This window comes from Pseudocitrobacter vendiensis, from assembly GCF_943590815.1.
Classification (GTDB): domain Bacteria; phylum Pseudomonadota; class Gammaproteobacteria; order Enterobacterales; family Enterobacteriaceae; genus Pseudocitrobacter; species Pseudocitrobacter vendiensis.
In genome coordinates this window covers 57,672-115,342 of sequence record NZ_CALSBS010000006.1, presented here as the reverse complement: position 1 = coordinate 115,342, position 57,671 = coordinate 57,672, and the positions used below count along the sequence as shown (strand labels likewise).

49 protein-coding genes (2 of these 49 cut by a window edge) are annotated in these 57,671 nt (G+C 54.0%); 13 read left to right on the top strand and 36 right to left on the bottom strand.

All coding sequences use genetic code 11. The features are described from left to right. The 3 genes from NMC31_RS08915 to hglS form a co-directional block, all read right to left on the bottom strand. On the bottom strand, nt 1-1,167 hold the 5' portion of the coding sequence (locus NMC31_RS08915) for a glucan biosynthesis protein D (RefSeq protein ID WP_253897674.1). It extends 489 nt beyond the left edge of the window; the window shows 1,167 of its 1,656 coding nt (coding positions 1-1,167); its start codon is at nt 1,165-1,167; its stop codon lies beyond the left edge, outside the window. 455 nt (nt 1,168-1,622) lie between these two features. Beyond that, the gene (locus tag NMC31_RS08910; RefSeq protein WP_253897673.1) at nt 1,623-3,131 is read right to left on the bottom strand and encodes a carboxylesterase/lipase family protein; all 1,509 of its coding nucleotides are present in this window, start codon (nt 3,129-3,131) and stop codon (nt 1,623-1,625) included. Between the two features lie 40 nt (nt 3,132-3,171). Next, nucleotides 3,172-4,515, bottom strand: a complete 1,344-nt coding sequence (gene hglS, locus NMC31_RS08905; protein ID WP_253897672.1) for a 2-oxoadipate dioxygenase/decarboxylase HglS — start codon at nt 4,513-4,515, stop codon at nt 3,172-3,174. Between the two features lie 218 nt (nt 4,516-4,733). Here hglS and pcaH point away from each other — a divergent pair, with 218 nt between their 5' ends. The 4 genes from pcaH (at nt 4,734) to NMC31_RS08885 (ending at nt 9,858) form a co-directional block, all read left to right on the top strand. Further along, the gene (pcaH, locus tag NMC31_RS08900) at nt 4,734-5,474 is read left to right on the top strand and encodes a protocatechuate 3,4-dioxygenase subunit beta (RefSeq protein ID WP_015964528.1); all 741 of its coding nucleotides are present in this window, start codon (nt 4,734-4,736) and stop codon (nt 5,472-5,474) included. Further along, nucleotides 5,471-6,091, top strand: coding sequence for a protocatechuate 3,4-dioxygenase subunit alpha (pcaG, locus tag NMC31_RS08895; RefSeq protein WP_253897671.1), 621 nt, complete (start codon nt 5,471-5,473; stop codon nt 6,089-6,091). Before pcaH ends, pcaG begins: the two co-directional genes overlap by 4 nt. 179 nt (nt 6,092-6,270) lie before the next feature. Continuing rightward, entirely contained in the window at nt 6,271-7,194 is a 924-nt protein-coding gene (locus NMC31_RS08890) for a LysR substrate-binding domain-containing protein (RefSeq protein ID WP_149465096.1), read from the top strand. A 285-nt stretch (nt 7,195-7,479) separates the two neighbouring features. After that, nucleotides 7,480-9,858 (top strand): glucose/quinate/shikimate family membrane-bound PQQ-dependent dehydrogenase, encoded by a 2,379-nt coding sequence (locus NMC31_RS08885; RefSeq protein ID WP_253897670.1) that lies wholly within the window; start codon nt 7,480-7,482, stop codon nt 9,856-9,858. A gap of 38 nt (nt 9,859-9,896) precedes the next feature. On the opposite strand, the gene NMC31_RS08880 is transcribed toward NMC31_RS08885, so the two are convergent. The 6 genes from NMC31_RS08880 to cybB all read right to left on the bottom strand — a co-directional run bounded on the left by NMC31_RS08880 (nt 9,897) and on the right by cybB (nt 14,983). Next, on the bottom strand, nt 9,897-11,573 hold the full coding sequence (locus NMC31_RS08880; RefSeq protein WP_253897669.1) for a methyl-accepting chemotaxis protein: 1,677 nt from the start codon (nt 11,571-11,573) through the stop codon (nt 9,897-9,899). A 151-nt stretch (nt 11,574-11,724) separates the two neighbouring features. After that, nucleotides 11,725-12,843, bottom strand: a complete 1,119-nt coding sequence (locus NMC31_RS08875; RefSeq protein ID WP_253897668.1) for an S-(hydroxymethyl)glutathione dehydrogenase/class III alcohol dehydrogenase — start codon at nt 12,841-12,843, stop codon at nt 11,725-11,727. A gap of 24 nt (nt 12,844-12,867) precedes the next feature. After that, the gene (locus tag NMC31_RS08870) at nt 12,868-13,143 is read right to left on the bottom strand and encodes a metal/formaldehyde-sensitive transcriptional repressor (RefSeq protein WP_015964534.1); all 276 of its coding nucleotides are present in this window, start codon (nt 13,141-13,143) and stop codon (nt 12,868-12,870) included. Nucleotides 13,144-13,286: 143 nt separating this feature from the next. After that, on the bottom strand, nt 13,287-13,442 hold the full coding sequence (locus NMC31_RS08865; RefSeq protein ID WP_149465066.1) for a Hok/Gef family protein: 156 nt from the start codon (nt 13,440-13,442) through the stop codon (nt 13,287-13,289). Nucleotides 13,443-13,724: 282 nt separating this feature from the next. Further along, entirely contained in the window at nt 13,725-14,363 is a 639-nt protein-coding gene (leuE, locus tag NMC31_RS08860) for a leucine efflux protein LeuE (RefSeq protein ID WP_253897667.1), read from the bottom strand. A gap of 83 nt (nt 14,364-14,446) precedes the next feature. Beyond that, the gene (gene cybB, locus NMC31_RS08855; RefSeq protein WP_253897666.1) at nt 14,447-14,983 is read right to left on the bottom strand and encodes a cytochrome b561; all 537 of its coding nucleotides are present in this window, start codon (nt 14,981-14,983) and stop codon (nt 14,447-14,449) included. Nucleotides 14,984-15,180: 197 nt separating this feature from the next. Between cybB and gap the strand changes: the two genes are divergently transcribed. After that, nucleotides 15,181-16,182, top strand: coding sequence for a type I glyceraldehyde-3-phosphate dehydrogenase (gap, locus tag NMC31_RS08850; protein ID WP_253897665.1), 1,002 nt, complete (start codon nt 15,181-15,183; stop codon nt 16,180-16,182). 46 nt (nt 16,183-16,228) lie between these two features. On the opposite strand, the gene NMC31_RS08845 is transcribed toward gap, so the two are convergent. Then, a complete protein-coding gene (locus NMC31_RS08845) occupies nt 16,229-17,029 on the bottom strand; it encodes a YdcF family protein (protein ID WP_253897664.1) in 801 nt (266 codons plus the stop codon). A gap of 397 nt (nt 17,030-17,426) precedes the next feature. Between NMC31_RS08845 and NMC31_RS08840 the strand changes: the two genes are divergently transcribed. Further along, on the top strand, nt 17,427-18,746 hold the full coding sequence (locus NMC31_RS08840) for an MFS transporter (protein ID WP_253897663.1): 1,320 nt from the start codon (nt 17,427-17,429) through the stop codon (nt 18,744-18,746). 62 nt (nt 18,747-18,808) lie between these two features. Here the strand turns inward: NMC31_RS08840 and hrpA are convergent, their stop codons facing one another. After that, the gene (hrpA, locus tag NMC31_RS08835; RefSeq protein ID WP_253897662.1) at nt 18,809-22,711 is read right to left on the bottom strand and encodes an ATP-dependent RNA helicase HrpA; all 3,903 of its coding nucleotides are present in this window, start codon (nt 22,709-22,711) and stop codon (nt 18,809-18,811) included. 238 nt (nt 22,712-22,949) lie between these two features. Between hrpA and azoR the strand changes: the two genes are divergently transcribed. Then, nucleotides 22,950-23,555: an FMN-dependent NADH-azoreductase gene (gene azoR / locus NMC31_RS08830; RefSeq protein ID WP_108474155.1), complete on the top strand. Its 606-nt coding sequence runs from the start codon at nt 22,950-22,952 to the stop codon at nt 23,553-23,555. 40 nt (nt 23,556-23,595) lie between these two features. Here the strand turns inward: azoR and NMC31_RS08825 are convergent, their stop codons facing one another. The 14 genes from NMC31_RS08825 to paaA all read right to left on the bottom strand — a co-directional run bounded on the left by NMC31_RS08825 (nt 23,596) and on the right by paaA (nt 35,878). Beyond that, nucleotides 23,596-24,468 carry an aldo/keto reductase family oxidoreductase gene (locus NMC31_RS08825; RefSeq protein WP_253897661.1) on the bottom strand — a complete coding sequence of 291 codons (873 nt, stop codon included), beginning with the start codon at nt 24,466-24,468 and terminating at the stop codon, nt 23,596-23,598. A gap of 214 nt (nt 24,469-24,682) precedes the next feature. Further along, nucleotides 24,683-25,279, bottom strand: a complete 597-nt coding sequence (gene paaY, locus NMC31_RS08820) for a phenylacetic acid degradation protein PaaY (RefSeq protein ID WP_253897660.1) — start codon at nt 25,277-25,279, stop codon at nt 24,683-24,685. Further along, a complete protein-coding gene (gene paaX / locus NMC31_RS08815) occupies nt 25,260-26,225 on the bottom strand; it encodes a phenylacetic acid degradation operon negative regulatory protein PaaX (RefSeq protein WP_253897659.1) in 966 nt (321 codons plus the stop codon). Before paaX ends, paaY begins: the two co-directional genes overlap by 20 nt. A 141-nt stretch (nt 26,226-26,366) precedes the next feature. Beyond that, nucleotides 26,367-27,680 (bottom strand): phenylacetate--CoA ligase PaaK, encoded by a 1,314-nt coding sequence (gene paaK / locus NMC31_RS08810; RefSeq protein WP_253897658.1) that lies wholly within the window; start codon nt 27,678-27,680, stop codon nt 26,367-26,369. A gap of 28 nt (nt 27,681-27,708) precedes the next feature. Then, a complete protein-coding gene (gene pcaF / locus NMC31_RS08805; RefSeq protein ID WP_253897657.1) occupies nt 27,709-28,914 on the bottom strand; it encodes a 3-oxoadipyl-CoA thiolase in 1,206 nt (401 codons plus the stop codon). Further along, the gene (paaI, locus tag NMC31_RS08800) at nt 28,914-29,333 is read right to left on the bottom strand and encodes a hydroxyphenylacetyl-CoA thioesterase PaaI (RefSeq protein ID WP_436649924.1); all 420 of its coding nucleotides are present in this window, start codon (nt 29,331-29,333) and stop codon (nt 28,914-28,916) included. Before paaI ends, pcaF begins: the two co-directional genes overlap by 1 nt. After that, nucleotides 29,326-30,741 (bottom strand): 3-hydroxyacyl-CoA dehydrogenase PaaH, encoded by a 1,416-nt coding sequence (gene paaH, locus NMC31_RS08795; protein WP_253897656.1) that lies wholly within the window; start codon nt 30,739-30,741, stop codon nt 29,326-29,328. The genes paaI and paaH overlap by 8 nt, the downstream gene beginning before the upstream one ends. 3 nt (nt 30,742-30,744) lie before the next feature. Continuing rightward, nucleotides 30,745-31,533: a 2-(1,2-epoxy-1,2-dihydrophenyl)acetyl-CoA isomerase PaaG gene (paaG, locus tag NMC31_RS08790; RefSeq protein ID WP_253897655.1), complete on the bottom strand. Its 789-nt coding sequence runs from the start codon at nt 31,531-31,533 to the stop codon at nt 30,745-30,747. 2 nt (nt 31,534-31,535) lie between these two features. Continuing rightward, a complete protein-coding gene (gene paaF, locus NMC31_RS08785) occupies nt 31,536-32,303 on the bottom strand; it encodes a 2,3-dehydroadipyl-CoA hydratase PaaF (RefSeq protein WP_253897654.1) in 768 nt (255 codons plus the stop codon). Further along, on the bottom strand, nt 32,300-33,370 hold the full coding sequence (paaE, locus tag NMC31_RS08780) for a 1,2-phenylacetyl-CoA epoxidase subunit PaaE (RefSeq protein WP_253897653.1): 1,071 nt from the start codon (nt 33,368-33,370) through the stop codon (nt 32,300-32,302). The genes paaF and paaE overlap by 4 nt, the downstream gene beginning before the upstream one ends. Nucleotides 33,371-33,377: 7 nt before the next feature. Beyond that, the gene (gene paaD / locus NMC31_RS08775; RefSeq protein ID WP_149465044.1) at nt 33,378-33,875 is read right to left on the bottom strand and encodes a 1,2-phenylacetyl-CoA epoxidase subunit PaaD; all 498 of its coding nucleotides are present in this window, start codon (nt 33,873-33,875) and stop codon (nt 33,378-33,380) included. Nucleotides 33,876-33,888: 13 nt separating this feature from the next. After that, the gene (gene paaC, locus NMC31_RS08770) at nt 33,889-34,641 is read right to left on the bottom strand and encodes a 1,2-phenylacetyl-CoA epoxidase subunit PaaC (RefSeq protein WP_253897652.1); all 753 of its coding nucleotides are present in this window, start codon (nt 34,639-34,641) and stop codon (nt 33,889-33,891) included. Between the two features lie 8 nt (nt 34,642-34,649). After that, entirely contained in the window at nt 34,650-34,937 is a 288-nt protein-coding gene (paaB, locus tag NMC31_RS08765) for a 1,2-phenylacetyl-CoA epoxidase subunit PaaB (RefSeq protein ID WP_015964556.1), read from the bottom strand. An 11-nt stretch (nt 34,938-34,948) separates the two neighbouring features. Then, nucleotides 34,949-35,878, bottom strand: coding sequence for a 1,2-phenylacetyl-CoA epoxidase subunit PaaA (gene paaA / locus NMC31_RS08760; RefSeq protein ID WP_253897651.1), 930 nt, complete (start codon nt 35,876-35,878; stop codon nt 34,949-34,951). Nucleotides 35,879-36,164: 286 nt separating this feature from the next. On the opposite strand from paaA, the gene paaZ reads away from it, so the two are divergent. From paaZ to tynA, 4 genes are all read left to right on the top strand, one after another. Next, the gene (gene paaZ / locus NMC31_RS08755) at nt 36,165-38,207 is read left to right on the top strand and encodes a phenylacetic acid degradation bifunctional protein PaaZ (protein WP_253897650.1); all 2,043 of its coding nucleotides are present in this window, start codon (nt 36,165-36,167) and stop codon (nt 38,205-38,207) included. A 249-nt stretch (nt 38,208-38,456) separates the two neighbouring features. Then, complete coding sequence (locus NMC31_RS08750) at nt 38,457-39,086, top strand: OB-fold-containig protein (protein WP_149465040.1); 630 nt, start codon at nt 38,457-38,459, stop codon at nt 39,084-39,086. Nucleotides 39,087-39,113: 27 nt separating this feature from the next. Further along, nucleotides 39,114-40,808 carry a flotillin family protein gene (locus NMC31_RS08745; protein WP_253897649.1) on the top strand — a complete coding sequence of 565 codons (1,695 nt, stop codon included), beginning with the start codon at nt 39,114-39,116 and terminating at the stop codon, nt 40,806-40,808. A 185-nt stretch (nt 40,809-40,993) separates the two neighbouring features. Beyond that, the gene (gene tynA / locus NMC31_RS08740) at nt 40,994-43,264 is read left to right on the top strand and encodes a primary-amine oxidase (RefSeq protein WP_253897648.1); all 2,271 of its coding nucleotides are present in this window, start codon (nt 40,994-40,996) and stop codon (nt 43,262-43,264) included. Between the two features lie 108 nt (nt 43,265-43,372). On the opposite strand, the gene NMC31_RS08735 is transcribed toward tynA, so the two are convergent. Both NMC31_RS08735 and NMC31_RS08730 read right to left on the bottom strand, forming a co-directional pair. After that, nucleotides 43,373-44,242, bottom strand: a complete 870-nt coding sequence (locus NMC31_RS08735) for a hypothetical protein (protein ID WP_253897647.1) — start codon at nt 44,240-44,242, stop codon at nt 43,373-43,375. Between the two features lie 250 nt (nt 44,243-44,492). Next, nucleotides 44,493-45,992 carry an aldehyde dehydrogenase family protein gene (locus NMC31_RS08730; protein ID WP_253897646.1) on the bottom strand — a complete coding sequence of 500 codons (1,500 nt, stop codon included), beginning with the start codon at nt 45,990-45,992 and terminating at the stop codon, nt 44,493-44,495. Nucleotides 45,993-46,227: 235 nt separating this feature from the next. Here NMC31_RS08730 and feaR point away from each other — a divergent pair, with 235 nt between their 5' ends. Beyond that, nucleotides 46,228-47,133 (top strand): transcriptional regulator FeaR, encoded by a 906-nt coding sequence (gene feaR, locus NMC31_RS08725; protein ID WP_253897645.1) that lies wholly within the window; start codon nt 46,228-46,230, stop codon nt 47,131-47,133. Here the strand turns inward: feaR and NMC31_RS08720 are convergent, their stop codons facing one another. The 3 genes from NMC31_RS08720 to NMC31_RS08710 are packed head-to-tail and all read right to left on the bottom strand — an operon-like array spanning nt 47,134 to nt 50,295. Further along, nucleotides 47,134-47,454 (bottom strand): YdbL family probable chaperone protein, encoded by a 321-nt coding sequence (locus tag NMC31_RS08720; protein WP_436649974.1) that lies wholly within the window; start codon nt 47,452-47,454, stop codon nt 47,134-47,136. It abuts the gene before it with no gap. A 10-nt stretch (nt 47,455-47,464) separates the two neighbouring features. Beyond that, nucleotides 47,465-47,656: a YnbE family lipoprotein gene (locus NMC31_RS08715; protein WP_015964564.1), complete on the bottom strand. Its 192-nt coding sequence runs from the start codon at nt 47,654-47,656 to the stop codon at nt 47,465-47,467. Next, on the bottom strand, nt 47,656-50,295 hold the full coding sequence (locus NMC31_RS08710; RefSeq protein WP_253897643.1) for a YdbH family protein: 2,640 nt from the start codon (nt 50,293-50,295) through the stop codon (nt 47,656-47,658). The genes NMC31_RS08715 and NMC31_RS08710 overlap by 1 nt, the downstream gene beginning before the upstream one ends. Nucleotides 50,296-50,645: 350 nt before the next feature. Here NMC31_RS08710 and NMC31_RS08705 point away from each other — a divergent pair, with 350 nt between their 5' ends. Then, nucleotides 50,646-51,635, top strand: coding sequence for a 2-hydroxyacid dehydrogenase (locus NMC31_RS08705; RefSeq protein ID WP_149464647.1), 990 nt, complete (start codon nt 50,646-50,648; stop codon nt 51,633-51,635). Nucleotides 51,636-51,777: 142 nt separating this feature from the next. On the opposite strand, the gene NMC31_RS08700 is transcribed toward NMC31_RS08705, so the two are convergent. The 6 genes in view from NMC31_RS08700 to NMC31_RS08675 are tightly spaced (at most 9 nt apart) and all read right to left on the bottom strand, a layout consistent with a single transcriptional unit that may run on beyond the window. Then, nucleotides 51,778-52,668 carry a DUF1861 family protein gene (locus NMC31_RS08700; protein WP_253897753.1) on the bottom strand — a complete coding sequence of 297 codons (891 nt, stop codon included), beginning with the start codon at nt 52,666-52,668 and terminating at the stop codon, nt 51,778-51,780. After that, nucleotides 52,668-53,726 (bottom strand): glycoside hydrolase family 130 protein, encoded by a 1,059-nt coding sequence (locus NMC31_RS08695; RefSeq protein ID WP_253897642.1) that lies wholly within the window; start codon nt 53,724-53,726, stop codon nt 52,668-52,670. The genes NMC31_RS08700 and NMC31_RS08695 overlap by 1 nt, the downstream gene beginning before the upstream one ends. After that, nucleotides 53,710-55,293, bottom strand: a complete 1,584-nt coding sequence (locus NMC31_RS08690) for an alpha-glucosidase (RefSeq protein ID WP_253897641.1) — start codon at nt 55,291-55,293, stop codon at nt 53,710-53,712. The genes NMC31_RS08695 and NMC31_RS08690 overlap by 17 nt, the downstream gene beginning before the upstream one ends. A gap of 8 nt (nt 55,294-55,301) precedes the next feature. Continuing rightward, nucleotides 55,302-56,129, bottom strand: coding sequence for a carbohydrate ABC transporter permease (locus NMC31_RS08685; RefSeq protein ID WP_015964576.1), 828 nt, complete (start codon nt 56,127-56,129; stop codon nt 55,302-55,304). After that, on the bottom strand, nt 56,130-56,996 hold the full coding sequence (locus NMC31_RS08680; protein ID WP_253897640.1) for a carbohydrate ABC transporter permease: 867 nt from the start codon (nt 56,994-56,996) through the stop codon (nt 56,130-56,132). A 9-nt stretch (nt 56,997-57,005) separates the two neighbouring features. After that, nucleotides 57,006-57,671 carry the 3' portion of an ABC transporter substrate-binding protein gene (locus tag NMC31_RS08675; protein ID WP_253897752.1) on the bottom strand. The gene runs 609 nt beyond the window's last position, so 666 of the gene's 1,275 nt are visible here — the last part of the coding sequence; its start codon lies off the right edge, out of view; its stop codon occupies nt 57,006-57,008.

The following is a 57,671-nucleotide window of genomic DNA, read 5'->3' as shown; positions in this document are numbered from 1 at the left end:
GTTATCGAGCGTTTCACCGGTAGTCGGGATTTCCATCAAACTGACGGCCCCTTTGCCCCACTGATTACGCGGTTCAACCCACAGGCTCGGGCGCTTATTGTACCAGCCCATGACGTCCTGATAGTGCGTGAAATCGCGATCCAGTTGCAACAAGCCAAAGCCTTTCGGATTTTTGTCCTGATACGCGTTGAATTGCAGTTTCTGCGGGTTATTCAGCGGACGGCAAATCCACTCGCCGTTACCCAGCCACATCGCCAGACGATCGGAGTCGTGAATTTGCGGGTGGATAGTGTCGCAGACGCGGCGTTCGTTATTGCCGCAGCTGAACATACTGGTCATCGGTGCAATACCCAGTTGTTTGATGTCTTTGCGCGCGTAAATATGATTTTCGACGTCCATAATCACCTGGCTTTCCGCACAGTTAATAATGAACTTATACGCACCGGTCACGCTTGGGCTATCGAGCAGTGCATACACCGTAAAGACGGTTGCCCCTGGTTTCACGGTTTCAAACCAGAACGAAGTGAAATCCGGGAACTCTTCCAGACTGTCGGTGTAGGTATCCACCGCAAGTCCTCGGGCGGACAAACCGTACTGATAGGTGCTGTCTACCGCGCGGAAGTAGCTCGCGCCAAGGAAAGATACGATATCGCGACGCGCCAGTTCCGGCGCTTTAAAGGCGCGGAATCCGGCGAAGCCGAGATCGGTCTGCCCTTCCAGCTGTTTGGTATCAACGCTCGTGTCGGTGTATTTAAACAGTTCCGGACGGAAATGCACTTCGCGCGCTTGCTGCGTCGCGGCATCGACGGAGAACATCCGCACGCGACGGCGGAACCCCATCCCCACGTGGAAGAACTGGATGTCTAACTGGCGATCGTCAACGTTGTTCCACAGAGAATGTGCGGCGTCATACTGAATGCTGTTGTAGGCCTGCGGCGTCATGTTCGCCAGCGTTTCCGGCAACGGACGCGGCGCGCCACCCCATGGCTGACGGGAGAGATCGTGTGCCATAGACTGCAGCACCGAAAAGTCGAAACGACGGGTTTGTCCGTCCGCAATATCCGACTCCTGCGCTAACGCAGCCTGAGAAAAAAGGGAAGCTACACCGGATGTCCCGCACACGGCGGCAACAGCCATTGATGATTTAAGAAAGTGTCTGCGGTTCATGCCTGAGAAAGCGTCCTTTTTAAGAGAAGAATGCGGTAAACGGTTACGTCGTTAAGTCCGACCACTCTAGACAAAATCGATTAATAATCCAATTGTTGGCGCGATAAATTGTTCTGACTGGCGCAAAAAAATTCTGTCGAGGGGAAGAGACTGAATAAGGTGTAAATTTGTGTATAAAAAACGTTATTTACCACGAAAGGTGTTGCACACGTTGCACGGGTGAAGTTAAGGCTCCGACTAAAATCGCCGCAAAAATTCGGAATTCATCAATCCAGTATAAAAGGGATTAAGGCGTAGAATACGCGAGGGTGCTTGAGGCTATCTGTCTCAGGCATTTGCAGGACGGCAGATAGAGAAAAGCCCCGAGTGATTTTTCAATCAACCCGAGGCCCCCTATATGCAGACACATGTAGAGTGCCTCTTACAGACCGTAAGGTCAATTCAACGCTCAGTTCTCAATCCAACGTCACATGATGCTTCATCACCCGTTTAAACAACGCCAGCCGCGCACGCATAAAACGGTTCTCCACTTTAAAACCTGCGTGCTTATTCAGGCCAATTCTCAGTAGGCGGTCGCGTCCCTGTATCGATGCAGGCCAGCGCATTGGGCCATTGAGCACCGTGCAGGTGGCACTGGCATGATGCGCGAAATTCACCCAATAATCGGCCACCTGTGTCGCAAAGGCACGGTCTCGCTCATTGACGTAAAATCGGGCAGGTTCTGCCAGCGTCAGGGTATCAAAAACGTAAGGGACTTCGTTGCCATGCCACGCGCCGTTGGCGTAAGTCGCGTGTTCCGCTTCGGCCACATAATCAAACCAGTAGCGCCAGCAGGGTTGATTCACCCGCTGTTGGGCCTGCATCACCACATAGCCCAGTGTGGTAAAGGCCATATCCCGGCACACCTGCCGCCCGAGTTCTTCATCGCCCTTCACACCCGGATAGAGCAGTTTAATGAGCCCCAGCCCCAGACGCCGGGTTCGCCTGAGTTTTTCTATCTCACCGGCAAGATCAACACCAAACACCGCCATCACGCTGGCTTCGTCGCTGTTCGAACCAATCAACACCGGCATCGCATGCTGTTTCCCGGCAAAAAAGACGTCCAGCATGGGCTGTGGTAGCACCGCGTCTCCGGCGATGGGCGTTGGGCCAATATTGAGCGGTGCTTCGAGCGGCCAGAACTTTTCCGGCGGGATCGCACGTAGCTGGTCCGCGCTGGCATTCTCCAGGCCAAAGTGCGCCGCCAGCTGTACGCCCTTCTCCAGCGCCTTTTCGCGTGGGGTATCGGGAAGCGTATAGCCACTCTGGATCACCGCTTTGTGAAACAGCCCCGTCGCTTTCGGCGATGTCATGAGTGACAGCACGCTGCGCGCGCCCGCAGACTCGCCAAATAACGTGACATTATTACTGTCACCACCAAATGCCGCGATGTTCTCCTGAACCCAGCGTAGCGCGGCGATTTGATCCATCAGGGCAAAGTTATTGAGCGGCTCGTCGTCTTCTCCTTCAAGGGCAGGATGAGCAAAAAAGCCCAAATGCCCGAGCCGATAGTTAACCGTCACCACCACCACATTACGTTGCGCAAGCGCTTTGCCGTCGTACGGCGGCAGTCCGCCCGCACCAATGGTGTACCCGCCACCGTGCAGCCACACCATCACGGGTAAAGGCGCTGAACGCGCGGCTGGCGACCAGACATTCAGATACAGACAATCCTCTGAGAAGCGCCCCGGATCGCCACCACCCAGTTCGCGGCAGTAGTCGATATTCTGCCAGCAGGACGCAGAAAACGTATCAGCCTCACGCACACCAGCCCACGGTTGAACGGGCTGTGGCGCGCGCCAGCGCAAAGCGCCAACGGGCGATTGTGCAAAGGGAATGCCTCGCCAGAGGTGGATATTCTCATCAACGAGGCCAAGGAGTGTGCCCTGGCGGGTTTCCGCCAACGGCGTTGAGGGGTTGTGCATCGATTTCGTCCTTTATCAATCTCCCTCAAGATTACCTGTTTCAGAGCAGACCGCAACGCCGTTTGCTGCGCGCTTCTGCCTGCTCGTAGAGCGTAAACTCATCCAGCACCGGACAGCCCAGCGCCTGTTCAAAGGCGTCGCGACTGGCGTTTCCGTGATGACGCGACGAATTGCCGTTTCCAAGGTTGGACTGAAAAATCCCCGCCGCGCTGACGGGCAGAAAGTCTTCATAAATAATCGGCTGCGCTATCACCCAACCGCGCTCAATTAACGGTTGTGGATCGTCGCCGGGATGAAATGCCTGACGGTGCGCTTCCCCTGCGGGCGTCAGACGATAACGAAACCAGGCAAGCCCCTGCTGACGGAGCAAAAATTCGCTATCCGGAAACGCCTTGAACACATCCTGCAGATGCAGTTGATGGGTCAGATTATCGCTACCGATGCCCGCCTCATTCAGCAGTTTGTCATACAGCGCCCGCCCTTTTTGCGTTAACGCGATGCCCCGCTGCTCGATTTCACCAAACCGCGCGGTATGCGTTCCCTGCCCATCACCGGCAAATTTCACCGGCTCTTCCAGCGCTTTAAAACTGGTCTGGCGCAATAACAACGGAACATCACGGCGCGGTGGGCCTTCAATCACCGCTTTTGGTTCAATTCCGTATTCCGCCATCAGCGCCTGTACGCGGTCGATATCCAGCGTGCGCGGCGTGAGATGGTTGATGTGACATCCGGGGAAACAGACAACATCGGCAATTAACCGATGCTGCTGATGCAACGCCTGATAGGTCTCGCGATCGACCGTCGCCGACTGATGCCAGCGAAAGGTTTCCAGCGCTTGCTGGACAAACTCCTGTGCCTGCGACGCCGTGAACTCGTCCCGCTCTTCATGTAGTGCAATCAGCTCACGACAACGCGGGGTAAAAATATCGCGCTGCTGTAAAATCTCAGTAGCACGCTGCCTGAGCGCGGGATCGTCAATTAATTCCAGGCGTAAAAGCGAGGTAAACACGCGAAATGGATTGCGCGACAATGCCGCATCATCTACCGGGCGAAATGCCGTGGAGTGCACCGGCACGCCCGCCTGAGAGAGATCATAATAGCTAACCGGGTACATCCCCATAATCGCGAACATGCGCCGCAGCATCGATAGCTCCTCAGCCGTGCCGACGCGAATCGCCCCATGACGCTCAACGTTTAGCCGAGCCAGTTCATCCGCATTTACCAGTTGTTCATGCAGGCGCGTGTTATTTTCCAGCACCGCCAGATTCACGTCTGCAACCAGCTCCAGCAACGTGCCGTACTGCGGCACTTCCTGCTGATACATTGCCGACATCGCCTGCGAAAAATCTTCCCGAATCTCATCTGCCGTGATGCTTTGCGCCATGATGTCATGCCTCCAGTGAATATATTCTGGAGTGTAGAAAAGCTAATGACACTGCGTGGCAAGAATTTGGAAAGTGTGATCGGCATGACGCTGTAAGCGAAACGGAGAGGTATAACCACAGGTTATTAAACAAACACCTTAAATTCACTTTAAATTAACATTGAATTTACACACACTCATTGTGGCGACAAAAACAACACCCTACACGGAGCCACCCTATGAGCACAAAATGGTCACCGCAAGAAGTTATCCATCGCGACTATAACAGTCATCCGCCCGCGTTTGCGCCGGGCTACAAAACCAGCGTGCTGCGCTCGCCGCGCAATGCACTTATCTCCCTGCAAAACTCACTGTCGGAAATCACCGGCCCGGTTTTTTCCAGCGACGATCTGGGTCCTCAGGATAACGATTTAATCCTGAATTATGCCAAAGATGGCCTGCCGATTGGCGAACGCATCATCGTTCACGGTTATGTACGCGACGGATTTGGCCGCCCGATGAAAAACACCCTGGTTGAAGTCTGGCAGGCCAATGCCGGCGGTCGTTATCGCCATAAAAAAGATCAGTACCTGGCACCGATCGACCCCAATTTTGGCGGCTGCGGCCGCGTACTGACGGATGAAAACGGCTATTACTTCTTCCGTACCATTAAGCCGGGCCCGTATCCGTGGCGTAATCAGGCGAGCGACTGGCGTCCTTCGCATATACATTTTTCGCTGTCAGGCGATGCCTTTGCTCAACGTCTGGTGACGCAGATGTATTTCGAAGGCGATCCGCTAATCAAACAGTGTCCTATTGTTAAAACCATCAATAACGATGATGCCATCCGCACGTTGATTGCCGAGCTGGATACGCATGCGGCGATTCCGCTGGATTGTCTGGCGTATCGTTTTGATCTGGTGTTACGCGGGCAACGTGCAACACTGTTTGAAAACCGCACTCAGGGGGCTGCGCGATGAAAAATTATTTACAGGAAACGGCCTCACAGACGGCAGGCCCATACGTCCACATCGGCCTCGCGCCGGATGCCGCCGGGTTCCATATTTTCGAAAAAAACTTTGGTCCGGTACTGGTTAATAGCCATACTCAGGGCGAGCGCATTACCATTGAAGGGCGTGTACTGGATGGTTCAGGCACGCCAGTGCGCGATGTCCTGCTGGAGATCTGGCAGGCGAACGCCAACGGCCGCTATAACCACCCGGCGGACAGACAGGAAGGCAAAGCGCTGGATGCCGATTTCCGTGGCTGGGGTCGCGCCTGCTCAGATTTTGATAGCGGCATCTGGCGCTTCGAAACCATCAAACCCGGCCCGGTAGTGGGGCGTGATGGGCGTATGATGGCACCGCACGTTAATCTGTGGATAGCCGCACGCGGCATTAATATTGGCCTGAATACGCGGATGTACTTTGCCGACGAACAGGCCGCAAATCAGACCGATCCCGTACTGAATCTGATTGAGTGGGAAGTTCGCCGCCAGACGCTCATCGCCCAAAAAGAGACGCGCGGTAACGAGACCGTGTACCGTTTTGATGTCTATCTACAGGGTGATAAGGAAACCGTCTTTTTCGATCTTTAACCACCCGATGCCCGGCGTCGCTGCGTTTGCCGGGCTTTCTTTTTCCCCTGACCCCCTTTGCTTTGCCAGAAAATTCTTGTAACTCAATTAGATCAGATGTTAAAAATAATTTGCAATCAAGTTATCAATTTTAAACAGTATTACTTGTCACTCTTATCGATCTGTTCTTAACATCGCGTATGGAAAAAAATGCTCTCTTTAGTCAGCGCATTCGTCTGCGCCACCTGCACACTTTCGTTGCCGTCGCCCAACAAGGAACTCTGGGGCGCGCGGCTGAAACCCTTAATCTCAGCCAGCCAGCGTTGTCCAAAACGCTTAATGAACTGGAGCAACTGACCGGCACCCGCTTATTTGAACGTGGGCGTCTTGGCGCACAGCTGACGCTTGTTGGTGAGCAGTTTCTTACCCACGCGGTGAAAGTTCTGGATGCGTTAAATACCGCAGGTCAGGCATTAACCCGCAAAGAAGGCAGCCATCACGATGTCGTCCGAATCGGCGCGTTGCCTACTGCTGCGCTGGGGATCTTACCGATGGTGCTGGGTCAGTTTCATCAGCAACAGCATGATGTCACGTTGCAGGTAGCAACAATGAATAACACCATGCTGCTGGCGGCGCTGAAATCCGGGGATATTGATTTTGGTATCGGTCGGATGTCCGATCCGGAGCTGATGACCGGCCTAACCTATGAGCTACTGTTTCTGGAATCGCTCAAGCTGGTAGTACGCCCGGACCACCCTCTTCTGCATGAAAATATCACCTTGAGCCGCGTATTGGAGTGGCCTGTTGTTGTCTCTCCGAAAGGGACCGTTCCCCGTCAAAATGCGGAAACGCTACTGCAAAGCCAGGGTTGTAAAATGCCTGCGGGATGTATTGAAACGCTGTCAGCCTCGCTTTCTCGCCAGTTAACCGTAGATTATAACTACGTTTGGTTTGTGCCATCTGGCGCGGTCAGGGACGATCTGCGACGCGGTGCGTTGACCTCGCTTCCCATCGCGACCCAAGGTCAGGGCGAGCCCATTGGTGTGTTGACGCGTGTAGACAGTCCCCTCTCCAGCTGCGCACAGACGCTGCTGGCAGCCATTCGCAAATCAATGCCAGGTTGACCTTCCGCATTCCGGCCCTCTCCGCCATGGAGAGGGCGGCTACCGCTTCACCTCAGATGCCGTCACCATAGATCAATTAATGCGAAATCATTTATTAACAATTGCGTAATGCCATTTAACAGATCTATTATAGCCATAAATTAACCATATGGTTCATTCGTAATTCATATGAGTATCGGATGAACATGAATAACAAGCAGATCTCTTTCATTTAAAACAACACCCCTTCTATGTGTGATTCATTTGGTTCACTCATCTGGGTTTGGCTGTCATCAGGAGAACAGTATGGCAACGGGTATTTCACTCAAAGGACTCCCCCGGGTCCTGAAATGGCTTCTCGCCGGGCTGATGTTTATCATCGGTCTGGCCGTGGGCGCGCTGGGCATTAAACTCGCCACCGTGGGAGGAACCTGGTTCTTCGCACTGATGGGACTGGTGATGATTGTCGCTGCGGCGCTGATTGCACGTAATCGTCGTAGCGGGATAGTGCTGTATGCGCTGGCGTTTATTATTGCGCTGATTTGGTCCGTCAGCGATGCAGGCTGGGATTTCTGGCCCCTCTTTTCACGTCTGTTCACCTTTGGGGTACTGGCCTGCCTTTGTGCTATTGTCTGGCCATTCTTGTCCGTGTCGCCACAGGCCAAGAAAGGTCCGGCCTTTGGTCTCGCGGCTATCATCGCGGTAGGATTACTGGCCAGCTTAGGGGGAATGTTCAAAACCCATACTCTGGTAAGCGCAAATGAAGATGTACCGGTGAAGCAGGTGACCGCCGGCGAGCAGCAGAAAAACTGGCTCCACTGGGGGAACACGACTCACGGCGATCGCTTTGCCGCGTTAGACCAAATCAACAAACAGAACGTCGATAAGCTGCAGGTGGCGTGGGTAGCACACACCGGAGATATTCCGCTCAGTAACGGTTCCGGTGCAGAAGATCAGAATACCCCATTACAGGTGGGCGATACGCTGTTCGTCTGTACGCCGTACAGTAAAGTGCTGGCGCTGGATGTCGACAGCGGTAAAGAGAAGTGGCGCTATGATTCGAAAGCCACCGCACCAAACTGGCAGCGTTGCCGCGGGTTAGGCTATTACGAAGAGAAGCAGAACGTCGCCGCTGCGGAAAATAACAGCGCGCCAGCGGCCTGCCCGCGTCGTTTGTTCCTGCCAACCACCGACGCGCGCCTTATCGCGATCAATGCCGATACCGGTAAACCGTGCGCCGATTTTGGTGATAACGGCGTGGTTGATCTGAGCGTTGGGATGGGCGAAATCAAACCCGGTTATTATCAGCAAACCTCAACGCCGTTGGTAGCCGGTAATGTGGTGGTGTTGGGTGGCCGCGTGGCCGATAACTTCTCCACCGATGAGCCGCCGGGCGTGGTGCGTGCTTATGACGTACACACCGGTAAACTGGCGTGGGCATGGGATCCGGGTAATCCGAACATTACCGGGCTGCCGCCGGAAGGCCAGACCTACACGCGCGGGACGCCAAACGTGTGGTCCGCGATGTCCTATGACGCCAAACTGAATCTGGTCTACTTACCGACCGGGAATGCGACGCCAGATTTCTGGGCAGGCGAACGTACAGCGCTGGATGACAAATACAGCTCGTCGATTGTGGCCGTTGACGCCACCACAGGTAAAGTGCGCTGGCACTATCAAACCACCCACCACGATCTGTGGGATTTCGACCTGCCTTCCCAGCCGTTGCTGACCGATTTGCCTGACGGCAAAGGCGGCACCACGCCGGTGCTGGTACAAACCAGCAAGCAGGGCATGATCTTCATGCTGAACCGCGAAACCGGCGAGCCGGTGGCGAAAGTCGAAGAGCGCCCGGTTCCAGTTGGTGATGTTAAAGGCGAACGCTATTCCCCTACTCAGCCGTATTCCGTCGGTATGCCGATGATTGGCAACGAAACGCTGAAAGAGTCGGACATGTGGGGCGCAACACCAATCGATTTGCTGCTGTGCCGTATTCAGTTTAAAGAGATGCGCCATCAGGGCATTTTCACCCCACCTGGCGAAGATCGTTCGCTGCAATATCCCGGTTCGTTGGGCGGCATGAACTGGGGCAGTGTCTCCATTGACCCGAACAACAGCCTGATGTTCGTTAACGATATGCGCCTGGGTCTGGCGAACTACATGGTACCGCGCGAGAAAGTGGCGAAAGATGCCAGCGGTATCGAGATGGGGATTGTCCCGATGGAAGGCACACCGTATGGCGCAATGCGCGAGCGCTTCCTGTCGCCGCTGGGTATTCCGTGTCAGAAACCGCCATTCGGTACGATGTCAGCGGTCGATTTGAAATCAGGCAAAATCGTCTGGCAGGTACCGGTGGGTACGGTGGAAGACACCGGGCCGTTGGGTATCCGCATGCATATGCCGATTCCTATCGGGATGCCGACGCTGGGCGCGTCGATGACGACACAATCTGGTCTGCTGTTCTTCGCCGGTACGCAGGATTTCTATCTGCGCGCGTTTGATACGGCAACCGGGAAAGAAATCTGGAAAGACCGACTGCCGGTGGGTAGCCAGTCTGGCCCGATGACCTATGTGTCGCCGAAAACCGGCAAGCAATACATTATCATCAACGCCGGCGGCGCACGTCAGTCACCGGATCGTGGTGATTACATCATTGCGTACGCCCTGCCGGACACACAAAAGTAACTCTCCGTGTCGGGTGATTTCTCACCCGACCTTTTAACCTAAAACGATTCCCAGCTATCGCTGCCTGCCACGGCTAACGTCGGTGCGGTAGCCGGGACGTTTTCTTTCTTCACACCGCTGCGTGAAGGAATATGAAAAGTCCCTACCGCTTCAGTTAATCGTGCTGCCTGTGCCTCCAGCGAGGCCGCCGCTGCCGATGCTTCCTCCACCAGCGAGGCATTCTGCTGAGTGACGTTATCCATCTCGGTAATCGCCTGGCTGACCTGCAAAATCCCGCGACTCTGTTCATCAGACGCCGCCGCGATTTCCAGCATAATGTCCGTCACGCGTTTCACCGCATCAACAATTTCCGTCATCGTAGCCCCGGCGTTCACCACTTCATCCGAACCGCGCTCAATCAGGGTGACAGATTCAGAAATCAGTCCTTCAATCTCTTTCGCCGCCTGCGCGCTGCGGCTGGCGAGCGTGCGCACTTCACTGGCGACCACCGCAAACCCACGCCCCTGTTCGCCAGCACGCGCCGCTTCCACCGCCGCGTTGAGTGCCAGAATGTTGGTCTGGAAGGCAATACTATTAATCACCGCGGTAATTTCGGAGATCTTCTTCGAACTGGTAGAAATATTGCCCATTGTTGTGACCACACCTGTGACCAGTTGCCCGCCACGCATCGCTTTCCCGGAGGCATCCTCCGCCAGTTTACTGGCGTGATGAGCGTTATCGGCGTTTTGTTTCACGGTTGCGGTAAGCTCTTCCATGCTGGCGGCGGTCTGTTCAATAGCAGCCGCCTGTTGTTCGGTCCGTGCAGAGAGATCCGTATTGCCCACGGAAATTTCGCTGGTACCACGATAGATTTCCTCCGCCCCCTGTCGTACCGAACCCACCGTTTTCACCAGCGCATGCTGCATTTTTTGCAGGTTAAAGCTGAGTTGGCCGATTTCGCTGCGCCCGGTAGATTCATCAGGCTGGGTAAGATCGCCGCTGGCGATTTGCGCGATACGCTGCCCGGCATGTTGTAAGGGTTTAATCACAATACGGCGCAACACCACGAAGGTCATTATTGTCAGCACCAGCGCCAGCGCAAAGGCTGCCGCCATGAACATCAGCCCCAGACGGGTACGCTCCAGCGACAGATCAGTAAGGAGATTGGCTCTGTCGGTACGAATCTGAATCACTTTCAGCAGTACCGCGTTATAGCGATCGTCCAGCGGTTTCGCCTGTTCATTTTCATGATTAATGATCGCTTCAAACATGCCATTTTTAGCGTATTTCAGCATTGGCTTCAGACCATCAATATAGGCGGTATAGCGAGCATTAAGCTCTTTATCCAGGGCACTGTCTGCAGACGTTTTCACCCGACGCTCACGATATTGGGTAAACGCCGCCTGCGATTGCTGCATGCGCGATTCTGCCGTCACAATATTGCGTTTCATCTCTTCCATTTCAGCAATCCGGCTCGCCGCGCCGGCGTGAATGAGCTCAATACGGGTCGTGCGCAGATGGTTAGAGCTGTTTGATAAGCCCATCCGCACCTGCAATTCTTCGGTGACATCTTTTTGATCCTGCTCCGCCTGCAACAGGAAATAACCCGCAAGCCCGGAGCTTAAGGCAAACAGCAGAATAATGCCGCCAAGGATAGCGGAGAAAAGCGGAACTAAACGAATATGGTGCAGGAAACTGGGTTTTTGCGGCGGGTATTGGGTTGTAGTGTTGTCCATGCCAATCGACTCTCTTCAGGTAAGCGGCGTACAAACACGCCCGTAAGATTGTCATCGGCAAGCCAGAGAATTTGATTATGGCTAAAAGCGCAAGGTGGGTCACAATTTGGCGTAAAAAACGTCCTCTCCCCGCGGGAGAGGACACCTGAGATTACGCGTCGCCGAAATGAATAACCGTACGAATGGATTTTCCTTCGTGCATCAGATCAAACGCTTCGTTGATTTGCTCCAGCGGCAAACGGTGCGTAATGAACGGATCGAGCTGAATTTTGCCCGCCATGGCGTCTTCTACCATTCCCGGCAACTGGGAACGGCCTTTTACGCCACCAAAAGCAGAACCACGCCATACGCGGCCAGTTACCAACTGGAACGGACGGGTTTTAATTTCCTGACCAGCACCCGCAACGCCGATGATGACGCTTTCGCCCCAACCTTTATGGCAGCATTCCAGCGCGGCTCGCATGACGTCGACGTTTCCGATACATTCGAAGCTAAAATCAACGCCACCGTCGGTCATTTCGACAATGACATCCTGAACCGGTTTATCGTAATCCTTCGGGTTAATGAAATCGGTCGCGCCCATCTCTTTCGCCAGCTTGAATTTCTCCGGATTGGTATCAACAGCCAGAATGCGTCCCGCTTTCGCCTGTACCGCCCCCTGAATCGCCGCCAGGCCGATGCCGCCCAGACCGAAGATCGCAACAGTATCGCCCTCTTTTACTTTTGCGGTGTTATGCACCGCGCCAATACCGGTAGTGACGCCGCAACCCAGCAGACAAACTTTGTCGAGCGGTGCCTGCGGGTTCACTTTCGCCAGTGAGATCTCGGCACACACGGTGTATTCGCTGAACGTACTGGTGCCCATGTAATGGTAAATCGGTTCACCGTTATAGGAAAAACGAGTGGTGCCATCCGGCATCAGACCCTTCCCCTGGGTAGCGCGAACGGCCTGACAAAGGTTAGTTTTACCAGACTTACAGAACTTACACTCCCCGCATTCGGCAGTATAAAGCGGAATAACATGGTCGCCCGGTTTCAGGCTGGTGACGCCTTCGCCCACTTCAACAACGATGCCGCCGCCTTCATGACCCAGCACCGCCGGAAACACGCCCTCCGGATCATCGCCGGATAAGGTAAATGCATCGGTATGGCAAACCCCGGTGTGGGTAATTTTTACCAATACTTCGCCCTTTTTCGGCGCTGCGACATCGATTTCAACAATTTTCAGCGGTTGACCTGGGCCAAACGCGACAGCTGCACGTGATTTCATAGCGGTCTCTTCCTTTATGATGTTTTATTTTAGATAAGATCGTAGCAGATGACCGACTTCAGCCATACGCACGGCGCGCTGATCGGGCGTCGTTTCGCCGCTTACCAGTTCGTCTTTAAGGTGCATTTCAACCAGTTCGCCCATCAGGCCATTGGCGGCCCCGCGAATTGACGCGATCTGTTGCAGAATAGTCAGGCACGGCTCGCCGGATTCCAGCGCACGTTCAAGAGCATCAACCTGCCCTTTAATGCGGCGTACCCGGGTCAGCGCCCGTTTTTTATCGTCAGGGGAATGCGGCATACGCCCTCCATTAGTATAGGGGGGTATACTATCATCGATATGATACAGATGTAAAACAATCACCAAATGAATATGTTGATAGGGTGCATTGAGGACGCCAGCCAACCATTGAGATTGGCGGGGATCGCTCCCCGCCTTGTCTCTTACTGTTTAGATTCGCACGCTGTAGAAACAGTAACCTCCGTCTGGTTTGTCCGGAAGTGGACCTCGCAGAGATCCCGCCGCATCGCCAACACCGCGAAAATCACGGTGATACAGATGATAACCAGGGCAATTAAGCCTGAACGTTGCCATTTCATAGCCTGCTTCTCCTTGACCCGTAGGTCTGTAAGAGGCTAATCTAATGCTGTTGGGCATAGATTTGGGCCTCGGTAAGTGTTAAGCGTCCTGCAAGACGCTCAATGTTTCCGGGGCTTTTCTCTATCTGCCTTTTGGTGTTTGCCTGAGACAGATAGCCTCAAGCACCCGCCGCGATTTTACACCTTCGCAGTAAAACTCAGCAGTCTGGAAATGGACACGTAAGAAAGGAAGGATTGCTTTGGAGGGGTTGCCGGATACAGAAATATCCGGCAAAAAGGAACTCAGGACTGCAGCGTCGCCAGTCGCGCCGCGAAACCGACAAACACCAGCCCAATCAGGCTATTGCCAATTTTCGCCAGCTTCTTACGGGTTTTCACATACCGCGTCACCAGCGAGCCTGATACGATCAGGAAGCTTAAATAGGTAAAACTCACCAGTTCAAGCGTCAGCGCCAGGATAAAGAATGCCAGCCCCGGCGTAGCCGATTTCACGTCGATAAACTGCACGAAGAACGAGACATAAAACAAAATCGCTTTGGGATTCGTTAAGCTCAGCGTCAGCGCGCGTTTGAAAATAGCATGACCCGGCTCGGGGTGCGCTTCTGGTTCTCCGGCTGTACGCTTCAGCGTACTGTAGAGCATTTTCCCGCCCAGATAGAGCAGATAAATCGCCCCCAGATAGCGCACCAGATTAAACAGCACAGGAGTGGTTTTAATGAGCGTCGCCACGCCCGCATACGAGAGGAACATCAGCACCGCATCGCCGATAAAGACCGCCAGCGCTGCCATGTAGCCGCCACGAATACCGTGTGCCACGCCTGTTTTCAGGACAAAGAAGGTATTTGGCCCCGGCACCAGAATGATAAAAATCGCCCCAACCACATACGTCCAGTAATTTAGTACGCCAAAATCTGCGAACACCCTGCTCTTCCTTACACAATATTAACCATCGTGGCGGTATGGTAACGCACGCCACATGGCCAATAAAGGACTATTCAGTTTACTTATGATTGACCCCGTTTACGCGGCATCATGCGCAGCAGCGTATTGTCTTTCCAGACATAATGATGTGCCAGCGCGGCCAGTGCACGAAGACCAATCAGCCAGTAACCAATATTCGCCAGCAGAATGTGGTAATCCTTCATCGTATCGACAATATCGAAATTCGATTCCGCCGCATGCGGCATGGTTATCCCAAAAGCAAACCACGGATTTCCCCGGTTATACATCATCACCAGACCAATAATTGGCAATGCAATAAACAGCAGATAAATCGCCAGATGCCCCAGATGCGCCATACCCGTCATCATTGGCTTAGGTTTCGGCATAATCGGTGGCGCCGGGCGTTTCAGGCGAATCAGCAAACGCGCCACCATCAGCACCAGAATGGAGATGCCACAGGACACGTGCACCATGTTGATAATCGGACGCGCGCTACGCGGAAAAAAGCCACGGAATTCCATCGAACAATAAGCAACAATAACCAGTAAGAAGACCAGCCAGTGAATGCCTATTTGCAGGCCTGAGTATTTATCGCGCATAGCGCCCCCTGATAAGTAATTAACAAAAAAGCAAAATAGCCGTTTTTACTTAAAAATTCATTAACTTTTCAGCAGTTACTTTCGTCCTGCTCATCTCATTGATGTGTTATTAACAAAATTGGGTTGCCCATCCGCTAATGCTGAACTAAGCCTGGATAAGTAAAAAAATCGTATCACGCGAACTGACGGAGAACATCATGAGTAAAATTGGCATTAACGGATTTGGACGGATTGGTCGACTGGTCCTGCGTCGTCTGCTGGAAACCTCGAGCAGCAATGAAGTGGTCGCAATTAACGATCTTACGTCGCCAAAAGTACTGGCATATTTGCTGAAGTACGATTCCAACTACGGGCCGTTCCCGTGGAGCGTTGATTTCAGTGACAACGCGCTGATCGTTAACGGTAAAACGATTAAAGTTTTTGCGGAAAAAGAGGCGAAGAACATCCCCTGGAAATCGGAAGGTGCAGAAATCGTCGTTGAATGTACGGGTTTCTATACTTCGGCTGAAAAATCGCAGGCGCATATCGATGCAGGTGCAAAAAAAGTCCTGATATCTGCTCCGGCAGGTGACATTAAAACGCTGGTTTACAACGTGAATGATGACACGCTCAACGCCAGCGACACGATTATTTCTGTCGCCTCCTGCACCACCAACTGCCTGGCGCCAATGGCAAAAGCATTGAATGACGCATTCGGGATCAAGGTGGGCACCATGACCACTATCCATGCCTATACCGGGACTCAGGCGCTGGTTGACGGGCCACGCGGCAAAGATCTGCGCGCTTCTCGTGCCGCAGCGGAGAATATTATCCCGCATACGACGGGGGCAGCAAAAGCGATCGGGCTGGTTATCCCCGCCCTTGTCGGTAAACTGAAAGGCCATGCCCAGCGGGTGCCGACCAAAACCGGTTCTGTGACCGAACTGGTGTCGATTTTGGGTAAAAAAGTCACCGTCGATGACGTGAATGCCGCGCTAAAAAAAGCGACAGAAAATAATGAGTCGTTTGGCTACACCAACGATGACATCGTATCGACCGATATTATCGGCACGCACTTTGGTTCCGTTTTCGACGCCACGCAAACCGAGGTGACCGAGGCAGGCGATCTGCAACTGGTCAAAACGGTAGCCTGGTATGATAACGAATACGGGTTTGTAACCCAGTTGATTCGTGTACTGGAAAAATACGCCAAACTGTAAAAATAACGCCCGGAAACGATCCTTTCCGGGCTTCATTCACGGCTTCTTAGCGCAACGCGCGCATGGCCGACATCTCCCGTAGGGTGGCATCTTGCGTTAACTGATTCCAGGCCTGCTCAACCGCCAGTGGAATATCCACGTGAGCAATAAAGTTTTTACCGCGCGGCCCATAACCCTGTTCATCATCACGTATCCGTGGCAATTCACCGATAATTAATGAGAGATATCGCGCCACCGGCCACAATCCGGTGTCATCACCTTTAAATGCCACGCCGTTTTCACTGTTAAAGAGTTCCGGCTGGCATCCGGGGTAACTCCGCCAGTGCGGCCTGTTTTCTACGTCCTGCCAGACATGTTCAAACGTTGCCATTGTGCGACGCTGCATGGTTGGGTCCTGCATGACGATACCGTTTTTAACAGCAATCCCCTGCGCGTCCAGCATCTGACGGGTAAAACGCGCATTTTCGCCGCAGTTCGTCGATGCATCTTCAACCAGTATATTCTCGCGCGGGATTTTCCAGAATTGATGCGCAATCTCCGCAAGGATTGCCGCTTCAGACAACCCGGTGGTACGCAAGGTGTTATAACTCGGATGCTGGGCTATGGCGGCATAAAGATAGGTCGTTGAATGGCCGATACCGCCGCTGATCAACAGCGTTTTTCCCTTATCCATCGCCAGCTGACAGGCTGCGTCGATGACAGGAATAACGGCGTTCCCCGCCAGCACCACCACTTCAAAATCGTCTGATTGAGGTTGGGAGGCAAAATCGTTTTGCGCAAGCCAGCTCCCCACTAAATTGGCCGCCTTGAGTGTGCTATCGGGTAATTGTGGCAATGTCGTTAGCATAATCCTCCCTCTCTGTGAGTTGGTCAGCACAGGATAACGTGTTTGAGCTTCCATGACAGTAGATCACTCCGAAAGCGTTAATTTTACCTGGCTTGCATTTTTGTAACATTATTGAAATAACCAGAAACATCTAAAAATAATGCGGTTGCACCTGAATAAATCACCAATATCACGCCAAAACAGAGAACATAAAACCATCAATCATTCACTTTGCGAATAATTCAATCATCAAAATGCCTGGCTTTTGCGTATAAATCCCCTGTTCACCCTTGCTAAAAATAGCACCCGCCTCTAAGTTGCTTAACAAACAAGCAACCTTTTTAACACATTGCAGGTTGCACCTTTGAGGTATCAGGTGGCACCTGATTTTAACTTAATGTGGCGGGAGTTTTCCTTCATGACGACGCAAGAAAGCAGCAGTACGATCCTGAAAAAAAACAAACGGGTCTTGATTGCCAGTTTGACCGGCAGCTCCATTGAATGGTTTGATTATTTTCTGTACGGCACAGCCGCTGCGCTGGTGTTTAATAAAATCTTCTTCCCGATGGTTGATCCGGTTATTGGACTCATCCTCTCATACCTTTCCTTCTCGCTAACGTTCTTTATTCGCCCGATTGGCGGCGTACTCTTTGCCCATATTGGCGACCGTATTGGCCGCAAAAAAACGCTGGTGTTGACGCTCTCGCTGATGGGCGGTGCAACCGTCATGATCGGTCTGCTGCCCACTTACGATCAAATTGGCATCTGGGCACCCATTCTGCTGATTCTGATGCGTATTATCCAGGGAATGGGAATTGGCGGTGAATGGGGCGGCGCATTGCTGCTGGCCTATGAATATGCGCCAGAAAAACGTAAAGGATTTTTCGGCAGCATTCCGCAAGCGGGCGTGACGATTGGCATGCTGATGGCGACCTTTATCGTGTCGTTAATGACGCTATTCAGCGAGGAGCAGTTCCTCTCCTGGGGCTGGCGCATTCCGTTCCTGATGAGCGCCGTGCTGGTGTTACTGGGGCTGTGGATCCGTAAAGATATCGATGAGACGCCAGAGTTTAAGAAGGTGAAGCAGTCCGGTCAGGTGGCGAAAGCGCCGTTGCGCGACACACTGACGCATCACTGGCGTGAAGTGTTGATTGCGGCGGGTCTAAAAGTTGTCGAAACTGCGCCGTTCTATATTTTCTCAACCTTCATTGTGAGTTATGCCACCACCACCCTCGCCTACCAGAAATCGCAAGTTCTGGAGGCCGTCACCCTCGGTGCACTGGTTGCGACGGTGATGATTCCGCTGATGGGATTGTTGTCTGACAAAATTGGTCGCAAACGCATGTACGCGGTGAGCGTCGCGCTGCTGGGCCTGTTTATCGTACCGTGGTTTATGCTGCTGGACACCGGCACTACCTGGGCGATTATGCTGGCCACCGTCGTGATGTTCGGTATTCTCTGGGCACCGATCACCGCCGTGTTGGGCACACTGTGTTCAGAAATTTTTAGCGCTAACGTGCGCTACACCGGCATTACGTTGGGTTATCAGATTGGCGCTGCGCTGGCGGGCGGTACCGCCCCGCTTATCGCAACGGGCCTGCTGGCGAAATACGACGGCGATTGGGTTCCGGTTGCCTGGTATTTGGGCGCAACGGTCACTATCTCGCTGATTGCCATTTTCTTTGCCAGCCGCAGCCATCGAATTGATGCGGTGAATGCGCAGACGTCAGGGTTGTAATCATGCTTTATGCGGCCCGATACGCAACGCGTATCGGGCCGTACTTATCATGGTAATCTCACCTACGCGCTAATCTGCTCCATCGCCTGCAACACGCGTTTATCGGAAATGGGGTACGGCGTCCCCAGCTGCTGAGCAAAGAAACTGACGCGCAGCTCTTCAATCATCCAGCGGATTTCCTGCACATCATCGTCATCCCGACGGGCTGGTGGCAGTTTATTCAACCACTGCTGCCAGGCCTGCTGCACGCTTTCCACCTTCAGCATCTGCGCACGGTCACGGTGCGGGTCGATGGCCAGTTTTTCCAGTCGTTTCTCAATCGCCTGCAAATAGCGCAGCGTATCACCCAGGCGTTTGAAACCGTTGCCGGTGACAAAACCGCGATAAACCAGCCCGCCCATCTGCGCTTTAATATCCGACAGGCCCAGCGCCATGGTCATATCCACACGCCCTTTCAGACGTTTGTTGATATTGAAGACCGCCGTCAGGATCTGTTCGACCTGTTTGGCGATTTCGACGACGGTTTCATTCAGTTCAGCTCGTACTTTATCGTGCAGCTTCGTGAAGCCTTCTTCAGTCCATACCGGGCCACCCGCATCATCGATCAGCTTATCAACACCGCAGGAGATGCAGTCATCAATGAGATCCAGCACTTTACCGTATGGGTTAAAGTAGAGTCCCAGCTTGGCTTTGTTCGGCAATTTCTCATGCAGATATTTAATTGGCGACGGAATGTTCAGCAGGAGCAAGCGACGTAAACCACGCCACATAGCCTGCTGTTGTTCCTGCGGATTATCAAAAAGCTTAATCGCTACGCTTTCACGCTCATCGACCAGCGCAGGCCAGGCCTTCACTTTGTAGTTGCCACGTTTCTGCTCGTAGTGATCGGGTAAATTACCGAAGCTCCAGATATGCAACCCGCTTTGCTCGATACCATCATCGGCAACGGCGGAAAGCGTTTCCTGAACTTTCCCTTTAAGCGTATCTTTCAGCGCCTGGAGGGAACGCCCTTCCTGAAGTTTCTTGTTTTTGTCATCCACCACCCGGAATGTGACTTTCAGGTGATCGGGTACCTGATCCCACTGCCAGGCGTCGCGGTCAACGGTGACCCCGGTCATACGGCGCAGTTCGCGCTCCAGGCTGTCGAGCAATGGCAGTTCCAGCGGCGTGACGCGACCTAAGAATGCTTCCGCATAGTTAGGCGCAGGCACAAAGTTACGACGCACTGGTTTCGGCAACGATTTAATCAGCGCGATAATCAGTTCACGACGCAGGCCAGGGATCTGCCACTCGAACCCGCTCTCCTCCACCTGGTTGAGCAGCGGCAGGGGAATGTGTACGGTAACGCCGTCCGCATCTGCCCCGGGCTCAAACTGATAGCTCAGGCGTAGCTTAAGATTGCCCTGATGCCAGAAGTTGGGGTAGTCAAGCTTGCTGACTTTCTCCGCCCCCTCTTTAATCAGCATGCTCTTTTCAAAGTTGAGCAAATCCGGCGTTTCGCGGCTGGCCTTTTTCCACCAGTTATCAAAATGACGAGCGGAGATGACATCGTGGCTGATGCGCTGGTCGTAAAACTCAAACAGCGTTTCGTCATCAACCAGAATGTCGCGACGACGCGATTTGTGCTCAAGTTCTTCAATTTCACTGCGCAGTTTCAGGTTATCGCGGAAGAACGCATGACGTGTCTGCCAGTCGCCTTCCACCAGCGCATGGCGAATAAACAGCTCACGGCACAGCGCCGGGTCAATCTGGCTGTAGTTCACCTTACGCGCGGCAACGATCGGCAACCCGTATACGGTCACTTTCTCGGTCGCCATAACTGCGCCCTGCGCTCGCTCCCAGTGCGGCTCACTGTAAGAACGTTTAATCAGATGCTGAGCAACCGGTTCTACCCATTCCGGATCGATGCGCGCGGCAATACGTCCCCACAGACGGCTGGTTTCGACCAGTTCGGCAACCATGGTCCATTTCGGCGGTTTTTTGAATAAACCAGAACCAGGGAATATCGAAAAGCGCGCATTACGTGCGCCGGTAAATTCCTGTTTATCAGCATCTTTCATACCGATATGGGAAAGCAGACCGGTGAGCAGCGCGATATGAATTTCGCGATATTGCGCCGGTTCGCTGTTGACCGGAATACCCAGTTCTTTCACCACCTGGCGCAGTTGGGTGTAAATATCCTGCCATTCGCGTACGCGCAAATAGTTAAGGAAATCCGTGCGGCACTGGCGGCGGAAGGCATTCGATGACAGCGCCTTTTGCTGCTCGCCGAGGTAATTCCACAGGTTCACGAACGCGAGGAAGTCAGATTCTTTGTCATGGAATCGGCGATGTTTTTCATCCGACGCCTGCTGTTTATCCATCGGACGTTCGCGCGGATCCTGGATAGACAAGGCCGAGGTAATAATCATCGCTTCGCGCACGCAGCCATGTTTTTGCGCTTCCAGCACCATACGCGCCAGACGCGGGTCAACCGGCAGTTGTGACAGCTGGCGCCCAAGTGGGGTCAGTTTATAGGCGGTTTGCTGTTCGTCCGTGGTGATTGCGCCGAGCTCTTCCAGCAGACGCACACCATCCTGAATATTACGTTTATCCGGCGCTTCGACAAACGGGAAAGCGGCAATATCTCCGAGCCCCAGCGCGGTCATCTGCAAAATAACCGAGGCCAGGTTGGTACGCAGAATCTCCGGATCGGTAAATTCCGGGCGCGACAGGAAATCATCTTCCGAATAGAGTCGAATACAGATACCTTCCGAGACACGCCCACAGCGGCCTTTACGCTGGTTTGCGGATGCCTGGGACACTTGCTCAATCGGCAGTCGTTGCACTTTGGTGCGGAAGCTGTAGCGGCTGATGCGCGCGGTACCCGGGTCGATAACGTATTTTATGCCCGGTACGGTCAGCGAGGTTTCGGCGACGTTGGTCGCCAGAACAATGCGACGCCCGCTATGCGACTGGAAGACGCGATTCTGTTCACTGTTGGAGAGTCGCGCATACAACGGCAGGATCTCCGTATGGCGCAGATCCCGCTTGCTGAGCGCATCGGCGGTATCGCGAATTTCACGCTCCCCGCTCATAAAGATCAGGATGTCGCCCGCACTCTCCCGTCCCAGTTCATCCACGGCGTCAAAAATGGCCTGTAACTGGTCGCGTTCCGTATCATCCGCCTCTTCGACAATCGGGCGATAACGCACTTCCACCGGATAGGTACGCCCTGAAACTTCGATAATCGGCGCATTATTAAAGTGGCGCGAGAAGCGTTCCGGGTCGATGGTTGCCGAAGTGATGATAATTTTCAGATCAGGACGGCGCGGCAGTAGCTCTTTCAGGTAACCGAGCAAAAAGTCGATGTTCAGACTGCGTTCGTGCGCTTCATCGATAATGATGGTGTCGTACTGCATCAACAGACGGTCCTGCTGGATTTCTGCCAGCAGAATACCGTCGGTCATCAGCTTGACCATTGTGTTGTCACTGACGTGATCGCTAAAACGAACTTTATAACCGATGCAACCGCCCGGCTCCGTTTTCAGTTCTTCCGCAATACGGTTCGCCACAGTACGCGCCGCCAGACGACGCGGCTGGGTATGGCCAATCAGGCCTTTTATGCCGCGCCCCAGCTCCATACAAATCTTCGGTAACTGGGTAGTTTTCCCGGAACCCGTTTCCCCGGCGACAATCACCACCTGGTTGTCGCGCACCGCCTCCAGAATATCCTGTTTTTTCTGGCTAACCGGCAGGTTATCTGGATAAGTGATATCCGGACGTGCGGCTTCGCGCAGCAGGACTTTACCTGCTGCCAGTTCAATCTCTTTCGCCATTTCCTGGTAAATGGCCTGTTGTGCATCAGGATTTTTAACCTTCTTCACACCGTGCAGGCGACGGGCAAAGCGCTGTTTATCGCGCAGCGTTAATGCATTGAGTTGCTGATTCAGCGTCGCGAAGGTGATTTTTTGTTGTTCTGTCATAGCGTTATCGGGCATCTGTGTGCCGGAAATGTTCTCGTCATATGTTCCCTCCAGAATACCACACCAGGCCTGATACCGAACGGTTTTCCCGGTGTGCGGTATAGAAAGGAAAATCAGTTGTTCAAAAAAATCGAACAGAGGATTCGATATATTGCGCTATCCCTGTGGCAGGATTGTGAATAAAGTGTCTGCAAGCAACCGGGCAAGGCCCGTCACTCAAAGTATAAAGGAAACACCCATGAGCAAAGTATTGGTTCTGAAATCCAGCATCCTGGCAGGCTACTCCCAGTCTAATCAGCTGTCCGACTATTTTGTTGAACAGTGGCGTGAAAAACACAGCGCGGATGAAATCACCGTTCGTGACCTGGCCGCTAACCCGGTGCCGGTGCTGGATGGCGAACTGGTTGGCGCACTGCGTCCAAGCGATTCCCCGCTGACGCCGCGTCAACAGGAAGCACTGGCGCTGTCTGACGAGCTGATTGCTGAACTGAAAGCCCACGACGTTATCGTGATTGCAGCACCGATGTACAACTTCAACATCTCTACCCAGCTGAAAAACTATTTTGACCTGGTTGCTCGCGCTGGCGTGACCTTCCGTTACACCGAGAAAGGTCCTGAAGGCCTGGTTACCGGTAAGAAAACCGTGGTGATCACCAGCCGTGGCGGGATTCATAAAGATACCCCGACCGACCAGGTGACTCCGTACCTGTCTACCTTCCTGGGCTTTATTGGCCTGACCGACGTGAAATTCGTCTTTGCTGAAGGTATCGCGTATGGCCCGGAAATGGCGGCCAAAGCGCAGGCAGATGCAAAAGCGGCAATTGACGCCGTGGTTGCAGCGTAAGATTTAAGAGGCCTCCCGCGAAATCGGGAGGCCTTTTTATTTAACCCGCATTTTTCGCAATGCTGTTAAGCGTAGCCAGCACGTCATCAGTTAGCACTAATTCCCCCGCCGCCATATTTTCCCGCAAATGCCCCACTGAAGAAGTACCTGGAATCAACAGGATATTCGGCGAACGTTGCAATAACCACGCCAGCGCCACCTGCATCGGCGTCGCACCAAGGCTTGCAGCCACATCCGAAAGCGTTGACGATTGCAGCGGCGTAAAACCACCGAGCGGGAAGAACGGCACGTAGGCGATACCGTCACGCGCCAGCGCGTCAATCAACGCGTCGTCGGCACGGTGTGCGATGTTGTATTCGTTCTGCACGCAGACGATTTCCGCAATTTTACGCGCTTCAGCCACCTGCGTCGGTGTAACGTTGCTCAGGCCGATATGTTTCACCAGCCCCTGCTGTTGCAGTTCCGCCAGCACGGTAAAGTTGGCTTCGATCGACCCTTCTGCCGGGCCGTGACCATCGCCGAGCATTACGCGCAGGTTAACCACATCCAGCACGTCCAGGCCAAGGTTACGCAGGTTATCGTGTACTGCTTGCTTGAGCTCCTCAGGGGAAAACGCCGGAAGCCATGAAGCATCGTTCCCGCGACGCGCGCCAATTTTGGTGACAATCGTCAGGTCATCCGGATACGGATGCAGGGCTTCACGGATAATCTGGTTTGTCACGTGTGGGCCATAAAAGTCACTGGTGTCGATATGATTCACACCCAGCGCCAGCGCTTCACGCAATACTGTAATAGCAACATGGCGATCTTTTGGCGGCCCAAAGACACCGGGGCCTGCCAGTTGCATCGCGCCATAACCCAGTCGTTTTACCGATTTTGAACCAAGAGTAAACGTACCACTGTTGTTGCTCATAACACCCTGTCCTGTTTAAGGCAGATTAAGAGCCCACAGTATAGAAATGAACGCGCGGGGAGGAAATGTGTAATAAATGCGAATGTGTAAAAAAATGCCGGATGAGCACAACGCCTGAGCCGGCACACACATTATTGCCCGGTGGCGCTGCGCTTACCGGGCCTACAGGTACATTACCCGTAGACAAAACAAACCAATAATTTTTCTACGCGGATTAACGTGCTGATTTCGGTCGTAAGCTTTCGTCGAAGGTCAGTCGTTTTCGTCCTTCCTCCACCGCCCGTAACGGTTCAACCTGATGCATGGTTTTCTTACAGCGTTCCACCAGCACCTGATATTCCCGTGTACCCTGTTTTTTCCACGCCATTTCCTGCTCACTGAGCTCGCGAATGGCTTTCGCGGGGCTACCGATAATCAGGTGATTCGCAGGCATCTCTGCTTTGGCTTTCACAAATGCTGCCGCGCCGACAATACTGTTTTCACCGATCACCGCGCCGTCCATCACTACAGCATTCATCCCAACAAGTGCGTTACGGCGTACGACGCAACCGTGCAGAATGGCGCTATGACCAATATGCCCGTCCTCTTCCACAACGGTGTCTTGCTCCGGAAAACCGTGCATCACACAGTTATCCTGAATGTTCGCGCCATCTTTAATGACAATGCGACCAAAGTCGCCGCGCAGGCTGGCGTTTGGCCCAACGTATACACCTTTACCCAGGATGACGTCGCCAATTAATACGGCGGTAGGATGCACATAGCTCTCGTCCGGCACCACCGGGGTTAAGCCGTCAATCTGATACACTGGCATAAGACCTCCCTTCACTCACCGGCAACCCGCCAAATCGTTGATAGAACAGCGTTCCCGGTGAAGGCAGTTCGCCGACCGGGGTTTCGCCTTTTTCGCTGACAAAAGCCAGCGCGGCAGGTGCCACACGTTGATAAATATTGATACAGAGCTGGCGCGCCGAGCCGCCGAGCCAATGCGCCGGAAGCAATTCCTCCGGCAGCAATGGATCTTTCAGCACCACGCGGCGATAAAAGTGAATCAAGAGCAGTTGGATCTGGAAGCAGCGTTCAGGCGTGAGTTCATCTGCATCCACCTCACGCAGCAGCGGCAGCAGTGGGCGGAACAACTGGATAAACATGTCGTACATGGCGTTCTGTTCGGTCAGTTGCCAGCACTCTTCCACACGGGCTCTTAACGCCGCACGCGACAACGCCAGTGGGGAATGCGCTTCAAAGCAGATGACGTTTTCCGCCACACCCGCTTCATGCAGCAGTGATTGCACATCCGCCAGTTTTTGTGATGGAGAGGCCATCAGGCTGGGTGCTAACGTGCCAAACCCTTGCCAGATAAGCTGTTTTTTGACGTCTGAAAGTGTTGCGCGATCCAGACCTTCTGAGAGTAACAACAGCCAGGTGCCATCCCAGGTCGGCGTTTCCGCACGATAAATTTTATTTTCCGCCCGGCGAGTTAAGCGCTGGCCTTTATCACTCAGGCGATAAAAGCTGCGGCGGCCGATGCGTTCCACATCCAGCCAGCCCTCTTTATTGAGGCGAAACAACGCGGTACGGACAAAACGTTCCCCAAATCCCAGGCCTTCGAGCATTGCCGCCAGGCTACCCAGCCAGACAGTACCGCCGCGATGCAACAGGGAATCACCATACAGCGAGGCGATCAGCGACGTGCCGCTAATGGGCACCGATGACACGGCCTGTTGAATGAAGGTATCGATTTTACTCATCTGATTCATCCTGTTGTTATTGTTTTGATTTATGAATCATAGCATAGGTTTCCCCTCACCCCGGCCCTCTCCCAAAGGGAGAGGGAGAAGACCGCTGCAGACTGTTCCCTCTCCCTATGGGAGAGGGTTAGGGTGAGGGGTAAGGTGTTATCAGACGTTAGCAATCTTACGCAAATCAAACACTCTGCACGCTTTGCCTTCGGAACGCGGGATCGCGCCGCAGTTAACGATCGTCACATCGGTGGAAATCCCGACCATCGATTTAATGCGGTGACGCAACTGGTGGCACACCTGACAGCGCTGTTCGTGGCTCAGGTACAAGCTACTCTCTTTGAGCTCCACCTGAATCGACAGCGAATCAAGATGACCGCGACGATTCACTTCCAACTGGTAATGCGGTGAAAGATGTTCAAACTTCACAATCTCTTCTTCCAGTTGAGACGGGAAGACATTCACACCGCGAATAATCAGCATGTCATCGCTGCGCCCGCTGATGCGATCCATACGACGCATGGTACGTGCGGTACCCGGCAACAGACGCGTCAGATCGCGGGTGCGATAACGAATCACCGGCAGCGCTTCTTTGGTCAACGTCGTAAACAGCAGTTCACCATGTTCGCCGTCATTCAGCACCGTGCCATCGTTCGGGTTCACAATTTCTGGATAGAAGTGATCTTCCCAGATGGTCGGACCATCGGCGGTTTCGATACACTCCATCGCCACGCCCGGCCCCATCACTTCAGACAGGCCATAGATATCCAGCGCGGTAATACCCAGACGACGCTCAATCTCTTTACGCATCGCCATCGTCCACGGCTCCGCGCCAAACACGCCGACGCGCAGGGAACACTGGGTCGCATCACCGCCCATCTGGCGTTCCAGTTCTTCAATCAGATTCAGGCAGTAAGATGGCGTGACCATAATCATATCCGGCTGGAAATCGCGGATAAGCTGTGCCTGCTTCTCGGTCTGACCACCGGACATCGGAATAACCGTTGCCCCCAGACGTTCCGCGCCATAGTGCGCGCCCAGCCCGCCGGTGAACAGACCATAACCGTAAGCAACGTGGATTTTATCTTTCGGCGTGCCGCCTGCCGCGCGCAGAGAACGCGCCACAATATCGGCCCAGGTACTGATGTCATTTTGAGTGTAACCGACCACCGTCGGTTTACCGGTGGTGCCGGAAGAGGCATGTACGCGCACCACTTGCTCCATCGGTACGGCAAACATGCCGAACGGATAGTTGTCACGCAGATCCTGCTTAGTGGTACACGGGAATTTTTCGATGTCTTTCAGTTCGTTGAAATCATCAGGGTGAACGCCTGCTTCATCGAATTTGCGGCGATACATCGGCACATTTTCGTAGGCGTGTTTCAGCGTCCATTTCAGGCGTTGCGTTTGCAGTGCCTGCAGTTCGTCCAGCGATGCTTTTTCGATTGGGTCCAGCTTTGTATTTGTTGTCATTATAGGGTACTCGCAGGTAAAAATTAGCTCACACACGCTCCAGGATCATGGCAATGCCCTGACCCACACCAACACACATCGTACACAGGGCATAGCGGCCCTGACGGCGCTGCAGCTCGAGGCTGGCGGTAAGTGCCAGTCTCGCGCCGCTCATACCTAACGGATGGCCTAAGGCGATGGCGCCTCCGTTGGGGTTAATATGCGGCGCCTCGTCCGGCAGCCCTAACTGTCTGAGCACGCCCAGCGCCTGCGCGGCGAAGGCTTCATTCAGCTCGATAACATCCATATCGGTGATACTTAAACCTGCACGCTCCAGCACTTTACGCACCGCAGGTACCGGGCCCAGCCCCATCAGACGCGGCTCAACGCCCGCCGTCGCCATGGCAACGATACGCGCACGCGGCGTCAGCCCCTGCGCGATGGCCTGCTGTTCACTGGCGATGATCAGTGCCGCCGCGCCATCGTTTACACCTGAGGCATTGCCTGCCGTGATCACGCCATTCGCGCGGAACGGCGCTTTCAGTTTGCCCAGCTGTTCCAGCGTGGTTTCCGGGCGCAGATGTTCGTCATCCAGCACCTCAGTAAACGTGCCTTTTTTGCCTGGCACCCGCACCGCGACAATCTCTTCAGCAAACACGCCATCACGCTGCGCTTTCGCGGCACGCTGTTGGCTGCGATAAGCGAAAGCATCCTGATCGTCACGGCTAATTTTTAACAATTCAGCTACATTCTCCGCCGTTTCCGGCATGCTGTCAGTTCCAAATTGTTGCTGCATGAGCGGGTTCACAAAACGCCAGCCGATGGTGGTATCAAACATCTCGGCCTGACGCTGGAAAGGCGCAGTGGCCTTGCCCATCACAAACGGCGCACGCGACATCGATTCCACGCCGCCCGCCACCATCAGGTCTGAATCACCAGCTTTAATCGCGCGGGCCGCAAAGCCAATCGCATCGAGACCCGATCCGCAAAGGCGGTTAATGGTGGTACCGGAAACATCCTGCGGGTAGCCCGCCAGCAGCAGCGCCATACGCGCCACATCGCGGTTATCTTCCCCGGCCTGGTTAGCACAACCGAGGATCACATCATCAATACGCGTTGGGTCGAGCTTTGGGTTACGTGCCAGCAGTTCACGCAGCGGCACGGCGGCGAGGTCGTCGGCACGGACACCCGACAGCGCGCCCGCATAGCGGCCAATTGGGGTACGAATTCCGTCACAAATAAATGCATCACGCATCAGGCTTCTCCTGTTACCGTGCCGCCGATGCGGTGGGATTTACCGCGAAACAGGGCTACCGTTTTTTGTTGTTGGTTTACGATTTCAATGTCATAGACGCCGGTCTGTTTGCCCTGATGTTTTACCCGGGCAGTGGCGGTGAGTTTGTCACCCGCAAAGCCAGGTCGCAGGAAATCTATCGAGCAGGCCGATGCCACCGCCGCCAGCCCCTGGCTGTTACAGGCGTAAGCGAAAGCGGTATCCGCCAGTGAAAACAGCTGCCCGCCGTGGCAGGTCTGGTGACCGTTCAGCATCTGCGGCGCGACGGTCATGGTGAGCACCGCAAAACCATCGTCCATTTCGATAATGTTGATACCCAGGGCCTGTGCGCAGGTGTCGCGCTCATACATCGCATGGGCATTACGCCAGGCGTTATTCATGATGGCTCTCCAGTAGCGCGCGCTGGCGCAGTAAGGAACTCGGGCGATAACGCTCTTCACCGTAGTGGGCTTGCAGGTTTTCCAGTACGCGCAGCACGTTGTTCCAGCCCAGTTCTGCACCCCACTGTAACGGCCCCTTCGGGTAGTTCACGCCAAGGCGCATCGCCGTATCGATATCCTGTTCACTGGCAACGTGTTTCTGTACAGCATCCAGCGCTTCGTTCGCCAGCATGGCGACCGTGCGCCATACCAACAACCCCGGATAATCCGCGATTTGTAGCACTTTGTTGCCCTGCTGCTGGAAGTAATACACCGCTTTATCCGTGTCGGCCTGAGCATTGGTCTGCGCGGCAGCGAGCACCACCACATCCCCCTCGATGCGGTCAAATACCACAACCGGGCGCTGATGACGCATTGCCAGCGCCAGCGCGGTTTCGCCTTGTGTTTCAATCAGCAGGAGATCGCCAATTGTGACACTGTCACCATTTTCTGTAATCTCACCTGGAACGGCTAAAACCTCAGGCAGATACGGTTCAGAGCCGGCTTCCACCGGCCAGCGATACACGCCCTGCCCACTCTTCTTGCCCAATCGCCCGCCCAGCACCAGTTCCTGTTGCAGCAGCGACGGTAAGAAGCGGCGATCCTGCCAGAAGGCATTAAATACTGAACTGGTGACCGCAAAGTTCACGTCATGACCAATCATGTCGGTCAGTGCCAGCGGGCCCATCGGGAAGCCGCCGCCTTCACGCAGCGCCGCATCAATGACGTCTGGTGCCGCAACCTGTTCTTCCAGCGCGCGCCAGGCTTCGGCGTAGAATGGACGCGCGATGCGGTTAACAATAAAGCCCGGCGTTGAGCGGCAGCGCACCGGCGTTTTGCCCCACGCAGACACGCAGTTGCACAGGGTGTCAGCCACTTCCTGCGACGTCGCCAGCCCACTCACCACTTCCACCAGCTTCATCACCGGTGCCGGGTTAAAGAAGTGCAGCCCCGCGACGCGTTCCGGGTAGCGAATATCTGCCGCGATAGCCGTGATAGAAATGGAAGACGTGTTACTGGTGAGCAACGTTTGCGGCGGGCAGATTTCTGCCAGTTGGCTGAAGAGTGCTTTTTTCACCTCCAGCCGTTCTGAGGCCGCTTCAATCACCAGGTTAGCCGGCGCCAGCGAAGCGATATCCGCCACCGCATAGATTTTTTTCAGCGTTTGATCACACGCGTCGGCACTCAGTTTGCCGCGCGACACGCGGGAGGTCAGACGCTGGCGAATGCCATCAATGGCGCGGGTGAGCGCATCCTGATTAATATCAAACAACAGCACGTCGTGCCCTGCCGCCGCGGCTACCTCCGCGATCCCGGCCCCCATCGTGCCGCTGCCGATCACCGCAACCGTTTTGATTTCATGGTTCATGGCTTATTTCCCGCTGAACTGTGGTGAACGTTTCGCCAGAAACGCACTGACGCCTTCGCGGTAGTCGTCGCTGCGCCCGGCCATACGCTGGAAATCACGTTCCATCTCGAGTTGTTGATCCAGCGTTTGCGTTTCGGACGCCAGCAGCGCCTGCTTGATAAGCCCTAAACCGTAGGTCGGCTGCGTGGCTAAATGGCGTGCCAGCGTCAGGCTGGTATCCGCCAGTTCGGCGTCATCCACCACCTGCCAGATCATGCCCCACTGTTGAGCCTGCTCGGCGCTCATTTTGTCGCCCAGCAGTGCCAGCCCCATGGCGCGTGCACGACCGGCAGTGCGCGGCAGCAGCCAGGTACCACCACAATCAGGCACCAGCCCCAGCTTACTGAACGCCATCACGAAATTGGCTGAACGCGCGGCAATCACCATATCGCAGCCCAGCGCCAGCGTTGCGCCTGCACCTGCCGCGACACCGTTCACCGCAGCAATCACCGGTTTCGGCAGCTTTGCCAGACGGCGCACCAGCGGGTTATAAAAACGTTCAACAGACATCCCCAGATCCGGTGCCGGACCGTTGGGATCGACGTTACGGTCGTTCAGATCCTGCCCGGCACAAAAACCGCGCCCCGCGCCGGTAATCAGCAGGCAGCGGATAGTGTCGTCACGCTCTGCCTGCTTCAGGCATTCGGCCAGTTGCTGATGCATCACGTCGTTAAAGCTGTTGAGACGTTCCGGGCGGTTAAGCGTTATGGTCATTACGCCCTGCTCAACATGACTCAAAATAAAAGCATCCACGATTAACGTCCTTTAAATTCTGGTTGGCGTTTTTGCAGGAAGGCATTAATGCCTTCCTGACGATCTTCGGTTGCACTCAGCAGCGTAAACAGCTGGCGCTCCTGTTGCAGGCCCGCATGCAGCCCCACTTCCTGCGACTGGCGCAGCGCCTGCTTTGCCGCCTGTAATGCCAGCGGTGAATGGCGGGCGATGGTTTTTGCCAGTTTCAGAGCGTATTCGAGGGTTAAACCTGCCGGGTGGACGTCGCTCACCAGCCCGGCCTGCTGCGCCTGATGAACGTCAATCGCTTCACCCGTCAGCACCATACGGCTGGCAAGCGCCTTACCCACGCTGCGAATTAAACGCTGGGTGCCGCCTGCGCCCGGCATAATGCCGAGGGTGATTTCCGGCAGGCCGAAACGGGCGTTATCACCCGCCACCACCGTGTCGCACAACAGCACGAGTTCGCATCCTGCGCCCAGCGCATAGCCGTTAACGGCGGCAATCAGCGGTTTGTTGAAGGCATCGATACGCGCCCATAAACGCGGGCGAATATCGTTGAGCGTGGCGGGCATATCATTGGCCGCCATCTCATTGAGATCTGCACCGGCAGCGAAGAAACGGTCATTGCCGAAGATGACGCAGGCAGAAATTTCCGTATCGCGCGCGGCCTTTTCCAGTTCGCTGGCGATTTGCTCCAGCAAGGCGTTGTTCAGGGCATTGCGCGCCTGTGGGCGATTCAGCGTCAGCAGCAACACGCGCTCGTGGCGCGCAACGATCAGTTCGCTCATGCCATCCCCTTCGCGTCAAAATCAACAATTACGCCATCGCCTTTCGGCAGCGCCTGGCAGCTCAGCACATAGCCCGCGGCCACTTCATCGGGCTCAAGACTGTAGTTGGTTGCCATCTCCACTTCGCCGCGCAACACCTTGCATTTACAGGTAGCGCAGACGCCGCCTTTGCAGGCATACGGCAGGTCAGCGCCCTGACGCAGCGCAGCGTCAAGAATGCTGTCATCCTCTGCATTCAGAGAGATCTGACGGTCACGCCCATCGTGACGAATCGTCACGCTGCGCCCTTCAGCCTGTACGGTAGAGACGCGTTTAAGGGTGCTGCCCGGTGTGTTAAAGCGCTCAAGGTGAATCGCTTTCTCCGGCAGGCCTAATGCGCGCAGCGCGATTTCTGCGTCGTCCATCATCGCCGCCGGGCCACAGATAAACGCTTCATCAATCTGGTCGAACTGCACCAGATTGCGGGCCAGCGCGTGCAGTTTTTCACTGTTGATATGGCCGGACAGCAATTCGCTTTCGACCGTCTCCTGGCTGAAGAGGTTGATCAGCTGTAAACGCTGCGGGTATTTATCTTTCAGGTCTGCCAGCGCCTGACGGAACATCATGCTCTGGCTGCTGCGGTTACCGTAAATCAGCGTGAACTGGCTTTTGGTTTCGGTGTTTAGCGTGGCCTCAATAATCGCCAGCATTGGCGTGATGCCAGAACCGGCGGCAATCGCCAGGTAGCGTGCGGTACGCTCCGCCTGCGGTTGATAGCCGAAATGGCCCTGCGGCACCATCACCTCAAACGCCATACCTTGCTTAATATCACTCTGGGCAAAGCGGGAAAAACGCCCGCCTTCGATGGCTTTTACCGCAACGCTAATCTGCCCCGGCGTACCGGTACGGCAGATGGAGTAGCAGCGGCGCAGTTCTTCACCACCAATGCGGGTTTTCAGCGTCAGGTGCTGACCAGGACGGAAAGCGTAAGCCTCCCGTAACGTGTCGGGTACGGCAAAAGTAATGGTCACCGCATCGCGGGTTTCCGGTTCCACTTTTGCCACCGTAAGCGAATGAAACGTCGTCATGGCAACCTCAAATACATTTGAAATAGTCGAAGGGTTCGCGGCAGCTATCACAGCGGTAAAGCGCCTTGCAGGCCGTCGAACCAAATTCGCTGATAAGCGAGGTATGCGTGCTGCCGCAACGCGGGCAGGTCACATCCTCAGGAACCGATGCGTGGCAGGCGTGGGCCTGCGGCGGGCTGATGCCATACTGGCGTAAGCGTTCACGGGCATCGGCGTTCATCCAGTCGGTAGTCCAGGCAGGGTCGAGTTGCAGCACGATATGCACCGGCGTGAAGCCATGTGCAGTCATCACGTCACGGATAGCGCCAAGCAAATGCTCGGTGGCCGGGCAGCCAGAGTACGTTGGCGTAAAGCCAATCACCCAGCCGTCACCCTGCGGCGCGACGCTGCGCACCATGCCCAAATCGGTGATGGTTAACACCGGCACTTCCGGGTCGGGGATCTCGCTGAGTAAACGCCAGATCTCATGCACTTTCGAGGGTGCTATCGCGGCAATTCGTTGCACTATGACCTCCTGATTACCACTGAAGTGCGGGGTAGATACGTTGCAGATACTGCATTTCCGCCAGCATCGGCCCCAGATGTTCTGTATGCAGACCTTGTTTCCCGCCGGTACGGAAAGGCGTTTCTTCCGGCAGTTGCAGGCAGGCATCGGCAAGCGCGCCGCGTACGGTGGTCTCCCACTCGTCTTTCAGTTCGCGCACATCAACGGCAATGCCCTGCTCAATCAATTCCTGCTCAACGGCATCCACTTCGAACAGTTCGCCGGTAAAGCGCCAGACGTTGTTCAGCGCCTGCTGCATTTTCTGCGCGGAGTCCGGCGTACCGTCACCCATGCGTACCAACCAGCCACGGCTGAATCGCTGGTGATAGCGCACTTCTTTAAGCGATTTGGCGGCGATTGCGGCAATTTGGACATCGCGGCTGTTGACCAGGCGGCTGTATAACGCGACGTGCCAGGCGTCCATCAGAAACTGACGGGCGATGGTATCGGCAAAGTTGCCGTTGGGTTGTTCCACCAGCAGCAGGTTGCTGAACTGGCGCTCTTCGCGACCGTAAGCCAGCGTGTCTTCATCGCCGCTGCCATAGCATTCGGCGGCATAGCTCAGGAAGTTGCGCGCCTGCCCAAGCAGATCGAGGCCAATGTTCGCCAGCGCCAGGTCAATCTCCAGTTCCGGCGCATGGCCGCACCAGGCACCTAAACGCTGCGAGAGGACCAGGCCGTTGTCACCCAGACGCTGGGCATAAATCGCGACAGAATTGTTATTCATCACCCACCTCACATGTGCTCGATGCCATCAGGGATGGTGTAAAACGTCGGGTGGCGGTAGACCTTGCTTTCCGACGGGTCGAAAAACTCACCGCGCTCTTCCGGCTGAGAGGCAACGATCTCGCTCGCCTTCACCACCCAGATTGAGCACCCTTCGTTGCGACGGGTGTACGCGTCGCGCGCGTTTTCCAGTGCCATCGCGTCATCGGCGGCGTGCAGACTGCCAACGTGACGGTGAGACAACCCCTGTTTGCTGCGAACAAAAACTTCATATAACGGCCAGTAAACATTGCTCATGGTGCTTCTCCTTATGCCGCGTTGCGGGTTTGTTGTTTTTGCGCATGCGCCAGCGCGGCTTCCCGCACCCACGCGCCCTCTTCCCAGGCTTTGCGTTTTGCTGCCAGACGTTCGTGGTTACAGATGCCACGACCGTGAATCACGTCGTTGAATTCGTTCCAGTTGATTTCACCAAACTGGTAGTGGCCGGTCGTTTCATCAAAATGAAGATCAGCATCAGGAATGGTCATCCCCAGCATTTCAACCTGCGGGACGGTGTTATCGACAAAGCGCTGACGCAGTTCATCATTGGTAAACAGCTTGATGCGCCACTCCAGGCTCTGGGCACTGTTCGGCGAGTTGTCGTCGTTTGGCCCAAACATCATCAGCGCCGGCCACCAGAAACGGTTGATGGCGTCCTGCAACATCTGACGCTGAGATTCGCTACCCTGCGCCAGCGCCATGCAGGCTTCATGACCCTGACGCTGATGGAAGCTCTCTTCTTTACAGATTTTCACCATTGCACGGGCATATGGACCGTAAGAGGTACGGCACAGCGCCACCTGGTTAACAATCGCCGCGCCGTCGACCAGCCAGCCAATCACGCCGATATCAGCCCAGCTCAGGGTCGGATAGTTAAAGATCGAGGAGTACTTCATGCGCCCATCGAGCATCTTCTGGTAGATGTCTTCACGCGCACAGCCAAGGGTTTCCGCTGCGCTGTAGAGATAGAGGCCGTGCCCCGCTTCATCCTGTACCTTCGCCAGCAGAATGGCTTTACGACGCAGCGTCGGTGCACGGGTGATCCAGTTTCCTTCCGGCAGCATGCCAACAATTTCTGAGTGGGCATGCTGACCAATCTGGCGGATCAGCGTTTTACGGTAGGCGTCCGGCATCCAGTCCTGCGGTTCGATGGCCGTTTCCTGCGCGATGCGCTGGTTAAAGCGTTGTTCTTCTGTCACGTCATCACCTTTTATGATTCTAAAAACATTCACACCACAAACATATGTGAATCACTTTCTTTTCTAAAAGTTACACATTAGTTAAATAAAACCACAAATTTTGTTTGTGCATTATGTGACAGCTCTCGCAAAGCATTTAAATAAAACATTTATTAACAATAATTTGAATCATCATGCAAACCACGCAGCGATCACAATGTTAAAAAAACATTAAAAATCAGCTTGCGATTTATGATTCACAATTTAACTATGTATAACGAAATCACGTAACATTTGGAGATTAGCGATGCAGCAGTTAGCCAGCTTCTTATCCGGCGCATGGCAAACCGGCCAGGGGCGCGCCCGTACCATTCATCACGCCATCAGCGGCGACGCGCTGTGGGAAGTCACTAGCGAAGGGCTGGATATGGCACAGGCCCGCCGTTATGCCATTGAGAAAGGCAGCAGCGCGCTCCAGGCAATGACCTTCATTGAACGTGCCGCCATGCTGAAAGCGGTGGCTAAACACCTGTTAGCAGAAAAAGAACATTTCTACGCACTGTCAGCACAAACCGGTGCCACGCGCGCGGACAGTTGGGTGGATATCGAAGGCGGGATCGGCACGCTGTTTACCTACGCAGGCCTGGGAAACCGTGAACTGCCGGACGACACGTTGTGGCCGGAAGATGAGCTGATCCCACTCTCAAAAGCGGGTGGATTTGCCGCGCGCCACGTGCTGACTTCAAAATCAGGCGTAGCCGTTCACATTAACGCCTTCAACTTCCCCTGCTGGGGCATGCTGGAAAAACTGGCCCCTACCTGGCTTGCCGGGATGGCGGCGATTATCAAACCGGCCACCGCCAGCGCCCAGCTAACTCAGGCGATGGTGAAATCGATTATCGACAGCGGCCTGGTGCCTGACGGCGCGTTGAGCGTCATTTGCGGTGGTGCGGGTGATCTGCTCGATAAGCTCGACAGCCAGGATGTGGTCACTTTCACCGGCTCTGCCGCCACCGGGCAACAGCTGCGCGTGCATCCCAACATCGTCGCGAAGTCGATTCCATTCACCATGGAAGCCGACTCTCTGAACTGCTGCGTACTGGGTGAAGACGTCACGCCAGAGCAACCGGAATTCGCGCTGTTCATTCGCGAAATCGTGCGCGAGATGACCGCTAAAGCTGGACAAAAATGTACGGCTATTCGCCGTATCATCGTGCCGCAGCAGCAAATCAATGCTGTCAGTGAAGCGCTGATTGCGCGTCTGGGAAAAATCGTCGTTGGCGACCCGGCGCAGGAAGGTGTGAAAATGGGCGCGCTGGTGAATATCGACCAGCGTCAGGATGTGCAGGAGAAAGTAGATTTACTGGTTGCCGCGGGATGTCAGATTCTACTGGGTGGCAAAGCAGATGACAAAGCTGCCGGGGCATTCTTCCCGCCAACGTTACTGCTTTGCCCGCAGCCGGATGAGATTAAAGCCGCGCATGCCATTGAAGCCTTTGGCCCGGTTGCGACCCTGATGCCGTATCAGAACCGCGACCACGCGCTGGCGCTGGCACGGGCGGGTGAAGGTAGTCTGGCAGGCACGCTGGTGACCGCCGATGGCGCATTAGCGCGCGAGTTTATTCTCGGCGCGGCACGCGCGCACGGGCGTATTCAGGTACTGAACGAAGAGTCTTCGAAAGAATCGACCGGTCACGGCTCCCCTCTGCCGCAACTGGTACACGGCGGCCCGGGCCGTGCGGGCGGGGGTGAAGAGCTGGGCGGGTTACGCTCGGTAAAACACTACATGCAGCGTACCGCTATTCAGGGCAGCCCAACCATGCTCGCCGCCATTGGCAAGCAGTGGGTACGCGGCGCGGCAGTGGTGGAAGATCGCGTCCATCCGTTCCGTAAATACTTCGAAGAGATCCAACCCGGCGACAGCCTGCTGACCCATCGTCGCACCGTCACCGAAGCGGACGTTGTGAACTTTGCCTGTCTGAGCGGTGACCACTTCTACGCGCATATGGACAAACTCGCCGCTGCTGACTCGCTGTTTGGAGAGCGAGTAGCCCACGGTTATTTCCTGATTTCCGCAGCGGCCGGGTTATTTGTCGATCCGGGCGTTGGGCCAGTTATCGCCAACTACGGCATGGAAAACCTGCGTTTCATCGAGCCTGTTAAACCAGGCGACACCATTCAGGTGCGGCTGACCTGTAAACGTAAAACCATCAAGCGGCAGAAAACAGCAGAAGAGACACCTACCGGCGTGGTGGAATGGTCGGTTGAAATCTATAACCAGCATCAGCAGGCGGTTGCGCTGTATTCGATTTTAACCCTGGTCGCGCGGCAGAACGGGGATTTTGCCTGATAGTCTGCGGATAATCTCGCCATACAACGGCTGAAACGGCCCGAGGGTGCACAACATCATCGGGCCAGAGTACCCTGCACAATTAGCCCCTCAACTCACCTCGTTCCCCACCAATTTTAAGAGTGTTGCAACGCGTTTTCGTGTTCAGAAAGGTTGCTCACGCATGCTATTATAACGAAACGTAACTGTCAGGGATGAAACTGTCCCTTACGGTATTAACAGGGATCGCAGTTGCAAGAGGATACGTGCATGATTCTATTTTCAGATTATAACTCGCCCTACCTGTTCGCCATTTCATTTGTTCTTCTTATTGGGTTAATTGAACTCATCGCGCTTATCTTTGGGCATTTACTTTCCAGCGCGCTTGATGCACATCTCCAGCATTATGATGCTTTAACATCCGGTAATATCGGGCAAGTGATGCATTATATGAATATCGGACGGATTCCGGCGTTGGTTATTCTGTGTCTGCTGGCTGGTTATTTCGGCCTGTTTGGCATCCTTATACAACATGGTGCCGTGTCACTTTGGCACAATCCCCTCAGCAACCTGCTGCTTGTCCCCGTCTCACTGGTGCTCTCCGTAATTGCTGTTCATTACAGTGGCAAGGCCATCGCCCCGTGGCTACCGCGTGATGAAACCACTGCTATCGCGGAAGATGACTATATTGGCTGCATGGCAATAATGACCGGACATACAGCCACCGTGGGGTGTCCTGGCGAAGGGAAATTCACCGACAAATTCGGGCAAACGCACTATTTATTACTGGAACCCGAAGAAGGGAAAGTATTTCATAAGGGAGATAAGGTGCTAATTATTGGCCGCCTCTCTGCAACGCGTTATCTGGCCGAAATTAATCCATGGCCAGATCATTTGTAATTTTTGATTAATTTAAAGGACTACATAATGGATGATGTTATTGGCATGCTGCCGTCATGGATGTTTACCGCTATCATCGCGGTCTTCATTCTGCTGGTTGTTGGGATTATTTTCGCAAGGTTATATCGTCGGGCTTCCGCCGAGCAATCCTTTGTTCGAACGGGACTGGGTGGGCAAAAAGTGGTAATGAGCGGAGGCGCAATTGTCATGCCCATCTTCCACGAGATCATTCCTATCAACATGAATACCCTGAAACTGGAGGTCAGCCGTTCAACGATCGATAGCCTGATCACAAAAGATCGTATGCGTGTCGATGTCGTCGTGGCCTTCTTTGTACGGGTCAAACCTACCGTGGACGGCATTGCAACCGCTGCGCAAACGCTGGGGCAACGAACCCTTTCACCGGAAGATTTACGCGTGCTCATTGAAGATAAATTCGTGGATGCCCTGCGCGCGACCGCCTCGCAAATGACCATGCATGAACTTCAGGATACGCGTGAAAACTTTGTCCAGGGTGTACAAAACACCGTTGCAGAAGATCTGTCAAAGAACGGTCTGGAGCTGGAAAGCGTCTCGTTAACCAATTTTAACCAGACAGAAAAAGTACATTTCAACCCAAACAACGCCTTTGATGCCGAAGGCCTGACAAAACTGACGCAGGAAACGGAACGCCGTCGCCGGGAACGTAACGAAGTCGAGCAGGATGTGGAAGTGGCTGTGCGTGAGAAAAACCGCGATGCGTTGTCGCGTAAGCTGGAGATCGAGCAGCAGGAAGCGTTCATGACGCTGGAGCAGGAGCAACAGGTGAAAACCCGCACTGCTGAGCAAAATGCAAAAATTGCCGCGTTTGAAGCCGAGCGTCACCGTGAAGCGGAACAAACACGTATTCTTGCCGAGCGTCAGATTCAGGAAGCCGAAATCGAGCGTGAGCAGGCTGTGCGTTCGCGCAAAGTGGAAGCCGAACGTGAAGTTCGCATAAAAGAAATTGAACAGCAGCAGGTTACCGAGATTGCTAACCAGACCAAATCTATTGCCATCGCGGCGAAATCTGAACAGCAATCCCAGGCAGAAGCCCGCGCTAACGATGCGCTGGCAGAGGCGGTTCGCTCGCAGCAAAATGTTGAGACCACGCGCCAGACTGCAGAAGCTGACCGCGCGAAACAGGTTGCGCTGATCGCTGCCGCACAGGATGCAGAAACCCAGGCGGTTGAACTGACCGTGCGGGCGAAAGCCGAGAAAGAAGCAGCGGAAATGCAGGCCGCAGCCATTGTTGAACTTGCGGAAGCAACGCGTAAAAAAGGCCTTGCTGAAGCGGAAGCACAACGCGCGCTGAATGACGCCATCAACGTACTTTCTGATGAACAAACCAGCCTTAAATTTAAACTGGCTCTGTTACAGTCACTGCCGTCCGTAATTGAGAAATCCGTTGAGCCAATGAAGTCTATCGACGGTATAAAAATCATCCAGGTTGATGGATTGAATCGTGGTGGGGCAGCGGGCGACGTCACCACTAGCACAGCAAACGGCGGCAATCTGGCGGAACAGGCCTTGTCTGCGGCACTCTCTTATCGCACTCAGGCACCGCTGATTGATTCACTGTTAAAAGAAATCGGCCTGTCTGGTGGATCGTTGTCTGAGCTGGCTGAGCCGCTAAAAGCTATCGAGCCCCATGCAAAACCTGCTGAGAATATCCTGGCAGAAGAGCGTGTGGCTCGCGAGTAAACTGCGTTTTGATTATTAAAACTCATGCCTCCCCGGAGGCATTTTTTATATCTGGCAAAACTGCCAAACAACCTGGCAGGTGCAGGCAAACCACTTTACCGCAGGGCTGATAGGGTGAAAGCGTTAAAAACCGCCCGCAGAGCGCGGTCACGCGCGAGAAACACAACAACAAGACGAGGTTTATAATGGTAAGCTCCTCTATTCTTTCTCCCCGTAAGACGGCACTGGCTCTCGCCGTAGCCCTGTTTTGCGCCTGGCAATCGCCGGTTTTTGCCCATGGCGGCGAAGCCCACATGGTGCCGATGGATAAAACGCTGGCTGATTTTGGGGCCGATGTGCAATGGGATGACTACGCACAAGTTTTCACGCTGATTAAAGATGGCGCTTACGTTAAAGTAAAACCAGGCGCGAAAACCGCGATCGTCAACGGCCAGCCGCTGAATCTGCAAGTCCCGGTGGTGATGAAGGATAACAAAGCCTGGGTTTCTGAAACGTTCATCAACGATGTTTTCCAGTCTGGTCTTGATCAAACCTTCCAGGTTGAGAAAGCCCCGCACCCGCTCAATGCCCTGAGCGCGGACGAAATCAAACAGGCTGTCGACATCGTCAAAGCGTCGCCAGATTTCAAACCAAACACCCGCTTTACCGAGATCTCTCTGCGTTCGCCTGAGAAAGCCGCCGTGTGGGCCTTTGCGCTGGAAGGCAAAACCGTGACCGAGCCGCGTAAAGCGGATGTCATCATGCTGGATGGCAAGCACATCATCGAAGGCGTGGTCGATCTGCAAAACAAAAAGATCCTCTCCTGGCAGCCAATCAAAGACGCACATGGCATGGTGCTGATTGACGATTTCACCAGCGTACAGAACATCATCAACGCCAGCACAGAATACGCTGAAGCGCTGAAAAAACGCGGCATTAACGACCCGAAAAAAGTGATCACCACCCCACTCACCGTGGGCTATTTTGACGGCAAAGACGGCCTGAAACAGGATGCACGTCTGCTGAAAGTGATCAGTTATCTGGACGTCGGCGATGGCAACTACTGGGCGCATCCGATTGAGAACCTGGTCGCCGTTGTTGACCTGGAACAGAAAAAGATTGTGAAGCTGGAAGAAGGCCCGGTGATCCCGGTGCCGATGGCTGCACGCGCCTACGATGGGCGTGACCGCGTCGCCCCGGCGGTGAAACCGCTGGATATCATTGAACCGGAAGGCAAAAACTACACCATCACCGGCGACATGATCCATTGGCGTAACTGGGATTTCCACCTGAGCATGAACTCCCGCGTCGGCCCAATGATTTCTACTGTCACCTATAACGATAACGGCACTAAGCGCAAAGTGATGTATGAAGGATCGCTGGGCGGGATGATTGTGCCTTACGGCGACCCTGATATCGGCTGGTACTTCAAAGCGTATCTGGATTCCGGTGATTACGGCATGGGTACCCTGACCTCGCCTATCGCCCGCGGCAAAGATGCGCCCTCCAACGCCGTGCTGCTCAACGAAACCATCGCTGATTATACCGGTACACCAACCGAGATCCCGCGCGCGATTGCCGTATTTGAACGCTATGCCGGGCCGGAGTATAAGCATCAGGAGATGGGCCAGCCAAACGTCAGCACCCAGCGTCGTGAGCTGGTGGTACGCTGGATCAGCACCGTAGGTAACTATGATTACATTTTCGACTGGATCTTCCACGAAAATGGCACCATCGGCATTGATGCGGGCGCAACAGGTATTGAAGCGGTAAAAGGCGTGAAGGCCAAAACCATGCACGACCCGAGCGCGAAAGACGATACGCGTTACGGTACGCTGATCGACCATAATATTGTCGGCACCACCCACCAGCATATCTACAACTTCCGCCTCGACCTCGACGTTGATGGCGAGAACAACAGCCTGGTGGCGATGGACCCGGTAGTGAAACCGAATACCGCAGGCGGCCCACGATCCAGTACTATGCAGATCAACGAGTATGCCATCAGCAATGAGAAGGACGCAGCGCAGAAATTTGACCCGGGTACCATTCGTCTGCTGAGCAACCCGCACAAAGAAAACCGCATGGGTAACCCGGTTTCCTATCAGATTATCCCGTACGCGGGCGGCACGCATCCGGTCGCCAAAGGCGCGCAGTTCGCCCCGGATGAGTGGATTTACCACCGTCTGAGCTTTATGGATAAACAGCTGTGGGTGACGCGTTATCATCCGGACGAGCGTTTCCCGGAAGGGAAATACCCGAACCGTTCAACGCACGATACCGGGCTCGGTCAGTACACCAAAGACAATGAGTCGCTGGACAACACCGATACGGTCGTGTGGATGACGACCGGCACCACTCACGTCGCCCGCGCCGAAGAGTGGCCGATTATGCCAACGGAGTGGGTGCATACGCTGCTGAAACCGTGGAACTTCTTTGATGAAACGCCAACGTTGGGGGCGAAGAAAGAGAAGTGATGGGGTGAGTAGCAGGAACGGCGCTTTGCGCCGTTCCTGATTGCTGACACGGTGGGCTTTGTTGATGCCGGATGCGGCATAAACGCCTTATCCGGCCTACATCGAGCATTAATCTTTCGTTTCAATTACTTTATTTAAAGTCGTAATAAAGGCATCCCCAGAAATTATCGTTGGAAACATCATTGAGAATTTCTTGCTACCATGACTATCAAACACATACAGATTTTCTACCCAGCTGTCATTCGTTATGCAATCCGTCTTATTGATGACGATGTTTTTCTCATCAATAACAATACCCTCTTTCGTCAGATAAAGAGGCTTTAAGGATGCATCTATTTTTAAATAATCTGCAATTCGTAATGCGAATGCCCGCTTTAACCACACATTCTTCGCGCTAACATAGTCAAACCTCACCTTTTGTCCCTGCTCGATTTTTTCCTGCAACGCTCTGCTTCTTTGCTCAGCATGAAGCTGCCGGAACAAGGAAATCAGCTTTTCCGAATCGGTATTTAACAGCGAAATGATAATCCAGTCATTTTGTCTGGACTTACGGTAAGCCAGTGAATTTAATTCACCCGAGTAATTTCCACGACCAACAGAGAAGAGATAGACATCCTCAATATCTCTAAAGGGGATATAGGTCTCTTTCCCGCCACATCGACTGGCTATGCCCTCTTCATACACGGTGAAGGTATATTTTGCTTTAACCGACCTGGCAACGAGCAAAGTAATCGCGGCCAGAATCAACAACCCACCACCGACACTCATAAATAATATAAAGGGTGATACAGGCCAACCCGTTGTATCAAAATAAGCCCCACCGTGCGCAGCTTCTCTTGAAGTGGGGATGTTCATTAAAGAAAAACAAAGAATAGCAACACCAATGAATATTACTGCACAAACTATACATCCTATAAATCTAAATTTCGCCCAACCGAAAACACCAACTATTTCCCCTGCATCCTTTGAGATGTTCATCACATAATTCCCTGTATAGATATAAGGCACCAATCACGACTATAATCGTGACAAATTAAATATGTTTCTTTATAACAACAATCAATTATTAAGGCATTGCACGATTTATATTACCAGCATGAAATCATATCGAAAAGAGAAGAGGTCGGATGTGCGAGGAGATTTATAATGAGGGGATGCTTAGCCTGCCCTCTTTCCTGTTGAAAGTGGACAGGCTAAACACTGTTATCGCCTTTAATGAAGGATAAACTTAATACCGCACACACACCGATTTCGTTTCACACCAGCCATCCAGCCAGTCTGGCCCGAAGTCGCGTCCGGTGCCGGACTGCTTCATCCCGCCAAACGGCAGGTTGGCATCGATTAAGGTGTGGCTGTTAACCCATACGGTTCCAGCTTCTAAGCGGTCGCCGTATTCCAGTGCCTGTGACAGATTTTGCGTCCAAACGCTGGCGGTCAGGCCATATTCAGTGTCATTTGCCAGGCGCAACGCTTCTTCGCCATCGGCGACACGCACCAGGTTTACCACCGGGCCAAAGACTTCTTCACGGGTTAAACGCAGCTTCGCGTCCGGGTTAACCACCAACGTCGGCGCTACATAGTAACCGTCGCCCGCCGGGCCGTTTGCGCCACGAATTAGCTCTGCATTGTGGGCCTGGGCATCATCGAGGAAAGAGAGCACTTTGTCACAATGCTGACGTGAGACCAGCGGGTTGATGTGCGCAGATGGCGACATACCTGGTCCCACCTGTAACGACTTCACTGCCTGCTCAAAACCACTGACCAGCGTGTCGAACAGTGGTGCTTCAATATAAATGCGCGAGCTGGCGGCGCACACCTGACCCTGGTTGAGGAAGCTCCCGGTCATCAGGCCTTCAATCACCCACTCCGGGTTCGCGTCTTTCAGCACAATCGCCGGATTTTTTCCGCCCAGTTCCAGCGTCACGCGGGTAAGACGATCGGCGGCGGTACGCGCGATCTGCTTACCCGTCGCGGTCGAACCGGTAAAACTCACTTTCGCCACGTGAGGATGCGACGTCAGCGCCGCACCGCACACCGCGCCGGAACCGGTCACCACGTTAAATACACCTTCCGGGACGCCCGCTTCCACCGCCAGTTCCGCTACGCGCAACAGGGTGAGCGGTGTGGTTTCGGAGGGCTTAATCACAATCGAACAACCTGCAGCCAGCGCGGGCATCACTTTCCACATACCAATCATCAGCGGGAAGTTCCACGGTACCACGCCCGCAACCACACCTACCGGCTCTTTACGCGTCCACGCCTGATAGCGCGCGCCTTGCGGCAAGGGAATAGAGAGATCCAGCGTTTTACCCGCGATCTTCGTCGTCAGCCCGGCGGTATAGCGCATCCAGTTCAGGGTACATCCCACTTCAAAAGCGCGAGAAATGGCGATGGATTTACCCTGCTCCAGCGTCTCCAGTTGTGCCAGCTCTTCGCTATGCTGCTCAACCAGATCTGCAAACCGCAGCAGGATACGTTCACGCTCAGCTGGTAAACGCCCCGCCCAAACGCGTGATACAAACGCTTTCCACGCCGACATCACCGCCAGGTCAACGTCTGCCACGCTGGCATCAGCGGTCGAGGAGATTGCCTGCCCGGTCGCCGGGTTAAAAATCGTCAGCCGTTTATCGCTCTGTGACGGCACCTGTTGGCCATCGATCCAGAGACCGTGCTGGCGGTCGAGAAATTGTTGTACGTTATTAAGTACCGCTACGTTTGCCTCTGACATAGATTTTCCTTATTACTCACCCATCGTGATTTCAGTCTACTCACTCTGTGAGAATGGCGCTTTTTTCCCCGTGACATTCGTTTTGTCTGCTGTGACAGGCTCCGCAAATAGCGACAATAGTCGACCTCCCCCCTATAACTTGTGAGACTTCTTTCCTATAGTCAGCGTCATTAGCTTCGTTTAACGCAACATAAATGCAACACTGATAAAACATTTAACAGAGCGATACAAAGCCATGACCCCCGTTGTTAATCGTGATTTTGAGCACTGGCTGACCCAGATTAATCAGGTATGCGGCAATTTTGCCGGGAATCCGTTGGCGGACGATTTTGTCGGCAAGCTGGAAACCAGCTATGCCAAAGGGTTGAAACTCAGCACCGTCACCACCCGTGGCGCCACGCTGTTTCGCACCTCGCAGGAAATCAAAGGGAGCGATGACGCCTGGTTTTATACGGTGTTTCAGTTGAGTGGTCAGGCGATGATGGAGCAGGACGACCGTCAGGTGGTGATTGGCGCGGGGGATATCTCGCTGATTGATGCCTCCCGCCCGTGCTCGCTGTTCTGGGAACAGGATTCACGTCAAATCTCTCTGCTGCTGCCGCGCCCCCTGCTGGAGCAGCATTTTCCGCATCAGAAAATCGGCTGTGCCGAGCGCTTGCCCTCGAACCTGCCAATGGTGCAACTGAGCCATAGCCTGTTGCAGGAGAGCATGAACAACACGGCGATGTCCGAGAGTGAAAGTGAAGCCGCATTACAGGCGATGGTGTGTCTGCTGCGCCCGGTGCTGCATCAGCGTGAATCCACCCCACCGCGCCGCGAGCGTCAGTTTCAAAAGGTGGTCACGCTGATTGACGATAATATTCGCGAAGAGTCGCTCCGCCCGGAGTGGATCGCCGGAGAAACGGGAATGTCGGTGCGCAGCCTGTACCGCATGTTTGCCGATAAGGGACTGGTCGTCGCGCAGTATATTCGCAACCGTCGCCTCGATTTTTGCGCCGAGGCGATTCGTCACGCAGGGGAAGATGAGAAACTGGCCGGGATTGGTTTTAACTGGGGATTCACCGACCAGAGCCATTTTTCAACGGCCTTTAAACAGCGTTTTGGCCTGACGCCAGGCGAGTACCGCCGTAAGAGCCGCTGATTATTTGCGGATCCACTTGCCGTTCAGCCCCTGAACATACTCACCGGGCTGTGCTTTGGCGATCAGCTTTTTACCCGCCAGTTTTGCCACTTCATCGACCGGAATATTGTTTGTTTCCGCCAGTTGCTGATAGCTCTGACTACGCGCCTGATTGATGTTCTGCACCAGCGCCGTCGTCTCTTTATCCTGCTTTAAGGCCGCGATATAACCGCTTTGCGTCTCGCCAACGCGCCCCTGTTGACGGGCTTCATTTAGCGTCAGCGCCATCGCTTGTACGCTGAAAAGCCCCAGCGCCAGCAGTGCCCATATGCTTTTTTTCATCATCCTGGCCTCAGAACAGATCGCTACGTGACTTCAGCAGATTTTCCACATCTTTATCGACTTTAATGTGGATCTCATGTTCAATTTTCACGTTCATATTGATGGTGATAGGCTCTTTTGGCGCGGCCACTTCGATGCGTGGCGTGCAGCCCGACAGCAGCGTGGTTGCCAGCAAGCCCAGCATAGCGATGGTGATTTTCATTATTGCTCCTTACATTCCTTGCCGCCATCACACCGCGAGACCGGAAGCGTCGCGTGTTGCTCAAGCCATGACTGTAGATTGTCGCCAAAGCGCAGGCTTCGCCACAAATCAAAAACGTTTTCCTGATGCGTGTAATTTAAATGCACCGTATTACTTTTGCCATCGACACGGCTGGTGCCGCTGATTCTCGCATCCAGGGTCAGCATTCCGAGATTATCTAAATTGATTTTCGTCCACGAGCGGGAAATTTCCATATAACGCAGCCAGTTAATGGCGGCCCCGGCGGCGATATTATCCTCGACAATCGCATCCGCCATGTCTTTATCCACGCGCAGCGTCATCGGTCCGGGGTTATTCAGCCAACCGTCTTTGATTATCCATTTGTCGTTATTCAGCCACAGCGGCAGCGCGCCGTTCATCGCACCAGACATAGCGAACTGTTTGGTATTCACTGCGCTAATCAGCTCGCTGGTCGAGATATTTTGCAGGCGCAGCAGCGCCGGATCATGCTGCGGCATGCGAAGCTGTTGCATGGTGAGTTTGCCGCCCAGAATATCGACGCTGACGTTGCTTAACTGAAGTGGTGACGCTTCGCTGTAAGGCCAGGTGCCCTGTAAATCGGCGGTGACGTTTTTCGCCGTGACCTGGTTGACGATTTCGGCGATACGCAGTGAGACAGGGTGACGCGTGCCTAAATCCCAGATGCCCTCTTTAAAGCGGAAAGGCAGCACAAAATCGACGCCGTTGACCTGGTTATCCGGCATCCAGGCGCTACCACCCTTCAGCACACCGTGTCCGCCCGCTTCGAAACCTTGCCCCGCAGCAGCAGAAAACGCCACCTGTGCGTAAAGCTCACCATCGCGCAGCGCCATTTTGAGATCCGGCGGAACGAGCGGCTGGAAGACGGTTAGCGATTGTTTCGGCCACCAGGCCTGACCGCGCAGACGCTCGCCATCCCAACGGCCACTGAGCTGTATCGGGCCAATCGCCTGCGCGCGCAGGTTACCTTTGAACAGGAAGAACGTCGGGTCGCGCCCGTCAACGCTAAATTTGAACGTTGACGGCGGCAAAACGCTGCCGCCGGTAAAGGTGGTTTCTTCCGCATCGAGCGAGAGCGCCCCCTTAAAGGAAGGATGCTGTTCATCACGCACCCAGCGGATGGGCTCTTCCAGTACCAAACGGGGTTTTGCCATCGTCATGGTGCCGTACTGCAATTTATCGAATCCGGTAGAGAGCGTGTTGAGCACGATCGCGCTGTCGCGCCATGCACCGGTACCCTTCACGTCCCAGCGCGCCTGCATCGGCGTAAAGTGACCATCGCCCCAGTAGCGCCATTCCCAGGTCCCTTTATCCGGCAAAAAGTTGTCGGCTTGCCCATCAAGGTGCAGAACAAAATCACCTGTGGCATCCTCATGGGCTTTTAAAATCGCCTGCAGGCGACCATCCACCCCCTGACGGGCGACTTTAACACCCGCCAGTGGCCAGCGAATGTCATCGATATTCAGGGAGTCAATAATACGGCCCCGCGAACGCAACAGCGCGCCGGGCAGGAAGGTAAGGGTTGGATCTGTGAGCATACCTTTCAGATGCGCAGGCAACACCGCATAGAGTATCAAATCTCCCTGCTTCGCTTCGCCCGTCAGTTGCAACGGCATATCGCTGTTTTCCATGCTGAGTTTGCCGGGGCCAATTGTCAGCACGGCGTTGCCTTTACCGGCATCGCCTGAAGTCAGCACGTTCAGGCGGCCCGCGATTTGCATCTGCTCCAGCCCTTTCTGCCAGTCATCAACTTTCAGACCCACGCGCCCGCTGAGCGGAATGCCTTCCTGGAAAGGCCAGCTCCAGCGACCATCGCTAAGCGTGAGCTGCTGTTCGGTGAGCGTCCAGGGAAGATCGAGCAAGGGGTCCGGCTCACCCCGCGCCATCGCCAGCAGTTGCCCCTGATTGCCGTTCCAGTCCAGTTCCGCATCCACCAGCGGGGAAATTTGCGGCAACTGGAATGTCGATTCAACATGCCCCTGCACCGGCAAACCGTCCGGTACCAGCGGCAGGGTAAATTTCCCCACCAACTTCAGCGGCGGTTCATTGTCCATCACCTGCGCTTCAAACTGACTGACCGTCAGAGATTGCCCTTCAAGGCGTGCGCTGAGTTTCGCGTCCGGCCCGTCATAACGAATCTCCTGACGCTGCGGGGTCAGCGACAGCGTGAGTTTTCCCTGCCACTTTTCCCACGGAGCAAAACGCAGATTATCAATAGTCAGCCAGGTGTTTGGCAGCATCGACTGCCACTCTGCGAGGGTGCGCGGCGCACCCGGTACGGCATCCGATTGAGGAAGTTTGCTAAAACAGACGGAATTGATATTGACGCTACCGGCATGGAGCTTCCAACGGCTCGGGTGTGAAAGGGAAACGTTCTCCACCCTTGCCAGGGTACATTCACCCGCGAGATATCTCAGGTCAGGGATGTGGAGCCCGCTGCGGGTAATTTTGGGGCTTTGTTCAAAAGCAATTCGGGTTCCGGCCGGTAGCCAGATCCCGACGAGCGTCGGCACCCAGTAACCCAGCGTCATCGCCAGCGTTAACGGCAGGAGAATAATAAGCAGAATTAGCGCTAAAGCGGCTTTGTATTTACCCTTCATGGGTTAATTAATATCCAGATTTATCAAGCGTAAAAGCCGTGTATGACCAATATTGTGTCATGCCAGACCTGATAGATAAAGCTTAGGTGCATTAATAGCGTAGCCTGCGCTGGCGAAACGGACGCATTTAAGTTGAAACTTACCGTGTCAGCCACATATAGATAGAGGCGTTGCTGCTACATGCAAACCGCATCAGAACCAATGATTATTATCTGATACGGAAAAGAATAAAGGTCTTATACTGACCTTCAGGATCGTCTCTATCGCGCTGAGTATCAACTCTTTTTTATAAATTGTAAGATAATTTTAGCCATGCTAATCTGGCTCAAAAATCACCGGAGAAAAGTCTTATGAAAATCGCCGTTTATAGCACAAAGCAGTACGACAAAAAGTATCTGCAAAATGTGAATGAGGCTTATGGCTTTGAGCTTGAATTTTTCGACTTTCTGTTAACGGAAAAAACCGCAAAAACGGCCCACGGCTGCGAAGCGGTGTGTATTTTCGTCAATGATGATGGCAGCCGTCCGGTGCTGGAAGAGTTGAAGAAAAATGGCGTCAAGTACATCGCTCTGCGCTGTGCGGGCTTTAACAACGTCGATCTTGATGCGGCTAAAGAGCTTGGTCTGCGCGTAGTGCGCGTTCCGGCCTATTCGCCGGAAGCCGTCGCCGAACACGCTATCGGCATGATGATGACGCTGAACCGCCGCATTCACCGCGCGTATCAACGTACCCGTGACGCCAACTTCTCGCTGGAAGGCCTGACTGGTTTCACCATGTACGGTAAAACTGCCGGGGTGATTGGTACAGGGAAAATCGGTATTGCGGCGCTGCGTATACTGAAAGGTTTCGGCATGCGTCTGCTGGCATTCGACCCCTATCCGAGCGCTGCGGCGCTGGAACTGGGCGTTGAATATGTCGACCTGCAGACGCTGTTTTCTCAGTCGGACGTTATCTCCCTGCACTGCCCGCTGACGCCGGAAAACTATCACCTGCTGAACGCCGAGGCGTTTGCTCAGATGAAAGACGGTGTGATGATCGTTAACACCAGCCGTGGTGCGCTGATTGATTCTCAGGCCGCCATTGATGCACTGAAAAATCAGAAGATTGGCTCGCTGGGGATGGATGTGTACGAGAACGAACGCGATCTGTTCTTTGAAGATAAGTCTAACGACGTGATTCAGGACGATGTGTTCCGCCGCCTGTCTGCCTGCCATAACGTGTTGTTTACCGGGCACCAGGCGTTTCTGACCGCCGAAGCGCTGACCAGTATTTCCGAAACCACGCTGGAAAACCTGCGTCAAATCGACAAAGGCGCAGATTGCCCGAACGCCCTGGCGTAAGTGCGCGCGGTTTGCCGGGTGGCGCTTGCCCGGCAAACGAAGATAACGCTTGTAGGCCGGATAAGGCATAGCCGCATCCGGCAGTCTTGCACAATGCCCGATGCGCTACGCTTATCGGGCCTACGTGAGAGCAGACGGCAATTCAGCACACCAGCCACTGCACTTCGCAGTCGCTTGTTCCGCAGAAAAGAAGCCTCCCCTTCGGCATCTGTAACCATCCCGCAGGGAACACCACATCACGCAAATCGTCGCGCTTGCTCTCCCCTGGCAGAAAATCATCACGACACGCAACGATCTCGATTGGCGAACTTTCTCCATTGCGATAATCAAAGATAAACCGCGCCGCATAGTAGTGACGGTTTAACTTCGAATCAAAATGGGCGACATGCGCCAGCACCTCAACACGCCCGTCAGGCAGTATCTGCGCTGCGTTTACGCCGCACCAGTCCATACTATCGACATGATGCAGTAAAGTGGCTTTGGCGATCGACGCCTCATTGAGATCTTTAAGCGTGTCAATAATCGTCCAGCCAATCATCCCTCGCCCGCCAATGGCCCCCTGGGGCCGGGTAAACACCAGCACACGATCATCTGGCAAAGAGACCAGTCGGATATCTTTCATTCCCCACGGGCCCTTTGTCATCAGGCGCATATGGGAAATTGATGGCCCGGCCCAAAACTGGGTGCGCCAGCGTACAGGTTGGTTATGCGCATCAAATTCGACCTCTACGCCACCGACAACGCGCTGGTTATCTATCCAGCAAACGAAGGGGTCCTGAAGCGCGAAACGCGGCGCATCCTCCACCAGCAACGCATCGTTAAGCCCATCCCACTCAAAAAAGCAGACCTCAGACATTTCGCTCGCGCGTGCTTCCACACGCGCGGCGATAAGCCACCTCTTTGCGTCACGAAAAGGCGCGGACGGGTTGTAGATATCCACGCCTTTCACGCCGTGAAAGCGTATTTTCCCAGCGGTGCGCGGCGTGCGTTGCGCAAGATAGCGCTGATAGAGTTCGTTGACGCTGGCGACCATCACACCAGCCTCAGGTGACGCCAGAGGGCATCCAGAGGCCAGGTCGCCAGCGCGGTACACTCATCCGCCGCACCGTACCAGACATGCAGTACATCATCACGAATCAGTGCACCGCAGGTGAACACCACATTACCGAAAAAACCTTCGAGCTCATATGGCGCGGCGGGTTCCAGCAATGGCACGGGTGATTTCGCCAGAATTTTAGTGGGATCGTTAAGATCGAGGAGTAACGCCCCAAGGCAGTATCGCTGGTCAGCATCCACGCCGTGGTAAATTTCCAGCCAACCGCGTTCGGTTTTAATCAGCGGCGCACCGCCGCCGGACTTGCGCGCATCCCACTCGTCACCAGAGCGGCCCAGCAGGTGGCGATGGTTACCCCAGTGCAGCATATCTGGCGATTCGCAAATCCAGATTTCCGGGTGGCCGAAGTGACACGGAGCCGGGCGGGTCAACGCCATATAGCGGCCATTCACTTTTTCCGGGAAGAAACAAACGTCACGGTTATCCGGGCACAGAATCAGCCCTTTCTTCTCGACGCTAACAAAATCGCGCGTTGTTGCCAGCGCGGTTGAGATCCCCAGTGAGGAAACCGCAGAATAATTGATGTACCAGGTGTCGTCGATTTGGGTAATACGCGCGTCTTCGCAACCAAATTCTTCATATTGGGTGTCGGCGATAATAAAAGGATGTTCGTCGATGGTGAAATTCACCCCATCCGAGCTACGTGCCAGCCGCAGATGCGACATCGACGTCAGCCAGAGTTGCGCCGGGTCGCTTTTCAGTACAATGGTGCGAGGGTCACTGAAATCATAGCGATCATCACGTCTATCAAACGACGTGGTCGATTCCATCCAGCCCGCATCCGTTTTTTCCAGCAGCGGCACGATAATCAGATTAGGATCGCGGCTTATCACGCTTTCCGCGACCCGCAGCAGCAGAATGATTTCATTGTTATATTCGGTCACGCCGGTATTGAACACGCATTCCACCTTCCTGCCAGGTAGAGACGGCACGATGTCTGCCGGGGTGATCAGCGGGTTATTACTGTGCCTGTTCATAAACTCTCCTTTTAATTAAACAGTGATTCTTCGCAAGCTCAGGGACATCCTCGCCATAGAGAACGTCGGCTTCGATGGCGTGCCACGGGTTAGGCAGAGGTTCACCAAAATTGACTGCGACCCAAACCTGTTCGGTAGCACTGCTACGTGAAAACCAAATGCACGCATTGCTTAGCATCAACGGGCCTTGCTGACCGTGGTGTAAGACGTCGGTGCGACGACGCAGCGAGATAAGTTGCTGGTATTGATGCCAAAGCGATGATGCGTCCTCTTGCTGCGCCTGCGCATTAAGCGTGGCAACATCACCGGTAACCGGCATCCATGGTGCGACCGATGAGAAGCCGCCATTAGGCGCATCCTGCCAGGGAATGGGGGCTCGCGAGCCATCGCGCGAGTGATTCATCGCCACGGCCAGCGCCGCTTCAGTCGAGTTCCCTGCGGCCAGCGCCGTTTGATAATGGGTGATACCCTGGATATCAAACAGTTGTTCTGCGCTTCGCGCACGATAGTCCGTCAGCCCCAGCTCTTCCCCCTGAAAAATAAACGGTACACCGCTGACGGTCAGTTGCAGAGCCAATACCGCCAACGCACGTGCAGTATCCCGCTCGCTTTCGCCAAAACGGCTGATCATGCGAGACATATCGTGGCTGGAGAAAAAGAGCGTGGGCAGGCCGGTCTGTTGCTCAAGTGTGGCCTTCAACGCCGCGTAGAGGCTGGCGACATCAAAAGTTTTTTGGCTACCGATGTTAAAGTTAAACACCACGTCCATCAGCGTAGGGCTTTGATAACGTTTGATTACCGCTAAGTCGTCGCTGCCAATCTCGCCAATCAGAAAAAAATCCCCCCGCTGGCGGATATAACGACAAAGCCGTTCCAGGGTGGTAATAATGCCTGGCTGGTTAATATCGTATTCGTGCTTCTGAGCCCCTTCTTCTTGCGGGTTATCGGCGAGCACGCCGTCTGTGGTGAGAAAGTTAATTACGTCGAAGCGGAATCCATCGACGCCCTGTGCAATCCAGAAATCAATAACGCGATGAATCTCTTTCTCGACCTGCGGATTCGCCCAGTTCAGGTCAACCTGCTGCGGCGCAAATTTATGATAATAGTACTGGCCGGTATCTGGCTCTGCGGTCCATGCACTGCCCGAGAAAAACGACTGCCAGTTATTGGGCTGGTCGCGAAAAATAAAGTAATCACGATAGCGACTGGCCGGGTTATTCCAGGCGTCTTTAAACCAGGGATGCTCAGAGGAAACGTGGTTCACCACCAGATCGATAATGACGCGAATACCTCGCGCATGGCAGCCCGCCACTAACTGGCGAAAATCGTCCATATCGCCAAAACGTTCATCCACCGCGCAGTAGTCGCTGATGTCGTAGCCGTTATCCACCAGCGGCGATGGATAAAACGGCGTAATCCACACCGCACCTATCCCAAGCGACTGCAGGTAATCCAGTTTTGAGATAAGGCCAGGGAAATCACCCAGCCCATCGTTATTGCCATCGCAGAACGACGGCAGATAAATTTGATAGCAGGTTGTCGCCTGCCACCACGGTTTACTCTCCATAGCGCACCTTATTTGAGTGACAACGACATCCCTTCAAGGAAGTATTTGCGGAACACAATAAACAGAATGACGATAGGCAACATTTGCACCACTGAACCCGCAAGCACCGGCCCGAGGTAAACGCCATACGATTTACTGAAGGTCGCCAGCAGCACGGAGAACGGCATTTTGTCCACCTCGCGCATCACAATAAGCGGCCACAGGAAGTTGTCCCACGAACTGGAAAAGGTGAACAACGCGACAATCGCCAGAATGGATTTATTCAATGGCATCATGACATGACGCAGGATGCCCCACAGGCTGGCGTGATCGAGACGTGCCGCGTAGAGATAATCGTTTGGCGTACCCTTAAAGCTTTGCGACACCATAAAAATCCCCCACGCGCTCATGGCATAAGGCAGAATCATCGCGCTATAGCTGTTGATAAGCCCCAGTTCCCGCATCAGTACAAACTGCGGAATAATGAACATGAATACCGGGAAGACCATTTGCACAATCAACAGGTTACGAAATGCATTTTTGCCACGAAACTCCGTTTTTGCCACCGCATACCCCACCAGCATGGAAGTGATTGTCACGCAGGCGGTAATGGTGATGGAGACAAACAGCGAGTTGCACAATGTCCGTAAAAACGGTTTATCAGCGCGATTGCTGTTATCAAACAAAAAGGTGTAGTTCTCCAGCGTCAAATGACCGGAGAACAACCCGGTGGTATAGATTTCCGCCGTCGGTTTCAGTGACGAGATGACCATCCAGATAAACGGATAGAGCCAGGTTAACGCCAGCAGAAACATCAGCGCGTGTATTACAAGACTCAAGGGAGTGAGCTTTTTCATTCACACAATCTCGATATTTTTTTCGTACAGTTTGCGGAAGATCCAGATCGCCAGGAAGCTGCATGCCGCCACAATAATCGACATGGTTGCCGCCCAGGTGGGTTTCATTTTCTGGAACGCCACTTCATACATCACCACCATCGGGCTGGTGGTGCTGTTCAGCGGGCCGCCGCCGGTAATCAGGTACGGTTCGGTGAAGATGGCAAAAGCCACGGTCATTGCCAGCACCACCACCATCACGATTTGCGCGTTCATCATCGGTAAGGTGATTGCCCAACTTTGTTTAAATTTCCCGGTTTTGTCTAATAACGCCGCACTGTAAATATCCTTCGGAATAGCCAGCATGCCGGAATAAAGTATGAGCCCATAATAACCCACAAATTTCCACGTAACGATTAGCGCAATGGATAACATCGCACAGTCCGGGTTGGTAAACCAGGGAACTGAAACGCCCAACCATTCACGTAAAAATTGATTCACCGGCCCGTACTCGCTAAACAATTTAGAAAAAACGATGGAGTAAGCCACACCCGACGAAATATTGGCCAAAAGAAAACTGAGGGCAATAAACGATTTACCGTACTTAATTTTCTTAAGGCCCGCCGCAAATAACATTGATGAAATAAATACAATCGGCAAATACCACATTATAAAACGGCACACGTTCCACATGGATTGCCAAAAGAGTTTATCCTGCATTACGCCAATTAAGTTCTGCAGGCCGGTGAATTTCGGTGTGCCAATAAACTGCCATTGGGTCACGCTAAGTACTGCCAACCAGGCCAAAGGATAAAACCAGAATACAAGTGAATATCCGACCCAGGTGGAGGCCAAAAGGCCTCCGGTGCGGGAATCATATCCAGCCATTATTTCCCCTTATTTCGCCAGTAGGGTGTTAATTTCCTGGGATGATTGCTCAAGCGCTTTAACGGGATCGGTATTTTTGAAAATCACTTCTTCCAGCATTTGCGTCATGCTGCGCTGAATTTCCGTGGTTTGCGTGGTAGCGACCGGTGGCAGCGCAACATCAACATACGACGCTATCTCTTTTTCCAGCGGATTTTTATCAAAGTAGCTGACAAAGGTTGGGTTGCTGAGCAGGTCGGCACGCGCTGGCGGCATCCCGGTCAGCTCAAGCCAGGTACGGTCATGTTCGGCATTGCTGAACACCCATTGCATAAATGCCCAGGCTTCAGCTTTGTGCTTACTGGAATTGAAGATAACCATTCCTTTACTGTCGCCAAAGGTGTACGGATGCGCGGAACCTTTTTCCGTCAGCATAGGGCCAATCTGAATGGATTTCAGCACTTCCGGATACTGCTTACGATAACGGGCAAGATCCCAAGGGCCACGCGCGGAAGCCAGCACCTGCCCGCTTGCCAGCGGATCGTCTGCAGAGGTGAAGTCGTAGCTACTCCATTTGCTGTTGAAGACTTTTCCCATAAACGTCAGTACAGACAACCCCGAAGGGTCGTTAAACTGCGCTTTATTATCAATAATATAGGATTGTCCATTGCTCTGCGCATAGTACAGCGGGATGAG

Bases quoted from the DNA above. Each gene is read 5' to 3' on its own strand.
- NMC31_RS08910 (WP_253897673.1), bottom strand. From the start codon at position 3,131: ATGCACAACCCCTCAACGCCGTTGGCGGAAACCCGCCAGGGCACACTC.
- hglS (WP_253897672.1), bottom strand. From the start codon at position 4,515: ATGGCGCAAAGCATCACGGCAGATGAGATTCGGGAAGATTTTTCGCAG.
- pcaH (WP_015964528.1), top strand. From the start codon at position 4,734: ATGAGCACAAAATGGTCACCGCAAGAAGTTATCCATCGCGACTATAAC.
- pcaG (WP_253897671.1), top strand. From the start codon at position 5,471: ATGAAAAATTATTTACAGGAAACGGCCTCACAGACGGCAGGCCCATAC.
- NMC31_RS08890 (WP_149465096.1), top strand. From the start codon at position 6,271: ATGGAAAAAAATGCTCTCTTTAGTCAGCGCATTCGTCTGCGCCACCTG.
- NMC31_RS08885 (WP_253897670.1), top strand. From the start codon at position 7,480: ATGGCAACGGGTATTTCACTCAAAGGACTCCCCCGGGTCCTGAAATGG.
- NMC31_RS08880 (WP_253897669.1), bottom strand. From the start codon at position 11,573: ATGGACAACACTACAACCCAATACCCGCCGCAAAAACCCAGTTTCCTG.
- NMC31_RS08875 (WP_253897668.1), bottom strand. From the start codon at position 12,843: ATGAAATCACGTGCAGCTGTCGCGTTTGGCCCAGGTCAACCGCTGAAA.
- NMC31_RS08870 (WP_015964534.1), bottom strand. From the start codon at position 13,143: ATGCCGCATTCCCCTGACGATAAAAAACGGGCGCTGACCCGGGTACGC.
- NMC31_RS08865 (WP_149465066.1), bottom strand. From the start codon at position 13,442: ATGAAATGGCAACGTTCAGGCTTAATTGCCCTGGTTATCATCTGTATC.
- cybB (WP_253897666.1), bottom strand. From the start codon at position 14,983: ATGCGCGATAAATACTCAGGCCTGCAAATAGGCATTCACTGGCTGGTC.
- gap (WP_253897665.1), top strand. From the start codon at position 15,181: ATGAGTAAAATTGGCATTAACGGATTTGGACGGATTGGTCGACTGGTC.
- NMC31_RS08845 (WP_253897664.1), bottom strand. From the start codon at position 17,029: ATGCTAACGACATTGCCACAATTACCCGATAGCACACTCAAGGCGGCC.
- NMC31_RS08840 (WP_253897663.1), top strand. From the start codon at position 17,427: ATGACGACGCAAGAAAGCAGCAGTACGATCCTGAAAAAAAACAAACGG.
- hrpA (WP_253897662.1), bottom strand. From the start codon at position 22,711: ATGACAGAACAACAAAAAATCACCTTCGCGACGCTGAATCAGCAACTC.
- azoR (WP_108474155.1), top strand. From the start codon at position 22,950: ATGAGCAAAGTATTGGTTCTGAAATCCAGCATCCTGGCAGGCTACTCC.
- NMC31_RS08825 (WP_253897661.1), bottom strand. From the start codon at position 24,468: ATGAGCAACAACAGTGGTACGTTTACTCTTGGTTCAAAATCGGTAAAA.
- paaY (WP_253897660.1), bottom strand. From the start codon at position 25,279: ATGCCAGTGTATCAGATTGACGGCTTAACCCCGGTGGTGCCGGACGAG.
- paaX (WP_253897659.1), bottom strand. From the start codon at position 26,225: ATGAATCAGATGAGTAAAATCGATACCTTCATTCAACAGGCCGTGTCA.
- paaK (WP_253897658.1), bottom strand. From the start codon at position 27,680: ATGACAACAAATACAAAGCTGGACCCAATCGAAAAAGCATCGCTGGAC.
- pcaF (WP_253897657.1), bottom strand. From the start codon at position 28,914: ATGCGTGATGCATTTATTTGTGACGGAATTCGTACCCCAATTGGCCGC.
- paaI (WP_436649924.1), bottom strand. From the start codon at position 29,333: ATGAATAACGCCTGGCGTAATGCCCATGCGATGTATGAGCGCGACACC.
- paaH (WP_253897656.1), bottom strand. From the start codon at position 30,741: ATGAACCATGAAATCAAAACGGTTGCGGTGATCGGCAGCGGCACGATG.
- paaF (WP_253897654.1), bottom strand. From the start codon at position 32,303: ATGAGCGAACTGATCGTTGCGCGCCACGAGCGCGTGTTGCTGCTGACG.
- paaE (WP_253897653.1), bottom strand. From the start codon at position 33,370: ATGACGACGTTTCATTCGCTTACGGTGGCAAAAGTGGAACCGGAAACC.
- paaC (WP_253897652.1), bottom strand. From the start codon at position 34,641: ATGAATAACAATTCTGTCGCGATTTATGCCCAGCGTCTGGGTGACAAC.
- paaB (WP_015964556.1), bottom strand. From the start codon at position 34,937: ATGAGCAATGTTTACTGGCCGTTATATGAAGTTTTTGTTCGCAGCAAA.
- paaZ (WP_253897650.1), top strand. From the start codon at position 36,165: ATGCAGCAGTTAGCCAGCTTCTTATCCGGCGCATGGCAAACCGGCCAG.
- NMC31_RS08750 (WP_149465040.1), top strand. From the start codon at position 38,457: ATGATTCTATTTTCAGATTATAACTCGCCCTACCTGTTCGCCATTTCA.
- NMC31_RS08745 (WP_253897649.1), top strand. From the start codon at position 39,114: ATGGATGATGTTATTGGCATGCTGCCGTCATGGATGTTTACCGCTATC.
- tynA (WP_253897648.1), top strand. From the start codon at position 40,994: ATGGTAAGCTCCTCTATTCTTTCTCCCCGTAAGACGGCACTGGCTCTC.
- NMC31_RS08735 (WP_253897647.1), bottom strand. From the start codon at position 44,242: ATGAACATCTCAAAGGATGCAGGGGAAATAGTTGGTGTTTTCGGTTGG.
- NMC31_RS08730 (WP_253897646.1), bottom strand. From the start codon at position 45,992: ATGTCAGAGGCAAACGTAGCGGTACTTAATAACGTACAACAATTTCTC.
- feaR (WP_253897645.1), top strand. From the start codon at position 46,228: ATGACCCCCGTTGTTAATCGTGATTTTGAGCACTGGCTGACCCAGATT.
- NMC31_RS08720 (WP_436649974.1), bottom strand. From the start codon at position 47,454: ATGAAAAAAAGCATATGGGCACTGCTGGCGCTGGGGCTTTTCAGCGTA.
- NMC31_RS08715 (WP_015964564.1), bottom strand. From the start codon at position 47,656: ATGAAAATCACCATCGCTATGCTGGGCTTGCTGGCAACCACGCTGCTG.
- NMC31_RS08710 (WP_253897643.1), bottom strand. From the start codon at position 50,295: ATGAAGGGTAAATACAAAGCCGCTTTAGCGCTAATTCTGCTTATTATT.
- NMC31_RS08705 (WP_149464647.1), top strand. From the start codon at position 50,646: ATGAAAATCGCCGTTTATAGCACAAAGCAGTACGACAAAAAGTATCTG.
- NMC31_RS08700 (WP_253897753.1), bottom strand. From the start codon at position 52,668: ATGGTCGCCAGCGTCAACGAACTCTATCAGCGCTATCTTGCGCAACGC.
- NMC31_RS08695 (WP_253897642.1), bottom strand. From the start codon at position 53,726: ATGAACAGGCACAGTAATAACCCGCTGATCACCCCGGCAGACATCGTG.
- NMC31_RS08690 (WP_253897641.1), bottom strand. From the start codon at position 55,293: ATGGAGAGTAAACCGTGGTGGCAGGCGACAACCTGCTATCAAATTTAT.
- NMC31_RS08685 (WP_015964576.1), bottom strand. From the start codon at position 56,129: ATGAAAAAGCTCACTCCCTTGAGTCTTGTAATACACGCGCTGATGTTT.
- NMC31_RS08680 (WP_253897640.1), bottom strand. From the start codon at position 56,996: ATGGCTGGATATGATTCCCGCACCGGAGGCCTTTTGGCCTCCACCTGG.